We start from the raw sequence: 57,671 nt of genomic DNA, 5'->3' as shown, positions 1-57,671 counted from the left end.
GCTCCCTTCCTAGAACGTCCCTGACCGATGCAGGGGGCCACATGCGGGTGCCCTGCATATGAGCCTAGGAGACACACGATCCGGACGCTATGCGATGTGCGTGGTCTCTGTGACGGCGAACACATGAGCCACTGCGTGATCGTCTCGTAACATTGCCGCATGTCTTCGACCGAGTTGCCGTCCGTACCGGCCGCCAATGTGCTCCCGAAGGTGACGCCCGTCAGGGTGGCGGAAGGCGAGCGGCTCAGGTCGGTGGGGCTGCCGGGGATCACGCTGTCGGTGCGTTCGAGACCGCCCGCGCGCGAGGGTCTGCCGCCCGCGCTTTACGTCCACGGCCTCGGCGGTTCCTCGCAGAACTGGTCGGCGCTGATGCTGGAGCTCGAGGGCGTTCTCGACGGTGAGGCGGTCGACCTGCCCGGTTTCGGGGACTCGCCGCCGCCGGACGACGGCGACTACTCGATCACCGCACACGCGCGTGCGGTGATTCGTTTTCTGGACGCTTCCGGCCGCGGCCCGGTGCATCTCTTCGGCAACTCCCTCGGCGGCGCGGTCTCCACGCGCGTGGCCGCGGTCCGCCCCGACCTCGTGCGGACGCTGACGCTCGTGTCGCCGGCGCTCCCCGAGATCCGCGTGCAGCGCAGCGCGGTGCCCACCGCGCTCCTCGCGGTGCCGGGCGTGGCCGCGCTGTTCACCCGGCTCAGCCGCGACTGGACGGCCGAGCAGCGCGTCCGCGGCGTCACGGCGCTCTGCTACGGCGATCCCGCGCGGGTCTCGCCGGAGGGGTTCCGGCATGCCGTCGAGGAGATGGAGCGCCGGCAGCAACTCCCGTATTTCTGGGACGCGATGACACGGTCCGCGCGCGGACTGGTCAACGCGTACACGCTCGGCGGGCAGCACGCGCTGTGGCGCCAGGCCGAGCGGGTCCTCGCACCGACCCTGCTCGTCTACGGCGGCCGCGACCAACTCGTCGGCTATCGCATGGCCCAGAAGGCGACCCGGGCCTTCCGTGACTCCCGGCTGCTGACCCTGCCGGAGGCGGGGCATGTGGCCATGATGGAGTATCCGGACACGGTGTCCCGGGCGTTCCGGGAGTTCCTGGCGGACGCGGAGGGCTCCGACGGCGGGGGTGGGTCCGTGGGCGCGTCCGGTGGCGGGGCGTCCGTGGGTGCCGGTGCGTCCGACAGTGCGGCCGAGGCCGCGAACGCGGGGAGCTGAGGGGCGGGGTGGGACGACACAGTCGCCGCCGCGGATCCGCTCCCAAGAGCGACTCCGCGGACATAACCGCAAGACAAGAGGGCCGGGAGGCCGAGGGCGCTCCGGGAATCCAGGGCGCCTCACCTCGCCAGGGTGCCGTTCGTCCGCCGCAGGGTGCTCCGCCGCGGCAGGGGGTGCGGGCGCCGGGCGGGCCCTCGGTGTACGGGGATCCGGTCTACCGGGAGGCCCCACAGGGGCCTCGACGGTTCCCGGACGGGGCGCCCGCGCAGGGGGCGCCCAGGGCCGCCGACGGGACTCCGGCGCGGGGGGTGCCGCGGTTCGGGGACGGGACGCCTGCACGGGGGGTTCCGCGCCCGGCTGACGGGACTCCGGCGCGGGGGGTGCCGAGGCTCGCCGACGGTACGCCCGCGCAGGGTGTGCCGCGTCTTCCCGACGGCACTCCCGCGCGTGGCATGCCCCGCTTCCCCGACGGCACCCCTGCCCACGGCACGCCCAGGTTCTTCGACGGCACTCCCGCGCACGGCACCCCCCGGGCCCGTGGCGGTCACCCCGAACAGCGTGAAGCAGGCGGTGCATGGGGCGAGTTGGGGGCGCACGGCATGGCCGGTGCGCCCGGTGTCGCGATACCGCGGCAGCGGCAGGCGCCTCCCGACGGACCCCGGCAGACAGGGGCGGCGAGCCCGCGGCAGGAGTATCTCGACGCCTTCGGGGACCAGGACGTCTTCGCGTCGCGTTCTCGTCAGGGACCGGCCGACCCGTACGCCTCCGTCACCGACTGGCGGACCGTGCCGCAGCCCCGTACCGACGTGGACGACGACGAGCCGCCCACCGGTGAGCCCACGCAGCAGAAGGGCGGCAAGGGGCGGGCCTTCACCGGCATCGCGGCGGCCGCCGTCACCACCGTGCTGGCCATCGTCGTCGCGGGTCAGGTCGCCGATGGACGGGACGACGACGCCGTACGGTCGCAGTCGGCCACCGACCAGGCGCGGGACGGCCGGGATTCGGCCTCGCGCTCGGACGGGCGGCCGGCGCCGTCCTCGTCGGCGGGCGTGGCGACGCTGACGTACGAGCAGAAGATGGACAAGAGGTACGCGCTCGGCGCGAAGCTCGACGGGTCGGGGAAGTTCGACGCGGTCAAGGGCATCGACAAGGCGCCCGGCAAGGGGCAGAAGTTCACCTACCGGGTGGATGTCGAGCAGGGGCTCGGGCTGGACGGTGAACTGTTCGCCCAGGCCGTGCAGAAGACGCTCAACGACGACCGGAGCTGGGCGCACAACGGGGCCCGTACCTTCGAGCGCGTCTACTCCGGGAAGCCCGACTTCGTGATCACGCTCGCCAGTCCGGGGACGACCGCGCAGTGGTGTGCGAAGTCCGGTCTGGACACCACCGTGGACAACGTGTCCTGTGATTCGGCTTCCACCGAGCGCGTGATGATCAATGCCTATCGGTGGGCTCAGGGGTCCCCGACCTACGGTGATCAAATTCACGCCTACCGGCAGATGCTGATCAATCACGAGGTCGGCCACCGGCTCGGCTACCACCACGTGACCTGCGACAAGAACGGCGAACTCGCCCCGGTCATGCAGCAGCAGACCAAGTTCCTGAACCACGACGGAATCACCTGCAAAGCCAACCCCTGGGCCTACCCCGGGAGTTGACGGGCGCCTCTTGTGTCGCGTTGACACGCGCAGAAAAGTCGTACATATTGCTGCGCATGTCGCCCCGTCACGCCTCCGTTCGCGCCGCCATCGAGCTGGCGCTCATCGGCGTGACCGCACTGTGCGTGGCCGATATTCACTGTCGCTGACGTCCGCCCTGAGGCGTTCGCGTCGCGATCTTCTTCCTTTCCCGTGACCTGGTCACGGTTTTTCGACGACCTGACGCCCGGGCAGACCCCTGTTCACGCTTGTCTCACCCCTTGTCTATCTGTCTCACCATTCGAGAGGTCGTCTCCGATGCGTCAACCGTCCGTCATAGCGCGCCGTGTGGCCGCGGTGTCCGTAAGCCTGGTTCTGGCAGCGGGCGCCGCCGCCTGCGGGCCGGACGACAACGATGCCAAGGGCTCCGGTGGTGACTCCACGCCCCACAAGGGCGGCACCCTGACGGTCCTGAACTCCAACCCGCAGCAGGACTTCGACCCGGCCCGTCTCTACACCTCCGGCGGCGGCAACGTCCCGTCCCTGGTCTTCCGTACGCTCACCACCCGCAACCGCGAGAACGGCGAGGCCGGTGCCGAGGTCGTCCCGGACCTCGCGACCGACACCGGGCGCCCCAGCAAGGACGCGACCGTGTGGACGTACACCCTGAAGAAGGGCCTGAAGTTCGAGGACGGCACCGCGATCACGTCCGCCGACATCAAGTACGGCATCGAGCGGTCCTTCGCCCCCGAACTCTCCGGTGGCGCTCCCTATCTGCGGGACTGGCTGGTCGGTGCCGCCGACTACCAGGGGCCGTACAAGGACAAGGGCGGGCTCGACGCGATCGAGACGCCGGACGAGCGGACCATCGTCTTCCATCTGAACAAGCCCGAGGGCGAGTTCCCGTACCTGGCCACGCAGACGCAGTTCACGCCGGTGCCCAAGGCCAAGGACACCGGGACGAAGTACGAGGAGCACCCGGTCTCGTCCGGCCCGTACAAGGTCGTCAAGAACGAGAACGACGGTGAACACCTCGTCCTGGAGCGCAACACGCACTGGTCCGCCTCGACGGACGCCGAGCGCAAGGCCTACCCGGACAAGGTCGACGTACGGTCCGGGCTCGACTCCTCCGTGATCAACCAGCGGCTGTCCGCGTCCCAGGGGGCGGACTCGACCGCGGTCACCACGGACACCAACCTCGGGCCGGCCGAACTCGCCAAGGTGACGGGCGACAAGGAGCTGGCCGCGCGCGTCGGCACCGGTCACTTCGGCTACACGAACTACATAGCGTTCAACCCGACGGTCAAGCCGTTCGACGACGTCAAGGTGCGACAGGCGATCTCGTACGCCATTGACCGGTCGTCCGTCGTGAACGCGGCGGGCGGTTCGTCCCTCGCCGAGGCCGCGACCACCTTCCTGCCGAACCAGAAGTCCTTCGGCTACGAGCCCTACGACCTGTTCCCGGCGGGTGACGCCGGCGACGCGGCGAAGGCCAAGGAGCTGCTGAAGGAGGCCGGTCACGCGAACGGGCTCACCATCACGCTGACCCACTCCAACGCCAAGGACTTCGAGACCAGCCCGGAGATCGCGACCGCGGTCCAGGACGCGCTCAAGAAGGCCGGCATCACGGTCAAGCTCCAGGGTCTGGAGGACAACGACTACTCCGACAAGATCCACAACGTGAAGACGGAGCCCGGCTTCTTCCTCGCCCACTGGGGTGCGGACTGGCCGTCCGGCGGTCCCTTCCTCGCCCCGATCTTCGACGGCCGACAGATCGTGAAGGACGGCGCGAACTTCAACACGGGCCTGTTGAACGACAAGTCGGTCAATGCCGAGATTGACTCGATCAACAAGTTGACCGACCTTGACGCTGCCGCCAAGCGATGGGGTGCACTGGACAAGAAGATCGGCGAGCAGGCGCTGACCGTGCCGCTGTTCCACCCCGTCTACAAGCGTCTGGTGGGCAAGGACATCAAGAACGTCGTGATCAGCGACTGGACCGGGGTGCTGGACATCTCGCAGGTCGCGGTGAAGTAGCACCGTGAGCGAGGCACTTGTCGCCACCCAGGCCCCCGAGGCGTCCGTCTCGGGGGCCTCGGGGGCCCGTCAGTTCTGGCGGCGGCTGCGGACACAGCGCGCCGCCCTCGTCGCGGCGGCCGTCGTCGCGCTGCTCGTCCTGGTCGCGCTCGCGGCACCGCTGTTGACCGCCATCGAGGGCCAGGACCCGACCACCTACCACCCGGCCCTGGTGGACTCCGCGCGCGGTGGCGTGCCCATCGGCTCCTTCGGGGGCATCAGCGGCGACCACTGGCTCGGCGTCGAACCGCAGACCGGGCGCGACATGTTCGCGCGGCTCGTCTACGGCGCGCGGGTCTCCCTGGGTGTCGCGCTGGCCGCCACCGTGGTGCAGGTGGTGATCGGCGTCCTGGTGGGCGTGACGGCCGCACTCGGCAGTCAATGGGTCGATCAACTGTTGAGCCGGCTCACCGACATCATCGTCGCCCTGCCCCTCATGATCATGGCGCTGGCCCTGCTCGCGATCGTTCCGTCGGACTTCCCGCGGCCCGTCCTGGTCGCCCTCGTCATCGGCCTCATCGCCTGGGGCAACATCGCGAAGATCACGCGCGCCCAGACCCTCACCCTCAAGGGGCTCGACTACGTCTCCGCGGCCCGGCTCAGCGGCTGGAGCACCTGGCGGATCGCCCGCCGGGAGCTGCTGCCCGGCCTCGCCGCGCCGGTCATCACGTACGCGGCGCTCCTCGTCCCGATCAACATCACCGTCGAGGCCGCGCTGTCCTTCCTCGGTGTCGGAGTGAAACCCCCGACGCCGTCGTGGGGACAGATGCTGACCGCCGCCGACGTCTGGTACCAGGCGGCCCCGCAGTATCTGCTGCTGCCCGCGGGCGCGCTCTTCGTGACCGTGCTGGCCCTCACCGTCCTCGGCGACGGCGTCCGCACGGCGCTCGACCCGCGCGCGGCCTCACGTCTGCGGGTCGGAACGGGCCGCAAGAGGGAGGCCAAGGCATGAGCGGCTTCACCGGCTTCGTGCTGCGCCGCCTCCTCGGCGCCCTGGTCACCCTGTTCGCCATCTCGGTGATCGTCTACGTCGTCTTCTACGTGACTCCCGGCAACGTCGCCCAGATCACCTGCGGCCCGCGCTGTTCGCCGGCCCAGGTGCATCAGGTGGCCGAGCAACTGCACCTGAACGACCCGCTGTACACGCAGTACTGGCACTTCCTGCAAAGCCTCGTCGCCGGCCAGGACTACTCGACCGGCACATCTGTGGAGCACTGCTCGGCGCCCTGCCTCGGACTGTCGTACCAGAGCGACCAGCAGGTCACCCAGCTGATCCTGGCCAAACTGCCGGTCAGCCTGTCGCTGGTGTTCGGCGCGATGGTGCTCTGGCTGATCCTCGGCGTCGGCACCGGCGTGCTGTCCGCGTGGCGGCGCGGCCGGCTCACCGAGCGCGTCCTGACCGGCATCACGCTCGCGGGTGTGGCCACGCCGGTCTTCGTCATCGGCCTGGTCCTGATGATCGTCGTCTGCGGGCAGCTGCAACTGCTGCCGTTCCCCCAGTACGTGAAACTCACCGACGACCCCGAACAGTGGGCGTGGAACCTGCTGCTGCCCTGGCTGTCGCTGGCCCTCATCGAAGCGGCCGCGTTCGCCCGCCTCACGCGCGCGTCGATGCTGGAGACGCTCGCAGAGGACCACATCCGCACCTTCCGCGCGTACGGCGTGGGGGAGCGGTCGATCATCGGGCGGCACGCGTTGCGCGGGGCGCTCGCACCGGTCATCGCGCTCAACGCCAACAACTTCGGCGGCGCGGTCGGCGGCGCGGTGCTCACCGAGACGCTCTTCGGCCTGCCGGGCATCGGCCAGGAGCTCGTCCACGCCGTCAAGGTGGTCGACCTTCCGGTCGTCGTCGGCATGGTCCTGGTCATCGGCTTCTTCGTGGTCCTCGCCAACGCCGTCGCGGACGTGCTGTACGCGGTGGCCGACCGACGGGTGGTGCTCGCATGAGTCTGGTGGACGTCAGGGACCTGACGGTCGAGTTCGGCGAGCTGCGGGCCGTCGACGGACTCTCCTTCCGCCTGGAGAAGGGAGCCGCCCTCGCCCTGGTCGGTGAGTCCGGCTCCGGCAAGTCCACGGTCGCGTCCGCCCTGCTGGGGCTGCATCGCGGCACGGGCGCGAAGGTCGGCGGTGCGATCGAGATCGCCGGCATCGACGTACCGACGGCGTCGGACGAGGCGCTGCGGCGGCTGCGGGGCGGGAAGGCCGCGATGGTCTTCCAGGACCCGCTGTCGTCCCTCGACCCGTACTACGCGATCGGCGACCAGATCGCCGAGGTGTACCGCGTGCACGCGCGCGTGTCGCGTCGAGCCGCACGCGCGCGTGGGGTGGAGGTGCTGGACAGGGTGGGAATTCCGGACGCGCCGCGCCGGTCCCGGTCCCGTCCGCACGAGTTCAGCGGCGGTATGCGCCAGCGCGCGCTCATCGCCATGGCGCTGGCCTGCGAGCCGGACCTCCTGATCGCCGACGAGCCGACCACCGCCCTCGACGTCACCGTCCAGGCCCAGATCCTCGACCTGCTGCACACGCTGCGCGAGGAGACCGGCATGGGGCTGCTGCTCGTCACGCACGACGTGGGCGTGGCGGCCGAGAGCGTCGACGAGGTGCTGGTGATGCGGCACGGGCGCGTGGTCGAGCACGGGGCGGTGGGGGACGTGCTGGGGGAGCCTTCGCAGGCGTACACGCGGGAGCTGCTGGGGGCGGTGCCGCGGGTGGATGTGCGGCGGCGCGCGGCGGCAGGAGTACCGGCTGCGAGGGCGGAGGCCGCCCCGGGTGCGTCGGACGCCGGGTCGGAGGCGCCGCAGGGCGCCTCGCGGGCGGTCTCGACGGCAGCCGCCGTGCCGTCTCCCGGCGGTCCCGCGGAGCCGTCGAGTGCGGCCGGCACCGCCTCGGACGGGTCCTCGCCGAAGGCTGCCGGGCCGCACTCCGACGCCGCCCTCGAACCGCCGGGCCCGCCCTCCGGGGCGCTGTCGAAGCCCGCCTCCGAGACGACTGCGCGGCCCGCCGACATCGTCCTCGAAGCGCACGGCCTCCGCCGTGAGTTCGGCCGCGGCAAGCGGGCCTTCGTCGCCGTGGACGACGTGTCGCTGACGATCCGCCGCGGGGAGACCCTCGGCATCGTCGGCGAGAGCGGCAGCGGCAAGACGACACTCGGGCGCATGCTGGTCGGGCTGCTGGAGCCGACGGCGGGGAAGATCGAGCCGGGCGGCGGGGTGCGCCCCGACGTGCAGATGGTCTTCCAGGACCCCGTCTCCTCCCTCAACCCCCGTCGCAGCGTGGGCGAGTCGATCGCCGACCCGCTGCGCGCGCGTGGCGAGAAGGACGAGACACGCATCAAGGGGCGCGTGAGGGAACTGCTGGAGCGCGTGGGGCTCGAAGGGGCGCACTACGACCGCTATCCGCACGAGTTCAGCGGCGGACAGCGCCAGCGCGTGGGCATCGCGCGGGCGCTCGCGGCCGACCCGCGCGTCATCGTGTGTGACGAACCGGTCTCCGCGCTCGATGTGACGACCCAGGCCCAGGTGGTCGCCCTGCTCGGCGAGTTGCAGCGCGAACTCGGGCTCGCGCTCGTCTTCGTCGCCCACGACCTCGCCGTGGTACGGCAGGTCAGCGACCGGGTCGCGGTGATGCGCCGCGGCCGGATCGTCGAGTCGGGACCCGCCGACGAGGTGTACGACAACCCCCGGGACCCCTACACCAAGCAGCTCCTGGCCGCCGTACCGGCGCTCGATCCCGAGGTGGCCGCGCGGCGCAGAGCGGCACGGAGGGAACTGGCCGCGGCCTGACGTAACGTAACTGCTTGATCTCTTAGCGCGATCGAACGCGGCCCGCACGGGAAAGTTACGACCGTTCACCCCTTCTGGTGGCGCGATGGACAACCGTCCGTCGCGCCACCGTCATGTCCGCATACGTTCGTCCCGCTGTGAGCCGCCGGACCAACGGCGGCTCCCCATACGGGAGATCGGGGGTGCGCTCGTGCGCATCGGACTGCTTACGGAGGGTGGCTATCCGTATGTGAGCGGTGACGCCAGGCTCTGGTGCGACCGGCTCGTGCGCGGGCTCGGGCAGCACGAGTTCGACATCTACGCGCTCAGCCGCAGCGAGCGCCAGGAGGACGAGGGCTGGGTCCCGCTTCCCCCGCAGGTCAGCCGGGTGCGTACGGCGCCCCTGTGGACGGCCGACGACGACGGCGTCGGGTACGGCCGCCGTGCGCGCCGGCGTTTCGCCGAGTGCTACGGCGAGTTGGCGGCCGTACTCTGCGCCGGCCCCTCCGAGGAGCCGTCGGCCCTTGAGGCGGACCGTTTCGGCAGCGCGCTGTACGGTCTCGCCGAACTGGCCCGCGACGAGGGCGGGCTGGTGGGCGCGCTGCGCTCCGAAGCCGCCGTGCGCGCCCTCGAGCACGCCTGTCGTGCGCCGGGCGCCTCACGCACGGCCCGCGAGGCGCGCGTACCCGATCTGCTCGCCGTGGCCGCCCACCTGGAACGCGCACTGCGCCCCCTGTCCCTCGACTGGTACGAGGACGACGGGCTCGGCTCGGTCGACCTGTGCCACGCGGCCTCGGGCGGCCCGGCCGCTCTGCCCGGACTGCTCGCCCGCCATTTCTCCGACGTCCCCCTGCTGGTGACCGAGTACGGGGTGCGGTTGCGGACGCACTACCTGTCCGCCACGGAGGCCTCGCCGTCGGTCCGGTCGCTGCTGGCCGCCTTCCACGGCCGGCTCGCCGCCGAGATCTACGGCCGCGCCGCGCTCGTCACCCCCGGCAACACACACGCCCGTCGTTGGCAGGAGCGCTGCGGCGCCGACCGTGACAAGATCCGCACGGTCTATCCGGGCATGGACGCCGCCCGCTTCGCGGAGGTCGGTGAGTCCTCGGAGTGCGCCGATCCCGACACACTGGTCTGGGTCGGCCGTATCGAACCGACCAAGGACCTCATCTCCCTCCTGCACGCCTTCGCGGAGATCCGCAAGGAGGAGCCCAAGACCCGGCTGCGGATCATCGGAGCGCCCGCCGGTCCCGAGGGCGCGGCCTACCTCGGTCACTGCAAGGCACTGGCCGCGCAGCTCTTCCCGGACGAGGCGGACGGCCTGCATGCCGTCGGCGACAACCCGGTCTCCTTCGGGGAGATCGGCGGCCCGGAGGTCCCGGCCCTCGCCGACGCGTACGCGTCCGGCGCCGTGACCGTCCTGTCCAGCGTCGTCGAGGGCTTCCCGATCAGCCTGGTGGAGGCCATGTTCTGCGGCCGCGCGACCGTGTCCACGGACGTGGGCGCGGTGGTGGAGGCCATCGGCGGCACCGGACTCGTCGTACCCCCGCGCAATCCGCGGGCGCTCGCCGAGGCGTGTGTGACCCTGTTGCGCGACCCCGAGCGCCGTGAGCGCCTGGGCGCCGCGGCACGCGCGCGGGCGCTCGAGCTGTTCACCGTCGAACAGAACATCACGGCATTTCACGGCATTTACCTGGAGATCGTCTCGCGACACCCGGTCCACCGGGTCGTCCTCGACACCACCGGGGAACCGCTTCCGTTCGCCGTCCCCGCCGAGGCCCACATGCCCGGCCGCTGGACGGACTCCGGGGCACGGGTCGTGGCCCGCGGCGGCCCCGGCTGGGCGGCAGGCCCTCCGGTACGCGCCAACACCCCGCTGCCCGCCACGGAGGGAGCGCGATGAGCGACCTCGGCGAACTGGACCGTCCCGGCACTCCGGCCAGCCCCGGCCCGTGGGACGCACGCTCGGAGGAGTGGCTGGTGGGGGACGGCGACGAAGGCGAGGACGCCGAGGCCGACGGCACCGAAACCGTCCTGGCCACCGCGGACGAGGACAGGACGACCCCCCGCGCCCCCGAGGCGCCCCCCGCCCGCAGCCGGCCCCCCGCACCCCGCCGCACCGCCGCGGACCCCGTGAAGGCCCTGATCCACCGCCATCGCGAGCTGTGCGAACGCGCCGTGGATCCCTTGGAGATCGCGGCAGGCCTGGAAGCACACGGCGTCACCGACCGCACCGCGACCCGCTTCCGCCACCGGGACGTCTTCTCCCTCGCCGAGGAGATGTACGCGCGCGTGTCGAGAGACGGCGAGGCCCCCTCAACCGCCACCCCCTCCGACACCCCCCGGGCAAGCGCCGACTGGATCCTGCTCACCCTCCTGCCGGGCGCACTGTGCGCCGCGACAGTGGCCGGCCTCCGCCTCACCGACGGTCAGCCCCGTCTCGCCGTGGCCCTCGTGGGCACGCTCGCCGTGGCTCTGGCGCTGCGCGCCGCACTCACCCGCGGTCCCCTGAGCACCACCCACCACTCACCACCCCGCGTCCTCACCCTGACCTGCTGGCTGATCGCCTACGCCCTCCTGGGCGACGGCCTCCTCCAAGCAGCCGTCACCGGCGGCCCCGACGCCCTCCCCACCGGCACCCCCGACGGCCCCTGGCCACTGACGACCGCCCCCGTCCTGGCCCTCACGCTGTCCTGCGCCCCCGCGGCCTGGACCGCCCACCTCTTCACGACCCGAGCCCGCCGCAAACTCACCCTCAGCCGGGGCCTGGAGGACTTCACCGCCTCCGTACTGCCGCTGCTGTTCGGCGTGTTCGCCCTGTACCTGTGCGCCCTGACGGCCCTGCTGATCCCGACCTCGGCAGTCCTGGGCGAACCCGCCCGCTACGCCCACACCCTCACCCTGGGCGCCCTCCTCTTCCTTTCCCGTCTCCTCACCACCCATGGCTTCACCCACGCCCCGGCACTCGTCCTGACCGCCACAGCCCTGACGGAACTGACCGCCATCGCCTCGGTCTTCAGTGCCCGCCTCCCGGGCTGCGACTTCCTGGGCGCCCCGATCGAGACCCTCGCCGAGGCATGGGGCCCGGACGGCGTCCCGTCCCTCGCCTGCGCGGCGGGAGCGCTCGCCCTCCTGCTGCACGCGGCCCGCAGGCTGACGAGGGCCTCGGCCCACGCCTCCACGGACCAGCAGTGGTGAGGCGACGGGGCACGAACCCCACGACGCACGACGAAGCAGTACGGCGCCCCGCGCGCCCCCACTCACCCCAGCAGGCCGGCGCAGGCATCTCGCCCCTTCGCCGGCGGCACACCGTTCTGACAGGAGAGCACCACATGAACACCTCCCGACCCGAAGACCCGGCGACGGGAGCCGCACGATGAGGGTCCTGATGATCGGAGCCAACGGCTACCTCGGCCGCTTCGTCGCCGACCGCCTGCTCGCCGACCCGGCCGTCCAGCTCACCGCCCTCGGCCGCGGCGACGACGCCGACGTCCGCTTCGACCTCGCGTCCGGCAGTCCCGGAGCACTCACCCGCTTCCTCGACGCGGTCCACCCCGGCGTGGTCATCAACTGCGCGGGCGCCACCCGCGGGGGCGCCCGTGAACTCGCCCGCCACAACACCGTCGCCGTGGCCACCGTCTGCGAGGCCCTGCGCCGCAGCGGCTGCGGGGCACGGCTGGTCCAGATCGGCTGCGGCGCCGAGTACGGCCCGAGCCAGCCCGGCTCCTCCACCGCCGAGGACGCCGTCCCCCGCCCCGGCGGCCCGTACGGCGTCAGCAAACTCGCCGCCACCGAACTGGTCCTGGGCTCCGGCCTGGACGCGGTCGTGCTCCGCGTCTTCTCGCCGGCGGGCCCCGGCACCCCCGCGGGATCCCCGCTCGGCCGCCTCGCCGAGGCCATGCGCCGCGCCATGCAGTCCGGCGACGGCGAACTCAAGCTCGGCGGTCTGGGCGCCCAGCGGGACTTCATCGACGTCCGCGACGTCGCCCGCGCCGTCCACGCCGCCAGCCTCTCCGCCGCGCAGGGCGTCATCAACATCGGCTCCGGCCGTGCCGTCCGCCTCCGTGACGCCGCCGCCGTCCTGGCCCGCGTGGCCGGATACGGGGGCGCCCTCCACGAACTCGACGGACCTCCCGGTCCGCTCAGGGCATCCATCGGCCACCCCCGCTCCGAACCGGACCATGCCGCTCCGGCCGCGTACCCGTACCCGGACGGCTGCGGCAGCTGGCAGCAGGCCGACGTGCGCACCGCACGCGACCGGCTCGGCTGGCGCCCCCGGATCAACCTCGAAGAGTCCCTCGCCGACATCTGGATGGAGGCGGCATGCCGCATCTGACCAGCACGAAGAAGCCCGCGTCCGGCACCGAACTCCATACCGGCGTCGGTGTCCCCGGCTTTGCCCATCCCCTCGTCGCCCCCGCCGAATGGGCCGAACTCACCCGCCCCGGCACCCCCGTGCACTGGGTCGTCCTCAACGTCGCCGACGGCCCCGGCAGCCGCCCCGACCCGCACTGTCTGGAGGCGGCCGGCCGGCTGCGCAACGCGGGCGTCCGGGTCCTCGGCCACATCGACGCGACCTACGGAGCGCGGAGCTTCGGCGAGATGATCTCCGACGCGCACCGCTACATCGACTGGTACAAGGCCGACGGCTTCCTTCTGGACCGCTGCCCGACCGAACGTGCCGCGCTCCCCGAGATCCGCCGCACGGTCACCACGCTCCGCGCGATCCGCGACGACGCCCATGTCGTCCTCGGCCATGGCACCCATCCGTACCCCGGTTACGCGGAGAGCGCCGACCAGTTGGTCACCTTCTCCGGCCCGTGGAGCGACTACCGCTGGTCGCAGGTGGCCGAGTGGACCGCCGACCATCCGCCCGAGCGCTTCTGCCATCTCGTCCACGGGGTGCCGGGCGGTCATCTCGAGGAGGCGCTGCGCATCGCCCGTTGGCAGGGCGCCTCGACCATCTACTTCACGGACCGCACGGACCGGGGCGGCCGCAGCGATCCCTGGGAGGCCATGCCCGGCTACTGGGACGAAATCGTCTCGCGGATCGGAACAGGTGTCTCGGAATGAAGAAGGCCATGGCAGTGTTACGGGGAGAACAACCGTAGTGATTGACCGACCAACGGAGTCCCCGTGTCGCTGCCACCCCTGGTCGAGCCCGCTTCCGAGCTCACCGTAGACGAGGTCCGCAGGTACTCCCGCCACCTGATCATCCCCGACGTCGGGATGGACGGGCAGAAGCGGCTGAAGAACGCCAAGGTGCTGTGTGTGGGCGCCGGCGGCCTGGGCTCGCCGGCGCTGATGTACCTGGCCGCGGCGGGCGTGGGCACGCTCGGCATCGTGGAGTTCGACGAGGTCGACGAGTCGAACCTGCAGCGCCAGATCATCCACAGCCAGGCCGACATCGGCCGTTCCAAGGCCGAGTCCGCGCGCGACTCCGTCCTCGGCATCAACCCGTACGTGAACGTGATCCTCCACGAAGAGCGGCTCGAGGCCGAGAACGTGATGGAGATCTTCAGCCAGTACGACCTGATCGTCGACGGCACCGACAACTTCGCGACCCGCTACCTCGTCAACGACGCGGCCGTGCTGCTGAACAAGCCGTACGTATGGGGCTCGATCTACCGCTTCGACGGCCAGGCCTCGGTCTTCTGGGCCGAGCACGGCCCGTGCTACCGCTGCCTCTACCCGGAGCCCCCGCCGCCGGGCATGGTCCCCTCCTGCGCCGAGGGCGGCGTCCTGGGTGTGCTGTGCGCGTCCATCGGCTCCATCCAGGTCAACGAGGCCATCAAGCTCCTCGCGGGCATCGGCGAGCCGCTCCTCGGCCGCCTGATGATCTACGACGCCCTGGAGATGCAGTACCGCCAGGTCAAGGTCCGCAAGGACCCGAACTGCGCGGTCTGCGGCGAGAACCCGACCGTCACCGAGCTCATCGACTACGAGGCCTTCTGCGGCGTCGTCTCCGAAGAGGCCCAGGAGGCGGCCGCCGGCTCGACGATCACTCCCAAGCAGCTCAAGGAGTGGATCGACGACGGCGAGAACATCGAGATCATCGATGTCCGCGAGATCAACGAGTACGAGATCGTCTCCATCCCGGGCGCCAAGCTGATCCCGAAGAACGAGTTCCTCATGGGCACCGCCCTGGAGAGCCTTCCGCAGGACAAGAAGATCGTCCTGCACTGCAAGACGGGTGTCCGCAGTGCGGAAGTCCTCGCCGTGCTGAAGTCCGCGGGCTTCGCGGACGCCGTGCACGTCGGCGGCGGCGTGATCGGCTGGGTCAACCAGATCGAGCCGGACAAGCCGGTGTACTGACCGGACCTGCCGCGATCGGCGGGGGTTCCACGCACCACGGGTGCGGGGGACCCCCGCCGTCGTCATGAGCAGACCTTGCCGTCCTTCGGCACCGTGCCCTTGAGCAGATAGGCGTTCACCGTGGAGTCGACGCAGTCGCTCCCGCTGCCGTACGCCCCGTGCCCCTCGCCCTTCCAGGTGAGCACCACACCGACGTCCTTGCCCAGTTCGTCCGCCATCTTCCGGGCGCCCTCGTAGGGCGTCGCCGGGTCGCCGGTGTTGCCGACCACGAGGACCGGCGGTGCGCCGGGAGCGCTCACCTCCGGGGTGTCCCACTGCCCGGTCACCGGCCAGTCGTGGCACCAGCCGGCCGTGTCCCAGCCCAGGAAGGCACCGAAGACGGGCGAGAGCTTCTCGAACGTCGGCAGCAGCTTCTTCGTCTCCGCGGCGGTCGGCCGCTGCTTGTCGTCCAAGCACGATATGACCCGCTGCGAGTGGGTCGTCGTGCCGTAGTGCCCCGCGGTGTCCCGCTCGTTGTAGCCGTCGGCGAGCGTCAGCAGCTCCGAGCCGTCGCCCTGGTCCGCGGCCTCCAGCGCACTGGTCAGGGTGGGCCAGCTGGCCTTGCTGTACAGGGGAAGCACGATGCCGGTGACCGCGAGCGTCTGCGTCAGCTTCCGGTCGGAGCCGGTCGGCAGCGGGTTCGCGTCGAGCTCCTTCAGCAGGTCGGCGATCTTCCGCGTGCCCTGCTCGGGGTCCTGGCCGGTCGACTTCAGATAGTCGTCGAGCGCCCGCTGGAAGCCCCGGGTCTGGTTCTCCGCGTGGCCCACCGTGTCCGCGCTCGGGTCGACGACCGCGTCGAGGATCAGCCGCCCGACCTTCTTCGGGAACAGGTGGGCGTAGACGCCGCCGAGTTCGGTGCCGTAGGAGATGCCGAAGTAGTGCATCTTCGTGTCGCCCAGCACCTGGCGCATGAGGTCCATGTCGCGGGCGGTGTCGGTGGTCGAGGCGTGTGCCAGGAGCGCTCCGGCGGCCTTCTCGCAGCCCTTGCCGAAGGTGGCGGCGTCCTTGAAGTACGCCGCTTCCTCAGCCGCGGTGTCCGGCGTCGCGTCCACGCTCTCGGCGGACTGGATCTCCTTGTCGCTGCGACAGCGGACGCCCTCGCTGGCGGCGACCCCTCGCGGGTCCCAGCTCACCAGGTCGTACCGCTCGCGGAGCGTGGAGACCGTCGCGCCGTACAGCGGCATCATGGACACGCCCGAGCCGCCTGGGCCGCCGAAGTTGAACAGCAGCGAGCCGATGCGCTCGCTGCCGTCGCCGCGGGCCTTGGCGCGGATCAGTGCCAGACCGATCGTCCTGCCCTCCGGCTTCGCCCAGTCCAACGGCACCTTGAGCGTCGCGCACTGCCATTCGCTGCTCGGCGCGGGGGAGTCCGCCGTGCCCTTGCAGCCCTCCCAGTCGAGCTTCTGAGAGGTCAGCGAGGACGGCAGCGCGGCGGCCGCCTCGGTGTCGGAGGCACCCGACGACGGAGTGGACGTGTTCGTGCCCTCGTCGTTCTTGCCGTCGTCGGACGAGCCGCCGCTGCAGCCCCCCACCAGCAGTGCCGCGGCGGCGGCCAGGGCCGTCCACCGTACGAAACGCGTCATCGCAGTCCCCCCCATGCAGGCCGTCCGCACTGTGCCGCGGATGGCGGTCATGCCATGGTAGGCGGCCCGCATCACAGCTGCGCATGCCTGTGGATAACGCTCTGACCTGCTGATTTTCCGGAATCCTCGGGTCAGGAGCAGATCGTCCCCGCCGTCGGTACCTTCCCGTCCAGCAGATAGCCGTTCACCGCGCCCTGCACACACCTGTTCTTGCTGTCGTACGCGCCGTGCCCCTGCCCCTTGTACGTCAGCTCCACGCCCACGCCCTCGCCCAGCGCGTCCACCATCTTCCGCGCCCCCTCGTACGGTGTGGCCGGGTCGCCGGTGTTGCCGATGACGAGGATCGGCGCCGAGCCGGCCGCACTCACGTCGGGGTGCTCGGCGGCGCCCGCGACGGCCCAGTCGGTGCAGCTGACCATGCCCCATGCCAGGTAGTCGCCGAAGACCGGGGAGGCGGACCGGAACTCCGGCAGCTTCCGCTCCACGTAGTCCTCGGTGTAACGGGGCTTGTCGTCGGCGCAGTTGATGGCGATGTTGGCCGCGCTGAGGTTGCTGTACTCGCCGTCCTCGTTGCGCCCGTTCATGGAGTCGGCGAGCAGCATCAGCACCCTGCCGTCCCCGTCGTACGCCTGCTCCAGGCCCTCGGTGAGGTACTCCCAGAAGTCCTGCGAGTACAGCGACTGGGCGATTCCGCTGGTCGCCGCGGTCTGGGTCAGCTCGCGCAGGCCGACACCGGGGATCGGCGCGCTGTCGAGGTCCTTCAGCAGTTTGGCGATACGGGCCTTGACGTCCTGTGCGCTGTCGCCGATCGGGCAGTCCTCGGTCTGCGACACACAGTGCTCGGCGAAGTTGTCGAGCGCGCGCTGGAAGCCCTTGGTCTGTCCGAGGGAGCCCTGCTCCGAGTCCTCGGTCGGGTCGACGACCGCGTCGAAGACGGCGCGGCCCACCTTCTCGGGGAACAGATGGGCGTAGACGCCGCCGAGTTCGGTGCCGTAGGAGATGCCGAAGTAGTGCAGCTTTTCGTCGCCGAGGATCTGGCGCATCAGGTCCATGTCGCGGGCCGCGTCGGTGGTGCGCACATGGGAGAGGACCTTCTCGGAGTTGTCCTCGCAGGCCGCGTTGAACTCCTTGGTGTTGTCCAGGAGCCTGGTGCGCTCGGCCGCGTCGTCAGGGGTCGCGTCCTGCTGGAAGTACGCGTCGAGCTGAAGGTCGTTGAGGCACTCCACGGGTTCGCTGCGGCCCACCCCGCGCGGGTCGAAGCTCACCAGGTCGTAGCGGGTGCGCAATTTCGCGTAGTCCTCGCCGAAGGCGGGCAGCGTGGTGACGCCAGAGCCGCCGGGGCCGCCGAAGTTGAAGATCAGGGAGCCGATCCGCCTGCTCTCGTCGCCGCTGGCCTTCGCCCGGATCAGCGCGAGCCCGATCTTGTCGCCCTTGGGCTTGTTCCAGTCGAGCGGCGCTTTCAGGGTGGCGCACTGCCACTCGTCGCCGTTCGGCAGAGGTGACGGGGCGTCACCCCCGCCCTCCGCCGCGTTCGGTGCCGGGCAGTCCTTCCAGCTCAGCTTCTGGGCTGTGACGTCCTGGTCCTCGGAGTCGTCGCCGCAGCCCGCCAGCAGGGTGGACAGCAGGACGGCGGAGACGGTCAGGGCAGCGACGCGCAGGCGGGGAGGGTTCGGCATGATCCCATCCTGCGGTCGGCCACCTCCGGCCGCTCGGGGCACGGGCCGTACGAGGTACGCGTGCGTGCCGGTCGTCCGAGGCACGCGTACGTGGCTGACGTACGGCGTGCGCGCGTGCCTACAGGGCGCCCTTGCGGGACAGGTGGTTGAAGGCCAGCCAGCCCGGCAGCACCGGAATCCACAGGGTCAGCAGCCGGAACAGCAGCACGGCCGGGGCGGCGACCTCGCTCTCGAGGCCCACGGCGATGAGGCCGACGGTCAGGGTCGCCTCGACCGCGCCCACACCGCCCGGCGTCGGGGCCGCCGAGCCGAGCGCGTTGCCGGCGAGGAAGACGACGGCGACGCTGGCGAGGCTGATCGAGGAGCCCTCGGTGCCGAAGGCCCGGATCGAGGCGTCCAGGCACATCACGAAGCAGGCGGTCAGCAGGAGCATGCCACCGATGCCGGTGAGCAGCTTCTGCGGCCGCTGGAGCACGTCGAGCATGCGCGGGACGACGCCCGCGAAGAGCGACCGCACGCGCGTGACGACGAACTTGCGCAGGAACGGCACGGAGGTGACGACGAGCACGAGCACCGCCACCGTCAGCAGACCCGCGATGACCGTCCGGGACGGCGACAGCGACGGTGTCTTCTCGGTGCCGGTCAGATAGCCGAAGGACAGCAGCATCAGGATGTGGCAGCCGAGCCCGAACAGCTGCGAGGCGCCGACACTGGCCACCGCGAGCCCGGGCCGCACCCCCTGGCGTTGCAGGAAGCGCGTGTTGAGGGCGACACCGCCCACCGCGGCCGGCGCGACGATCTTCACGAACGACCCGGCGACCTGCGCCCCCACGGTCCGCGTGAACGGCACCCGCTCGGGCACGAACCCCAGCAGCGACATCGCCGCCGCGAAGTAGCTCGCCGCCGAGAACAGCACGGCCGCGGCGACCCAGCCCCACTCGGCGTTCTGGATGAGCGGGCCGAACTCGATGTGGGTGAGCTGCGTCAGCAGGAAGTACGCGCCGATGGCACCGGCGATGACGCTGATCAGGGTGCGCGGACGCACCCGCTCCAGGCGGGCCGGCTCGACCGGCGCCTGCGGCCTGATCAGCAGCACCGCGTGGCGGATCTGAGTGAGCAGGTCCTCCTCGCGGGCCTCCTCCAGCGCCTCGTCGATGGCCCGCTTCTCGGCCCGCGCCTCCGCGCGCACGGCCTTCTTGTCGGGCTTCTCGAGCACGGGCCTGGCGTCGTCGTGCGCCTCCTCGAGCCTGGCCTGCTTGGCCTGCCGGGACGCCTCCAGGATCGCGTCGCGCTCGCGCTGGGCGCGTTCCCGGGCCAGTGTGCGCAGCGTCGCGCGCGTGGAGCGACTGAGGGCGATGGGCTGGAGCATCGGCAGACAGTCGGCCACGGCGTCGGGGCCGAGCACACTCACCGCCGCGGCCACCGCGCGCTCGGCGCCCACCCGCAGGCCGAGCGTCACCAGCAGCTGGGAGATGTCCATGCGCAGCAGCAGGTCGCCGGCCGCGATCTCGCCGACGCGCAGATCGGTGAGGATCACCGTGCCGGAACGATCCACCAGAATCGCGTCGCCGACGAGGCGCCGGTGGGCGATGCGCCGGGACTGCAGGGCCCGCACCTGGTGCCAGGTGTCCCGGAGCAGGTCGTCGGTGATGTCCTCGTCCGGCAGCGAGTCGAGGGTGCGGCCGCCGGTGTGCTCGTAGACGAGCATCACGGCGTCGGGGCCGAGTTCGGAGGTGGCGATGAGCTTGGGGGCGTTGGCGCCGGCCGCGATGGCCGCGTAGGCGAGCAGGGCCTCCTGCTCCAGGGCCTGGCGCAGCGAGGGGAGGCTGCTGCGGGTGGCGAAGCCGCGCAGGGTCAGATTGCGCCACGCGCGGTAGAAGAAGCCCTGCGCCTGCTGCTCCCGGTCGACCACCGTCACGTCCAGCGGCGGACCGTCCTCCAGCGTGACGAAGTAGCGCCGGCCCCGGTCGCCGGTCTCCGGAGTCTCCGCGACCTCCTCACGGGCCGCGCTCACCGGATGGAAGCCGACGTGCCGAAGGCCCGCCATCAGCGTCCGCCCCGTGGGCTGGACGTTGGGCGAGCCGACCGCGTACAGCGTGCCGTAGGCCACGGTCCAGCCGATCAGCACCGTCAGGATGATCGAGAACGGCGTGGTGTAGCCCGTGACGAGCATCGAGAAGGCGTCGAGCATCAGCACGATCCACAGCACCGCGCGCCAGCGCGGTCGGCGCGACATGCCGACCGCCGTCATGTAGGCGATGACCGGCGCGAGATAGCCGTGCACCGGGTCGGTGAGGGCGTGGATGTCACCGGGGGAGGGCTGGGTGAGCGCCTCCTGGATCGAGTCGGGGGCCGCCTTGGCGACCCACAGGTCGGTGGCGAGGGTCACTCCGTGCGCCAGGACCGCCGCGAGCACGCCGTCCGCGATGCGCAGCCCGTCGCGCTTGATCAGCCGCTCGATCGCGAAGGCGACCGGCACCAGCAGGATCGCGATGCTGGAGGCCAGACCGGCGATCTTGATGAGCAGGTCGGGCGCCTGTCCCGTGCCCTTGTTGATGTCCTGTTCGAGACCGGAGGTGGTGCCGTGCGCGAACGCGGCGATGGCCAGCAGGACCACCACCGCCAGCACACCGACGAGGAGCCGCATGAGGTCCGAGGGACGGTGCACGCGCGCGGGGAGGAGGGGTTCGTCGCCCTCGACCTCGTCGCTGTGCGTCTCGTCCGCGAACTCGACCGCCGCCTCTTCTGCCTCTTCGTCACCGGTGCCCGGGCGCGACGAAGCGTCAGAGGTGCTCTCCGCGCCCTCCGGGTGCACGCCCTGTTGCTTCATCGTCTCTTCTTGATCTCGTATCACCGGTCACCGCCCGCACGATGGTGGCATGCCCCACCGACACACGGGGGCATCAGGGTGCAAACGCGGGGGCGCACAGTCTGCCCGAAGCGCCGCCCCGGGGCGAGGGATACGCACGGTGGTCAGCGCGTCACATTGTCGGTGGGGTGGGGCAGGATGGGGCGGATGAGTGACGAGAGTCTTCCGCGCGACGCCCTGCCGGAGTACGCCGAGCGCGTCCTGGAAGTGGCGGAACTCATCCCGCCCGGGCGCGTCATGACGTACGGCGACGTGGCCGAGTGGCTGGAGGAGGGCGGCCCGCGTCAGGTCGGCCGGGTGATGGCCCTCTACGGGGGAGCCGTCCCGTGGTGGCGGGTCGTCCGCTCGGACGGCGTGCTGCTCCCGGGCCACGAGCTGCGGGCGCTCGACCAGTACCGCGCGGAGGGCACACCGCTGAGGACGGCGAGCAGGGCCGCCGAGGGCCACCTGCCGCGCCTCGACATGAAACGGGCGCGATGGGACGGCGGCGAACGCGCGGAAGGTCACACCTGACAGCTTCCGCCATCGGACGGGTCCGGGGGCGACCTGTGATCCGTACGGGGGAAACGGGCGAAAGCGGGCACGTCCGTGGCATGCCGTACGTTCGAGGGGCGAGGGACACAGGTGTCGCGAGCGCCGTGAGTGTCGTACGGGAAGAAGCGGAAGACCTGCTTCCGATCTCTCCGTCGGCGTAGCGTCGACTGCACGCGTCCCCCTCATCCCGCGATCACCGCCCCGCACGTACGGCGGACGCCCGACCAGCACACCCACCAGGACCGGCGAACCACGTGAGCTCCTCTTCCTTCACCAGGCGCCTGTCGCACCCCCAGGTGCGGCAGGGGAGCCGTGGCGCTTACCGGCTGGTGCGTACCCCGCCGACCCGCGTGGATCCCCCTCGTCTGGACGCCGCACAGCGCTCCGTGGTTGAGCACAGGGCCGGTCCGCTGCTCGTCCTCGCTGGTCCGGGCACCGGCAAGACCACCACGCTCGTGGAGTCCGTGGCGGCCAGGATCGCCCGGGGCGGTGACCCCGCGCGCGTGCTGGTGCTGACGTTCAGCCGCAAGGCGGCCGTCGAACTGCGCGACCGCATGGCCTTGCGCATAGGGGCCGCCCGCGCGCCCCGGGCGACCACCTTCCACTCGTTCTGCTACGCCCTGGTCCGCGCCCACCAGGACAGCGAACTGTTCGTGGAGCCGCTCAGGCTGCTGTCCGGCCCCGAGCAGGACGTCGCCGTACGCGGACTGCTCGCCGGCCAGCCCGACCTGGAGCGGCTCGGTCTCGCCCATGTGCGCTGGCCGGACGAGCTGCGGGCGTGCCTGACCACCCGCGGCTTCGCCGACGAGGTCCGCGCGGTGCTCGCCCGCAGCCGCGAACTGGGCCTGAGCCCGGGCGCCCTGGACGCCTTCGCCCGCGGCATCGGCCGCCCCGACTGGCGGGCCGCGGCCGCCTTCCTCGCCGAGTACCTCGACGTCCTCGACCTCCAGGGCGTGCTCGACTACGCGGAGCTGGTCCACCGCGCGGTGCTCCTCGCCCACCGCCCCGAGGTCGCCGGGCGGCTCGCCACGCAGTACGACGCCGTGTTCGTGGACGAGTACCAGGACACGGACCCGGCCCAGGTACGGCTGCTGCACGCCCTCGCCGGCGGCGGCCGCGACCTCGTCGCCTTCGGCGACCCCGACCAGTCGATCTACGCGTTCCGGGGCGCCGACGTGAACGGCATCCTGGACTTCCCGCAGGCCTTCCCGCGCGTGGACGGCCGCCCGGCGCCCGTCGAGGTCCTGCGCACCTCCCGCCGCTCCGGGGACGCCCTGCTGAGCGCCACCCGGCTGCTGACCCAGCGGATGCCGCTGACCAGGCTCCCGGCGGAGAAGGCGCGTGCCCACCGCGCGCTCGCCCCGGTCCGGGAGGGCGGCCGCGTCGAGGTCTTCACGTACCCGACGCCCGGCACGGAACTGGACAACATCGCCGACATCCTGCGCCGGGCGCACCTGGAGGACGGCGTCCCGTGGGGCGAGATGGCCGTACTGGTCCGCGCGGGATCACGCACCATCCCGACGGTCCGTCGAGCCCTGACGTCGGCCGGGGTGCCCCTCGACATCGACGGCGACGATCTGCCACTGCGGCACGAACCGGCGGTGGCGCCGCTGCTGACGGCGCTGCGGGCGGTTGCCACGGCGGAGGCCTCGACGCGCCCCGACACGGCTGCTCCGGTGGAGAGCTCTGCCGTGGAGGCGCCCGCTGAAGAGGCTGCCGCCGATGAGGCCCCTGTTGAAGGGCCACCTGTTGAAGAGGCGCCCATTGATGAGCCCATGGAAGAGGCGTCCGTTGAAGAGCAGGCCCCCTGCTGGCTCGACACCGAGACCGCCCTCACCCTCCTCGCCTCGCCCCTCGCGGGTATGGACGCCGCCGACCTGCGCCGCCTCGGACGGGCCCTGCGCGACGAGGAGCGGGCCGCCGGGAACCCGCTGCCGCCGCCCTCGGACGAGCTGCTCGCGCGGGCGCTCGCCGAGCCGGAGCGGCTGGCCGTGCACGACCCCGCGTACGCGCGTGGCGCCCAGCGGCTGGGCGCACTGCTGCGCAAGGCCCGTGAGCGACTCGCGGGCGGCGGCAGCGCCGAGGAGGCGCTCTGGGACCTGTGGGAGGGAACACCGTGGCCCGCGCGCCTGGAGCGGGCCGCCCGGCGCGGCGGCGCGGCCGGCCGCAACGCCGACCGTGATCTGGACGCCGTGTGCGCGCTGTTCGCGACCGCGACCCGCGCGGAGGAGCGCACCGGCGGCCGGGGCGCCCTCAACTTCCTGGAGGAGATCGACGCCGAGGACATCGCCGCCGACACCCTCACACGGCGGGCCGTACGTCCTGACGCCGTCCGTCTGATGACCGCGCACCGCTCCAAGGGCCTGGAGTGGCGCCTGGTCGTCGTCGCGGGCGTCCAGGAGGGCCTGTGGCCCGACCTGCGCCGCCGCGGCTCCCTGCTGGAGGCCGACCGCATCGGCCGCGACGGCCTCGCCGAACCGCTCACCCCGGGCGCGCTGCTGGCGGAGGAGCGCCGCCTGTTCTACGTCGCCGCCACACGCGCGCGTGAACGCCTGGTCGTCACGGCGGTCAAGGCACCCGCGGACGACGGCGACCAGCCCTCCCGCTTCCTCACCGAACTCGGCGTCGAACCCAAGGACGTCACCGGCCGCCCGCGCCGCCCCCTGTCCGTCGCCGCGCTCGTCGCCGAACTCCGTGCCACCACCGTCGACCCGCGTGTCTCGGACACCCTCAGGGAGGCCGCCGCCCGCAGGCTGGCCCGGCTCGCCGCGCTCGCCGACGAGGACGGCCGACCGCTCGTCCCGTCCGCCCACCCCTACCGCTGGTGGGGCATGTTCGAGCCGACCGAGTCCAAGGTGCCGCTGCGCGACCGCGACCAGCCCGTCGTGCTCTCCGGCAGCGCCCTCGACCAGCTCGCCAACACCTGCGCCCTGCAGTGGTTCCTGGGCCGCGAGGTGAAGGCCGACGCGCCCGCCACGGTCGCCCAGGGCTTCGGCAACGTCGTCCACGTCCTCGCCGACGAGGTCGCCTCCGGACACACCCCGGCCGACCTCGCCGTCCTCATGGAGCGCCTGGACTCCGTGTGGAACGCGCTCGCCTTCGACGCGCCCTGGAAGTCGGCGCAGGAGAAGGAGAACGCGCGCGTGGCGCTCGAACGCTTCCTCCAGTGGCACGTCATGGACCGCACCGGACGCACACCGGTGGCCAGCGAGCACGACTTCGACGTCACCCTCGGAGCGGGCGACTACGAGGTGCGCATCCGGGGCCAGATGGACCGCGTCGAGGCGGACGGCGAGGGGCGCGCCTACGTCGTCGACTTCAAGACCGGCAAGCAGGCGGTGAGCAAGGCGGAGGTGGAGCACCACCCACAGCTCGCCGTCTACCAGCTGGCCGTGCGGGAGGGCGCCGTCGACGAGGCGTTCGACGGTGTACGTCCGGAGCCGGGCGGCGCGGAACTCGTCCAGCTGCGTCAGGGCGCCGCCAAGCGGGACGGTGGCGAGACGCTGCCCAAGGTGCAGGCACAGGAGCCTCTCGAAGGGGAGTGGGTCGGCGATCTGCTCGCCACGGCCGCCGGCAAGGTCCTCGACGAGCGGTTCACGCCGAGCACAGGGCAGCACTGCACGCACTGCGCGTTCCGGGCCTCGTGCAGCGCTCGCCCCGAAGGACGTCAGGTGGTCGAGTGACCCTCCTGGTGTGATCGGTTGCACCACCTGTGCTGACCTGCGCTTCTTCCGGCCCGGATGTGCTCGGGAGGGCGATTCGTCCTCGACTGTCAGTGCGCGCCGCTAGCCTCTCCGACATGGCCGCCCGCATCACCGATCCCGATCAGCTCAAGGAGCTCCTCGGCATCCCGTTCACCCCGGAGCAGACGGCCTGCATCATCGCGCCGCCCGCACCGCAGGTGATCGTGGCCGGTGCCGGGTCGGGCAAGACGACGGTGATGGCGGCCCGCGTGGTCTGGCTGGTCGGCACCGGCCAGGTCGCCCCCGAGCAGGTCCTCGGCCTCACCTTCACCAACAAGGCCGCCGGCGAACTCGCCGAGCGCGTCCGCAAGGCGCTCATCAAGGCGGGCGTCACCGACCCCGACGTCATCGACCCGGACAACCCGCCCGGCGAGCCCGTGATCTCGACGTACCACGCCTTCGCGGGCCGCCTGCTGACCGACCACGGTCTGCGCATCGGCCTGGAGCCCACCTCCCGCCTCCTCGCCGACGCCACCCGCTACCAGCTCGCCGCGCGCGTGCTGCGCGAGGCCCCGGGCCCCTACCCGGCCCTGACCCGCTCCTTCCCGGACCTGGTCGGCGACCTCCTCACCCTCGACGCCGAGCTCGCCGAGCACCTCGTACGGCCGGAAGCGCTGCGCGCGTACGACGCCGAGCTGCTGCTCTCCCTCGGGAGCGCCAAACTCACCAACGCCGACCTGCGCAAGGTCCCCGAGGCGGCCGCCGCGCGCCGCGAACTGGCCGAGCTGGTGGTCCGCTACCGCGCGGCCAAGCGCGAGCGTGACCTGCTCGACTTCGGCGACCAGATCGCCCTGTCCGCCGAGCTCGCCCAGATCGCCGAGGTCGGGCGCATCCTGCGCGACGAGTTCCGGGTGGTGCTGCTCGACGAGTACCAGGACACCTCCGTCGCCCAGCGCGTCCTCCTGGCGGGTCTCTTCGGCGCCGGCACCGGTCACCCGGTGACCGCGGTCGGCGACCCCTGCCAGGCGATCTACGGCTGGCGCGGCGCCTCCGTCGCCAACCTCGACGACTTCCCCGAGCACTTCGCCCACGCCGACGGCCACCTGGCCACCCGTCAGTCGCTCAGCGAGAACCGCCGCAGCGGCGGCCGTCTCCTCGACCTCGCCAACGGCCTCGCAGAGCCCCTGCGCGCCATGCACGCGGGCGTGGAGGCCCTCCGCCCGGCCCCCGGCGCCGAACGCGACGGCTTGGTGCGCTGTGCCCTGCTGCGCACCCACGCCGAGGAGATCGACTGGATCGCCGACTCGATCGCGCATCTGGTGAACACGGGCAAGGCGCCCGGCGAGATCGCCGTCCTGTGCCGCACGGCGACCGACTTCGCCGAGATCCAGGGCGCGTTGGTCGCCCGGGACATCCCGGTCGAGGTGGTCGGCCTCTCCGGCCTGCTGCACCTGCCCGAGGTCGCCGACCTGGTCGCCGTCTGCGAGGTCCTCCAGGACCCCGGGGCCAACGCCTCCCTGGTCCGCCTGCTGACCGGCCCCCGCTGGCGCATCGGGCCGCGCGACCTCGCCCTCCTGGGGCGCCGTGCCCGGCGCCTCGTGTCCCACGCACGCGTGGACGGCGACGACGACCCGGACCGCCGGCTCGCCGAGGCCGTCGAGGGGGTCGACCCGTCCGAGGTGATATCGCTCGCGGACGCCCTGGACACGTTCCTGGAGACACCGTTCGACGGCGACGGGGACGACGACGGGCTGCCCTTCTCGCCGGACGCGCGCGTGCGGTTCGCGCGCCTGGCCACCGAACTGCGCGACCTGCGCCGCTCCCTGGCCGACCCGCTCATGGACGTCCTGCACCGTGTCCTCGCCGTCACCGGCCTGGAGGTGGAACTGTCGGCGTCCCCGCACGCCCTGGCCGCCCGCCGCCGCGAGACCCTGTCCAACTTCCTCGACATCGCCGCCTCGTTCGCCTCGGGAGACGGCGAGGCGACCCTGCTGGCCTTCCTCGGCTTCCTGCGCACCGCCGCCCAGTACGAGAAGGGCCTCGACAACGCCCTGCCCGGCGGTGAGAACACGGTCAAGGTGCTCACCGCGCACAAGTCCAAGGGCCTGGAGTGGGACGTCGTCGCCGTGCCCGGCCTGGTCACCGGCACCTTCCCCAGCACCCAGGGCCGGGAGAAGTGGACCGCCCAGGGCAAGGTGCTGCCGCACGACCTGCGGGGCGACGCCGACACCCTGCCCGACGTGGAGGCGTGGGACTCCCGCGGCCTGAAGGCCTTCCAGGAGGCCATGAAGGAGCACCAGCACACCGAGGAACTCCGCCTCGGCTACGTCACCTTCACCCGCCCCCGCTCCCTCCTCCTGGGCTCCGGCCACTGGTGGGGCCCCGCCCAGAAGAAGCCCCGCGGCCCGTCCGACTTCCTCCAGGCCCTGTACGCGCACTGCGAGGCCGGCCACGGCGAGATCGAGGCGTGGGCGGACGAGCCCACCGAGGACGAGGAGAACCCCGCCCTCCACGCGGCCACCGTCGACCAGGTCTGGCCCCTGCCCCTGGACGACATGGCCCTGACCCGCCGCCGCGCCGCAGCCGAGACGGTCCTGGCCCACCTGGAGCACCTCGCCACCCACGGGGACGGCCACCCCGCCGCCGAGCACGACCCGGAGACGTACAGCGACCCGGACTGGCCGCCACCGGAGGACGACGAGCCTCCCTACGAGGACGAGGTTCTCCCCGACGACTCCGCCGACGCCGACTCAGCCGACTGGGACACATGGACGACGGACCGCCCGACAGTCCCGCACCAGGCGACGGCACCGGACACCGGCGCGACCACGCACGCGCGTGCCCACCCGGCGGGCCCCGACCCGGACACCGAGCCGGCCCGCCCCCGCCTCACCCCGGAGGAGGCCCGCACCCTCGCCTCCTGGGACCGCGACCTCGACGCCCTCACCGGCGAGCTCCTCCGCGCGCGGGAGGCCGTCACCGACGTACCCCTGCCCGCCTCGCTCACCGCTTCCCAGCTGCTGCGCCTGGCAGCCGACCCGGACGGTTTCGCACAGGAACTCGCGCGCCCCATGCCGCGCCCCCCACAACCCGCCGCACGCCGAGGCACCCGTTTCCACGCATGGGTGGAAGCTCGCTTCGAGGCGCTGACGCTGCCCATGCTGGAGCCGGAGGAGCTGCCGGGCGGCGAGGCCGAGATCGCCGACGAACGCGACCTGGAAGGCCTCAAGGACGCCTTCGAGCGCACCGAGTACGCCCACCGCACGCCCCACCGGGTGGAGGCCCCCTTCCAGCTGGCCATCGCCGGCCGCGTGGTGCGAGGCCGTATCGACGCGGTCTACAAGGAGGGCGACGGCGAGACGGCGACGTACGAGATCGTCGACTGGAAGACCAACCGCGACCGCACCGCCGACCCGCTTCAGCTCGCCCTGTACCGGCTCGCGTGGGCCGAGCAGCAGGGGGTGCCGCTGGAGTCGGTCACGGCCGCGTTCCTGTACGTCCGCAGCGGTGAGATCGACCGGCCGGACGACCTCGCGGACCGAAGTGCGCTGGAGCGGCTGCTGCTGGAGGACCCTTCCGCGCCGGCCGAGTGTGAGGAACCGCCCACCGAGGATGTCGGTGCGGGCCGATAGGCTCGTGACCATGAGCCACCCCGTTGACAGTGCCGTCAGCGCCGTCCGTACGTACATCGAGCAGCACCGCACCGCCTTCCTCGGCGACCTCGCCGAGTGGCTGCGCATCCCCTCCGTGTCGGCCCAGCCCGACCACGCGCCCGACGTACGCCGCAGCGCCGACTGGCTCGCCGCCCGACTCCAGGAGACCGGCTTCCCGACCACCGAGGTCTGGGAGACACCGGGCGCCCCCGCCGTCTTCGCGGAGTGGCCCTCCGACGTCCCCGGCGCGCCCACGGTCCTCGTCTACGGCCACCACGACGTGCAGCCCGCCGCCCTCGAGGACGGCTGGGACAGCGACCCCTTCGAACCCGTCATCCGCGGGAACCGGCTCTACGCGCGCGGGGCGGCCGACGACAAGGGTCAAGTGTTCTTCCACACACTCGGCGTCCGCGCCCACCTCGCCGCGACCGGCCGCAGCACGCCCGCCGTGAACCTCAAGCTGCTGATCGAGGGCGAGGAGGAGTCCGGCTCGCCGCACTTCCGTGCCCTCGTCGAGGAGCGCGCGGAGCGGCTCGCCGCCGACGCGGTGATCGTCTCCGACACCGGCATGTGGGCCGAGGACACCCCGACCGTCTGCACCGGCATGCGCGGTCTCGCCGAGTGCGAGATCCGGCTCCACGGCCCCGACCAGGACATCCACTCCGGCTCCTTCGGCGGCGCCGTGCCCAACCCCGCGACCGCCGCCGCCCGCCTGGTCGCAGCCCTGCACGACGAGGACGCACGCGTGGCCGTCCCCGGCTTCTACGACGGCATCGTCGAACTGACCGACCGCGAGCGCGAACTCTTCGCCGAGCTGCCCTTCGACGAGCGGCAATGGCTGCGCACGGCCAAGTCGTACGCCACTCGGGGCGAGGCCGGCCACACCACCCTGGAGCGCATCTGGGCCCGCCCCACCGCCGAGGTCAACGGCATCGGCGGCGGCTACCAGGGCCCCGGCAGCAAGACGATCATCCCGTCCTCCGCGATGGTGAAGCTGTCCTTCCGCCTCGTCGCCGGACAGGACCCCGATCACATCGAGAAGGCCGTCCGCGCGTGGGCGGCCGAGCAGGTGCCCGCCGGGATCCGCTGCGAGATCACGTTCGGGGCGGCCACGCGCCCGTGCCTGACCCCGCTGGACCACCCGGCCCTGCAGTCCGTCGTCCGTGCCATGGGCCGCGCCTTCGACAAGCCCGTCCGCTTCACCCGCGAGGGCGGCTCCGGGCCGGCCGCCGACCTCCAGGAAGTCCTCGGCGCCCCCGTGCTCTTCCTCGGCATCTCCGTCCCCTCCGACGGCTGGCACGCGCCGAACGAGAAGGTCGAGCTCGACCTGCTCCTCAAAGGCGTCGAGACCACCGCGTACCTGTGGGGAGACCTCGCCGAGCACTGGCGGCACGCGCCCTGATCATCCCGAGGCGTCCGGACCGGCATGAAGCACGGGGCAGACTGGAAGAGCTGTCCCGTACCGCCGAACACCGGACGCGGTCGCCTCCCGCCGTACGTCCCGCCGCACCGCCCGCCGAAACAATCCGTTCCACCGGGGGAGTTGGAAGTACCCGTGACCACCTGGACCGACCACACCGCCGATCGACCCATCTCGCTCACCGCCCCCAGCGGCATCGACCGGGCCGCCCACCACCGGCTCGACGAGGCCTGGCTCGCCGCGGCGTGGAGTCACCCCACGACCCGCTGCTTCGTGGTGTCCGGCGGCCAGGTCCTCGTCGACGAGACGGCCGACGGCCGTACCGAACTCCTCATGACGCCCGCCTTCGAGGCTCCGCTCACCGAGGCACACCGCTACTTCCTCGGCATCGACGAGGAGGGCGTCAGCTACTTCGCCCTCCAGAAGGACGCCCTGCCCGGCCGCATCGACCAGTCCGCGCGCCCGGCGGGTCTGCGTGAGGCGGGCCTGCTGCTGTCGCCGCGCGAGGCGGGCCTGATGGTGCACGCGGTCGGTCTGGAGAACTGGCAGCGCACCCACCGCTTCTGCTCCCGCTGCGGCGAGCGCACGGTCATCGCCGCGGCCGGCCACATCCGCCGCTGCCAGGCCTGCGGCGCCGAGCACTACCCGCGCACCGACCCCGCCGTGATCATGGCCGTCACCGACGAGGACGACCGCATCCTGCTGGGCCGCCAGGTCCACTGGCCCGAGGGCCGCTTCTCGACGCTGGCCGGCTTCGTCGAGCCGGGCGAGTCCATCGAGCAGGCCGTGCGCCGCGAGGTCTTCGAGGAGGCCGGCATCACCGTCGGCCAGGTCGAGTACGTCGCCAGCCAGCCCTGGCCGTTCCCGTCCAGCCTCATGCTCGGCTTCCTGGCCCGCGCCACCTCCACCGAGATCAACGTCGACGGCGACGAGATCGGCGAGGCCCGCTGGTTCTCCCGCGACGAACTGGGCGCCGCCTTCGACTCCGGCGAGGTCCTGCCGCCCTACGGCATCTCGATCGCGGCCCGCCTGATCGAGCTCTGGTACGGAAAGCCGCTGCCGACGCGCGGCGTGTGACAACGCGCTGGGGCGGCTCCCGATCGGGAGCCGCCCCAGCGCGTGTACGTGCGTCGCCTACGCGGCGATCTTCTGCTTCACCTGGGCCAGCGACGGGTTCGTCATCGTCGAACCGTCGGCGAACAGCACGGTCGGGACCGTCTGGTTTCCGCCATTCGCCTTCTCGACGAACGCCGCGGACGCCGGGTCCTGCTCGATGTTGATCTCGGTGTACGCGATGCCCTCGCGGTCCATCTGCTTCTTCAGCCGCTGGCAGTAGCCGCACCACGTGGTGCTGTACATCGTCACAGTGCCCTGCATGTCTCGCGCGCTCCTCTGGTGGCTCGGGGACGAGATGGTCCACACGGGGGAACGTATGCGACCGGAGCGTCATTCCCGACCGCGCTGCCCGGCCGGGTGACGCCTGCCGCATTAGTACGACTGCGAGCCCCTGCCTGTGGACAACCGGCACAGCCGTCCCCGCCGACCTGGCAGCATGGCGGTGTGACAGCAGCAACGCACTCCACCCTTTTCCCGCAGGTCCCGGATTCGGCCGACGCGGTGCTCGAAGGGCTCGACCCCGAGCAGCGCGAAGTGGCCCTGGCGCTGCACGGGCCGGTGTGCGTGCTGGCGGGAGCCGGTACGGGCAAGACACGGGCGATCACCCACCGCATCGCCTACGGAGTGCGCGCCGGCATCCTGCAGCCCTCCAGCGTGCTGGCCGTCACCTTCACGAACCGCGCCGCCGGTGAGATGCGCGGCCGGCTCCGCCAGCTCGGTGCCGCGGGGGTCCAGGCCCGCACCTTCCACTCGGCCGCCCTGCGCCAGCTCCAGTACTTCTGGCCGAAAGCGGTCGGCGGTTCCATGCCCCGGCTCGTCGACCGCAAGATCCAGCTCGTCGTGGACGCGGCCGCCGCCTGCCGTATCCGCCTCGACCGGGGCGAGCTGCGGGACGTCACCGCCGAGATCGAGTGGTCCAAGGTCACCCAGACCGTCCCCGGCGACTACGCCCTCGCGGCTGCGAAGGCGGGCCGGGACGTCCCCCGCAACCCCGCCGAGATCGCCCAGCTCTACACCGCCTACGAGGACCTCAAGCGCGAGCGCGGCGTCATCGACTTCGAGGACGTCCTGCTGCTGACGGTGGCCGTCCTCCAGGACCGGCACGACATCGCCGACCAGGTCCGCGCCCAGTACCAGCACTTCGTCGTCGACGAGTACCAGGACGTCAGCCCCCTCCAGCAGCGCCTGCTGGAGCTGTGGCTCGGCGACCGGGACAACCTCTGCGTGGTCGGCGACGCCAGCCAGACGATCTACTCGTTCACGGGAGCAACTCCCGACCACCTGCTCGACTTCCGCACCCGCCACCCCGGCGCCACCGTCGTCAAGCTGGTCCGCGACTACCGCTCCACCCCCCAGGTCGTCCATCTCGCCAACGGCCTGCTCGCCCAGGCCAGCGGCCGTGCCGCCGATCACCGCCTGGAGCTGGTCTCGCAGCGCGCCCCCGGCCCCGAGCCGGTCTACACCGAGTACACCGACGAGCCCGCCGAGGCCGAGGGCGCCGCCCGCCGCATCCGCGAACTGATGGCCGCCGGTGTCCCGGCCGCCGAGATCGCCGTCCTGTTCCGTACGAACGCCCAGTCCGAGACGTACGAACAGGCCCTCGCCGACGCGGGCGTCCCCTACCAGCTGCGCGGTGCCGAACGGTTCTTCGACCGCCCTGAGGTGCGCAAGGCCGGCATCGCGCTGCGCGCCGCCTCCCGCTTCGGCGGCAACGACGCCCTCCTGGACGACGCCCCCGACCTGCCCTCCCAGGTGCGGGCCGTGCTCTCCGGAGAAGGCTGGACCACTGAGCCCCCGGCAGGATCCGGCGCGGTCAGAGAGCGCTGGGAGTCGCTGGCCGCCCTGGTGAATCTGGCGCAGGACTTCACCGCGGCCAGATCCGACGCCACCCTCGCCGACCTCGTCGCCGAACTGGACGAGCGGGCGGGCGCCCAGCACGCCCCGACCGTCCAGGGCGTCACCCTCGCCTCCCTGCACTCGGCCAAGGGCCTGGAGTGGGACGTCGTCTTCCTGGTCGGGGTCGCCGAGGGCATGATGCCGATCACCTACGCAAAGACCGACGAGCAGATCGAGGAGGAGCGCCGTCTCCTCTATGTCGGCGTCACCCGCGCCCGGGAGCACCTCCATGTCTCCTGGGCACTGTCCCGCTCACCCGGCGGACGCCCCAGTCGCCGTCCCAGCCGCTTCCTCGACGGGCTGCGCCCCGGTTCGACCGGTGCCGCCGCGCGCGCCGCCACCGGCGGCCCGGGCGGCGTGGAGCGCGGCTTCACGAGCGGTACGGCCGGTGCCGTGCCCCGGCGGAGTCAGCGCACCCCGGCCCGCTGCCGGGTCTGCGGCCGTACTCTCACCGACGCCGGCGAGATGAAGCTGATGCGGTGCGAGGACTGTCCCTCCGACATGGACGAGGGCCTCTACGAGCGGTTGCGCGAGTGGCGGGCGGAGCAGGCGAGCCGCAGCGGACAGCCCGCGTTCTGCGTCTTCACCGACAAGACACTGATGGCGATCGCCGAGGCCGTCCCCGACGACGAGGGCGAGCTCGCGCGGATCCCCGGCGTCGGCGTCCGCAAGTTCAATCGTTTCGGAGCCGATGTGCTGGCGATCTGCGCAGGCCAGGAGCCCGGGGTGGAAGAAGCGGGGAACTGATCCGAACTCGTCGAAAAAATAGTTTGCGCATGCCCCAGCAATCCCCATAGGTTCTTTCCACGGGAACGGAGGCCTTCTCGGAGGCCCTGATTCCGTGCTCTACTTACATACCCGCAGGACTGGTTCATCCCGGTCCCCCGAGACGCCGAGAGGAGGCGAGCCCAGTGACCAGCATCAACGCCAGCTTCACCGCGAAAATGACCGATCGCTCGGTCGTCGCCTCCCTGTGCATGCTCGCTGTCTCGAACCAGGGCACCGGTCTGTCCGGCATTCGTGTCGCCGGCCCGGCAGCCTCCGTGTCTCACGCCGGTCTTCCCGTTCGTGAGCGCAATGAGCGACCGACGAAGGCACTGGAAGCAGTAGAGGGACAGGCGCATGCCTATGCCTTTACGGCAGCCGGTGCCGGAAGCCGGAAGCAGGCGACGCAGCACCACCTGATGTGGGCCTTCCGTGGGCCAGAACCCTGGAGTGATCCAGCCTGATGTGATCAGGCCGGCGCCTTCAGGGCCGCGGAACCCCATCCGGGATCCGCGGCCCTTCTGTTTGTCCTCGAACGGGGATGACGGAGCGAAGGGGCCTCGGGACAACAAAAGAACCCGGTACCAAGCCGACCACCGGCCCAACAGGGCCGGGCCGACCAGACGAGGAAAACGAACCGTGCAACTCGAAGCGCACGCCCCGTCCGTACCGCCTTCCGAAACGATCCCCCCGCCCGGCCTCACGGAGGACTCCACCTTGATCCCGCTCACCGCGCTCACCGCGCTCGACGACGCCATCGAGAGCCTCGGCGTACCCGTCCCCTGCCGTTCGTACGACCCGGAGGTCTTCTTCGCCGAGTCGCCGGCCGACGTCGAGTACGCCAAGTCCCTCTGCCGCACCTGCCCGCTGATGGAGGCCTGCCTCGCCGGCGCCAAGGAGCGGCGTGAGCCCTGGGGTGTCTGGGGTGGCGAGCTGTTCGTCCAGGGTGTCGTCGTCGCCCGGAAGCGGCCGCGTGGCCGCCCGCGCAAGAACCCGGTCATGGCATGAACACCATCGCAGGAACGATCGACCACCCCCTCACGCTCGACCCCAAGAAGCAGGCCCCGATGAAGCCGTCCACCACCGAGCCCGCGGGCTCCGCGACTCCAGACTTCACCACCGTCGGCGCGAGCGACTTGCGCCAGAACAGGACCCGAGAGATGCAACTTCAACCAGAAGCCCTGGCTCGTGCGCATATGCACGAGCGACTGCACCACGCGGAGCAGGAGCGCCGGGCCGTGAGCCTGGCGGCCGCGCGCCGCATGCAGCGCCGGGCCGAGCGCGCCTCGATGCGCGCCCGCCGTGCGCTGGCCATCGCGGTCATGCAGTAGGCGAAGCCACCTGAAGCAGTGTCCTTCCGGACTCCGGGAGGCGAAAGCTCCCCGCGGGGGCCGGTCCGTGCGAACGGACCGGCCCCCGCGGTGCGTTGCGCCCGCCGATCCGCCGGCCGCGGCGATATCGTCGCCGCGTGACGAGTCTTCCCGGGGGCAGCGAAGACAGCGGCTCCGCCACGGAGCCCCCGCCTCTCGTGTGCGCCCGCTGCGGCACCACCGCCGACGGCCCGCGGCCCACCTGGATCTGCTCGGTGGAGAACGGCGTCCGTCAGTACTTCTGCGACACCTGCTCGAGGGACAACCTCAGGGCGATCGAGGGGCGCTTGGACTCGGCTTGGTGGTAGGGCCTCGCAGAGGGCTTGCCGCCGCCTTGCCGCCGCCCCGGTTCACCAGCGGCTCACGCCTCCGCCGCCGAGTCCTCGGTCTCCTCTTCCCGTACGAACCCCGGCAGCCACTCCTCCAGTTCCTCCCGCAGCCGTACCGTCGCGCCCAGTTGGCACAGGACGCCGATCGTGCTCAGGGTCACGCGGTGGATGAGGAGGTATGCCGGGGGGAGGTTGAGCTGCTTGCCCAGCTGGTAGGCGGGGGAGCGGATGTCGGCGATGCGGGCCGCCTGGCTGCGCATCCAGCCGCGGGTGAAGGTGAACTCGTCGAGCAGGGCCGGTTCGATGATCGGCCGGAGATAGTCGAGGACGGCGTCGGGTTCCAGCTCTATGGACTCCTTGACGAAGCCCTCCAGACACAGCAGTTCGTAGACGGCCTCCGCCTCGCCGTCGAGGGTCATGCGCAGGGAGTCGCCGATGGGGGTGGGCAGGCCGCCCGGGAGGCGGTCGACCGTGCCGAAGTCCAGGACGCCCAGGCGCCAGTCGTCCTTGCCGTCGGGGCCGCCGGGCAGGAGACGGAAGTTGCCGGGATGCGGGTCGGCGTGGAGCAGGCCGGTGCGGGCCGGGCCGGAGAAGAGGAAGCGGGCCAGCAGCTGGCCGGCGCGGTCGCGCTGCTCCTGGGTGCCGTCCGAGATGACCTCCGACAGGGGGACGCCGCCCATCCACTCGGTGATCAGGATCTGGTCGCACTGGTGGACCACCGCCGGCACCACGACGTCCGGGTCGTCCGCGAACTCCTCGGCATGGACCCCCTGGGCCTGGGCCTCCAGGCCGTAGTCCAGTTCCTCGGAGACCCGGTCCCTCAGTTCCGCGATGAGCGGCTTGATGTCCATGCCGGGGATCAGCGGGCCCAAAAGACGGGCGAAACGGCTCAATTGGTTCAGGTCGGACAGAAGGGCGTCGCCGGCTCCCGGGTACTGCACCTTGACCGCCACCTCGCGGCCGTCGTGCCACACGGCATGGTGCACCTGGCCGATCGACGCCGCGGCGGAGGGCTTGTCCTCGAACTCCACGAACAGTTCCTGCCAGTCCTCGCCGAGCCGCTCCTCCAGCACCCGGTGCACCGTGCGCGTCGGCATCGGCGGCGCAGCCTCCTGGAGCTTCGTCAGCGCGGCCCGATAGGGACCGGCGACCTCCTCGGGCAGCGCCGACTCGAAGACGGACAGGGCCTGGCCGAACTTCATCGCACCGCCCTTGAGCTCGCCGAGCACCTTGAACAGCTGCTCCGCCGTGCGCTGTTGCAGCTCACGGCCGACGATCTCCGCGGACTCCCCGACGATTCTCTTGCCGAGCCCCCAGGTGGCCCGGCCTGCGAAGCCGAGCGGGAGCGCGGCGAGCTTGGCGGTACGGGTGACCGCCTTGCGGGGAAGATCAGACATGCGCCCTCCAGGTCCCAGCAGGCCGTGCCGCATCCGCCTTACGGCGCAATTCCTTCGACGGCCCTTGCTCCGCCATTGTCTCGTGCGACTCCCCGTCCTTGACGGTGTGTTCCTCCTTACCTTTCTCCGCGGCTCCGCACCGGCACGCGGGATGCGCCCAGACCGGCCGAGCATGCCAGTTCAGCGCAGGGAGGGATACCTCCCAGCGGGCGCCGGCGCTCGACGGGGTCCGGCCGTCGAGGAAGGAGAGGGCGTGCGCGGCCGCCAGTCCTGCCACCGTAGTGGCCAGCGCCAGATCGCACGGAGGCACCTGGCGAGACCGCCCCGAACCCGACCGCCACTGCGCGACCAGCCGAGGCCACACCGGATCCCGGTCGGCCCGGCCCTCGTGCAGACAGCCCGCACAACTCGTCACCCCCGGCAGGACGAGAGGGCCCACGACACCGGTCGCCTCCACGACACCGGCATACAGATGGGGCGTACCGGAGTCGACGAGCGGGTCGGCGGGCGGCGGGGCGTGCACCGCGACGTCGTCCCTCGGGGCGAGGATCACCAGCGAGAACCCGGGCTCGCCGTCCCCGGAGGGTGCCCGGCGTGGCGAGCGGTCCGGCGCGGACCGGCGTGCCGCGCGCCGGGCTGCCTCGTCCCTGCGCTCGCCGATCGCCTCGGCGGGCAGCCCACCCGGCGCGACGTCCCACGGCTCGACCTCGCCGACGTCGCGCACATCGACCTCGCCGACCCCGGCGCCCGCCAGCAGCGAGGCCAGCACCGCGCCCACCCGGCCCGCGCCCCTGATCTGTACACGCAGCGAGCGACGGGCGGCCAGCAGCTCGATCCCCTCGCCCGGTTCGGACGTCGTCAGGGACAGCGAGGCCAGATCGGGGCGGAGCCGGTCGAGGACCCGCTTCTTCCTTCGCAGGGTGTCACCGGCCCGGCCGCCGCCCCGCGCGTCGTCGAGCAGCCCGGCCCGCGCCAGCCGCTCCAGGAGCCGGTCGACATGGCCGTCCGGCAGATCCATGCGCCGCCCCTCCTCGCGCAGCAGCCCCGGACCGCGGGTGCCGTTGAGCAGGTCGAGGAAACTGCCCGTAGCCGTGTCCATCGGGCCCAGCGTCATCGCGTGCGCCGGGGTCATCCCGAACTGCACGGTGTTCAGGTCGCGCCAGCCGCGCCGCAGCGCGGGCTTCACCAGCGGAACCAGTGGGATCGCCGTAACCGGCGGATCTTGTGAAGACTGCATGACAGGCCCCCGTAGCCCTCGTGGAACATCCCCGTCCGCCGCCCGGAGACCCCTCGGTGGTCGGTTGTGCTCCGTCGGCGAGTGCCAGCATGCCCGGATCGGTGACGCGCCGCCGAAAGTTGTCCACAGGCGGTGGGTATTCGTCGTACAAATCAAACGCTTGGCGGGGGATCCGGACCGAACCGTCCCGGAGTCGGGACTTCCAGCCCTCACAGCGGGTAACGTCGGGGCGTGTCCGCCGACCCACTGCACCGCGCCGGAACACCACAGCGACGCACATCGAGCCAGCCGCCCAGCGGCTCGGGTGCGAGCGCGATCGAGGTGCGCAGGAGCGCCCGACGACGCCGTACGGTCTCCGCGTACCGCGAGGGCGACCGCACCGTCGTGCTGATCCCTGCCCGGATGTCCGAGGCGGAGGAGCAACGCTGGGTGAGCGTCATGCTCGACAAGCTGGCCGCCCAGGAGAGCAAGCGGGTACTCGGCGACACCGAACTGGCCGAGCGCGCCGAGCGACTGTCGGCCCAGTACTTCGAGGGGCGCGCCCGGCCCGCCTCGGTGCGCTGGGTCACCAACCAGAACACCCGCTGGGGCTCGTGCACCCCCTCCGAGGGCAGCATCCGCCTCTCGCACCGGCTGCAGGGCATGCCCGAATACGTGGTCGACTACGTCCTCGTCCATGAGCTCGCGCATCTGCTCGTGCCCGGACACGGGCCCCGCTTCTGGCGGCTCCTGGAGGCGTATCCGCGCACCGAGCGGGCCCGGGGCTATCTCGAAGGCGTGGTCGCGGCCGACCGGTTGCCCCATTTGCCCGGCGCGAGCGGAGAGTGACCGACGTCCCCGGCCGGGGATTGTGTACCGGGTCTGTACCGACTTCGTCCACTGTCCGAGTTTGCCGTTAGCCTGGCGCGACGCACTCGCACTTGGATGGGGGACGGTCGTTACGCATGGCCAGGGAATTCCAACGCGGCCACAAGGCCAAGGTCAGTGACCTCACCGCGGGCACGGATCTGTACGTAGGTGTGCAGATCACCGGCCCCGGACTGAGCTTCGACATCAGCTGCTTCGGTCTCGACGCCGACGAACGGCTCTCGGACGACCGGTACTTCGTCTTCTTCAACCAGCCGAAGTCCCCCGAGGAGTCCATCCAGCTTCTGGGCGCCCAGGCGGGTGACTCGGAGTCCTTCCGGGTCACCCTCGACCGGATCCCGGCGCAGATCCACAAGCTGTCCTTCACGGCGACGATCGACGGCGCCGGCCAGATGTCGCAGATCGCCCCCGGATACCTCCGGATCGTGGCGGGCGGCGAGGAAGTGGCCCGCTACTCCTTCAACGGCTCGGAGTTCTCCACCGAGCGGGCCGTGATGCTGGGCGACTTCTACCTGAAGGACGTCTGGCGGTTCGCCGCGGTCGGACAGGGCTTCGACGGCGGCCTCGACGCACTGCTGAAGAACTTCGGCGGCGAGGTGGCCGAGGAGGAGGCCCCCGCGGCCCCTCCGCAGCCGCAGGCCGGCGCCACCCCGGGCTTCGCCCCGCCGGCCCAGGCCACCGCGCCGCCCGCGTTCGGCGCCCCGGCGCCCGCTCCGGCCCCGGCTCCCGCACCTGCCCCGCAGGGCTTCGCGCCCCCGCCCGGAGCGACTCCGCCCCCGGCCCCGGCGCCCGCGCCGAACATGCACGCCCAGCCCACCATCGTCGCGCCCATGACCCCGCCCGGCGGCGCCCCGGTACCGCCCCCGGCGCCGGCTCCCGCGCCCTACGGCCAGCCGCAGCAGCCCCAGTACGGCCAGCCCGCGCCGCCGCCCGGCTACGGGGCCCAGCCCCAGGCCCCGCAGGCGCCCCAGGCTCCGGGCCCGCCGCCCGGCTACGGCCAGCCGACCCCGCCCCCGGGCTACGGTCAGCAGCCTCCGTACGGCCAGGTCCCGGGCCAGCAGGCCCCCTACGGCGCGCCGCAGGGCGCGTCCCAGGCCGCCGGGGTCGCCGGCGCTCTCCAGCAGTTCAAGGAGACGCCCACCGGTCAGCGCTGGACGCAGCAGAACAAGAAGCTCGTCCGCGTCGACCTCGGCATCGGCGGGCATCCCGTGCTGGCCCGGCAGGGCAGCATGGTGCTCTACCAGGGCAAGGTCGACTTCAGCTACAAGGGCGCGGGCTTCGCCGGCCGGGTCGTCGGCAACGCGACCGGCCAGGAGATGCAGCTGATGCGCTGCACCGGCCAGGGTCAGGTCTTCCTCGCCGAGAACTCCACGATGCTGCACCCCATCGAACTCCAGGGCGACGGCATCTGCGTCTCCGCCGAGAACGTCCTCGCCTTCGACGAGAGCCTCCAGTACGAGGTCCGCCGTATCGAAGGGCACGGCATCCCGGGCGGCGCGCTGTTCACGATGCTGTTCCAGGGCACCGGCACGATCGTCCTCAAGACGCACGGCACGCCCGTGGTGCTGCCGGTGACGCCCACGACGTTCGCCGACGCCAACGCCGTGGTCGCCTGGTCGTCCGCCGCCCAGGTGGTCGTCTCCAGCCAGGTCCGGATGCGGCGCAACGCCTACCCGGGCGACACCGGGGAGAGCGTCAACCTGCAGTTCCGGGCCGCGCCCGGCAACTTCATCGTCGTCCAGCCGTACGAGATCTGAGGGAGTCCGTCATGAACCAGCCATTTGCGGGCTTCGCTCCCGCACCCGTCACGGCCCGCATGGAGAACCACGGCAACCACATGGCGAAGATCGCCATGCAGACCGGGAACGACCTCTTCGCACGCGTGGGCTCGATGGTCGCCTACGAAGGGTTCGTCCAGTACGAGCCCAACCCGCCGGCCGTGCGCCAGATCGCCAAGGACTGGATGACCGGCGAGGGCGCGCCCCTGATGAAGTGCACCGGCGACGGACTGCTCTATCTCGCCGACTACGGCGCCAACGTGGTCGTCATCAACCTCAACGGCGACGGCATCTCCGTCAACGCCACCAACCTGCTCGCCTTCGACGCGCACCTCACCTGGGGTGTCGAGCGTGTGAAGGGCCTGGCGAAGTTCGCCGGGCAGGGACTGTGGAACACCAAGATCTCCGGGCAGGGCTGGGTCGCGCTGACCTCCCGGGGCAAGCCGATCGTCGTCGACTGCGGCGGTGGCGAGGACGAGACGTACGTCGACCCCGACGCGCTCGTCGCCTGGTCCCCGAACCTCAAGGTGAAGGGCAAGCGCAGCTTCAAGGCGCAGTCGCTCATCGGCCGGGGCAGCGGTGAGGCCTATCAGATGGCCTTCTCGGGCCAGGGCATCGTCGTCGTCCAGCCCAGCGAGGACAGCACCGACCGTCTCCGGGTCCGGGGCTGAGGGGGAGCCAGAACGTCATGCAGAGTTCGCTTTTCGCCTACAACGACCAGCAGACCCAGGACCGCTGGAGCCTGCAGAACAAGCAGATGCTCCGCGTCACCCTGGAGGGCCACGACGACATCCTCGCCCGCAAGGGCACGATGGTCGCCTACCAGGGCCTGATGGAGTTCGACGCCGAGTACCAGAGCAACCAGCAGGGACGCGCGCGTGCGCAGACCGGCGAGGGCCTGGACCTGATGCGCTGCCACGGGCAGGGCACGGTCTATCTCGCCAATCTCAAGCAGCACGTCCATCTGGTGGACGTGGAGCAGGACGGACTGACCGTCGACAGCAACTACGTCCTCGCCATGGACTCGTCGCTGCACCACGAGGTCATCGCCGTCGACAGCCTCTACGGCATCTCCGGCTCCGGGAAGTACCAGCTCAACATCACCGGCCGCGGCAAGGTCGCCCTCATGACCTCCGGTGCGCCGCTGATGTTGCAGGTAACGCCCGACAAGTACGTCAACTGCGACGCCGACGCGATCGTCGCCTGGTCGACGTCGCTGCGCGTCCAGATGCAGGCCCAGACGCACTCCTCCGGGGTGTTCCGGCGCCGGGGCAACACCGGTGAGGGCTGGGAGCTCAGCTTCATGGGCAGCGGTTACGCGATCGTCCAGCCCAGCGAGCTGCTGCCGCCGCAGAACGCCCAGATCGGCTCCGGCATCGCCGCGCAGTACGGGATGGGGCAGCAGGGGGCCCGCGGCCAGAACCAGGGCAACGCCTGGAGCTAGCCAACAGCTGACAGGTAAGGGGCGACCATCCAGGTGGTCGCCCCTTACGCGTTCACAGCCTGGCCCGGGTCGCCTCGAGCAGCCGCACGACGGACTCGTCCGCCACGTCCGCCACCTCGTCGTACGCGTACCAGCGCAGGTCCAGGGACTCGTCGCTGATCGCCTCCACCGCCCCGGCCGGGGCCAGCGCCGCGTACTGGACGTCGAGGTGCCAGGCGCACGGCGTGTGATGGCGGTCCAGGCGGACCGGACCGCCGGGCAGCAGGGTCAGCCCCTCGATGCCGGACTCCTCGGTGCCCTCGCGCAGGGCGGCCGCCGCCAGGGTCGCGTCGCCCGGTTCGCAGTGGCCGCCCATCTGGAGCCACATCCGCAGCTTCTTGTGGAGGGTCAGCAGGACCCGCCCGCGCGACGGGTCGATCACCAGCGCGCTCGCCGTGATGTGCCCGTCGCCGCAGGCCTTCCACATGCCGTCCGGGTGCGTCGCCAGATGGTCGAGATAGGTCTGGCGCAGCTCTTCCTGGTCCTCGTAGCCCTTCAGTACGAGGACCGCGTCGTCGAACAGGCTCACTCGGTGTCGTCGCCCTTGTCGTCCTTGTCGGCGTCCTTCTTCTTCAGGTCGGGCTTCTGCGCCGCCTCGCCGAGCATCTTGTCCAGCTCGGAGAAGTCCAGCTGCTCGCGGTGGACGAAGCCGTCCGGGTCGTCCAGGTCGGAGGCGGTCGGGAGCATGTCCGGGTGGGCCCACAGACCGTCCCGGCCGTCGACACCGCGCGCGTCCGTGAGCGAGGCCCACAGACGGGAGGCGTCCCGCAGCCGACGGGGGCGCAGCTCCAGGCCGATCAGCGTGGCGAAGGTCTGCTCGGCCGGGCCGCCCGAGGCGCGACGGCGGCGCAGGGTCTCGCGCAGCGCGTCCGCGGACGACAGACGCGGCTTCGCGGCCGCGTGGACCACCGCGTCCACCCAGCCCTCGACGAGCGCCAGCGCCGTCTCCAGACGGGCCAGGGCCGCCTTCTGCTCGGGCGTGTCCTCCGGCTGGAACATGCCCTGCTGGAGAGCGTCCTGCAACTGCTCGGGGTTCTGCGGGTCGAACTGGCCGACCACGTCCTCGAGCTTGGCGGTGTCGACCTTGATGCCGCGCGCATAGCCGTCGACCGCGCCGAACAGGTGCGAGCGCAGCCACGGCACGTGCGCGAAGAGACGCTGGTGGGCGGCCTCGCGCAGAGCGAGATACAGCCGCACCTCGTCCTGCGGCACGCCCAGGTCCTTGCCGAACGCCTCGACGTTGAGCGGCAGCAGCGCGGCCTTGCCGGCCGGGCCGAGCGGCAGGCCGATGTCGGTGGAGCCGACGACCTCGCCCGCGAGCACGCCGACGGCCTGCCCGATCTGCGTGCCGAACATGGCGCCGCCCATCGAGCGCATCATGCCGATCAGCGGGCCGGCCATGGCCTGCATCTCCTCCGGCAGCACGTCGCCCATGGCGGTGCCGACGCGCTCGGCGACCGGGTCGACGAGTTCCTTCCACGCGGGCAGGGTCGCCTCGACCCACTCCGCGCGGGACCACGCCACGGCGGAGCCCGCGCCGGACGGCAGGGACGTCGCGTCGTCGAGCCACAGATCGGCCAGGCGGACGGCCTCCTGGACCGCGGTGCGCTCGGCGGGGCCGACACTGGCGTCCTTGGTGCCGTCGGCGGTGCCCTGGGAGACCGTCTGGCGGGCGATCTGCTTGGCCATGTCCCAGTTCACCGGGCCGCCCTCGTACGAGAGCATCTGGCCCAGCTGCTGGAACGCGGCGCCCAGGTCGTTGGGGTTCAGGGAACCGAACATGGCAGCGAACGGGTTGTCGGCACCAGGGGCACCGAAGCCGCCGGCTCCAGGCAGCCCGCCGAAACCGAACGGGTTGGCCGGGCCCTGACCACCACCGCTCTGCTGGTCCTTCTTCTTGCCCTCGTCGCCGTCGTCCGGCTCCTCCGGCGGAAGGCCGAATCCGAATGGGGTGTCACTCACGGGATTCCTCGGCTGGTAAGGCCGCCGGTGTCTCTCCGACGGCGCGACTGCCCGATAACACCACCCAGCCTAGACACCGTGGGCGGATCGGGCCTCGGTGCTCCGCCGAGTCTCGGCCTGCGGCAGGATGGATGCCACCTGGTACGTACGCGTCACTCGCGCCCGTACTGAAGACAACCACTGGAGACGCCCGGTGAGTTCCCCTGATCCACAGGTTCGCGCAGCGCGAAACCAGACAACCCATCCCGGCCTGCGCGGACCCGTCGTCGCCGTGACCGGTGCCGCCGCCGGTGTCGGCGCGCTGCTCACCGAGCGGCTCGCCGCCTCGGAGGAGATCAAGCAGGTCATCGCCATCGACGAGCGGCGAGGCGAGTGCGCGGCGGCGCAGTGGCACATCCTGGATGTGCGGGATCCGGCGATCGCGGAGAAGCTGCGGGGCGCGGACGTCGTGGTGCATCTGGCGCTCGACCTCGATCTGGAGACCGACGGGGCCGCCCGTACGGCCTACAACGTGCGCGGTACGCAGACCGTGCTGACCGCCGCGGCCGCGGCCGGCGTGCATCGGGTCGTGCTGTGCACCTCCGCCATGGTCTACGGCGCCCTTCCGGACAACGAGCTTCCGCTGTCCGAGGACGCGGAGCTGCGGGCCACGGCCGAGGCGACCGGGGTCGGGGATCTGCTGGAGGTCGAGCGGCTCGCGCGGCGCGCTCCGCGGGCGCACCCCGGGCTCAATGTCACCGTGGTGCGGCCCGCTGTCCTCGTCGGAGGCACCGACACCGCGCTGACCAGGTATTTCGAGTCACCGCGGCTGCTGGTCGTGGCCGGCTCCCGGCCCGCCTGGCAGTTCTGCCATGTCGAGGATCTGTGCAGTGCTCTGGAGTACGCCGTCCTGGAGAAGGTCGAGGGCGAGCTCGCCGTCGGCTGTGACGGGTGGCTGGAGCAGGAGGAGGTCGAGGAGCTCAGCGGGATCCGGCGCATGGAGCTGCCCTCGGCCGTCGCGCTGGGCGCGGCGGCCCGGCTGCACCGGATCGGGCTCACGCCGTCTCCGGCCGGGGATCTCGCCTACACGATGTACCCCTGGGTGGTGAGCGGCAGCCGGCTCCACGACGCCGGATGGCGGCCGCAGTGGACCAACGAGGAGGTCCTCGCGGAGCTGCTGGAGGAGGTCTCCGGACGGCGCACCGTCGCGGGACGCCGACTGGGTCGCAAGGACGCGACGGCCGCGGGTGCCGCGGGTGCGACGGTGGCGCTGCTGGGCGCGGCGGCCGTGGTGCGGCGGGCGCGGAAGGCCCGGCGGCGGATCTGAGATCAGGGGGTCCAGGCCTGTAGGAGGCTCCAAACCCGTGCGCGTGTGTGCCGGTGGATAGCGCTATTCCGCGTGGTCGCGGGCATGAGGCACGATGGGGGCATGGCAGCCATCGACGATCACCCCGGTGAGCGGGGCGCGCAGGACGCGATCAAGCTCATCGCCATTCGTGAGACCGCGCTCTCCCTGGACGAGGTCTTCAAGGCCGTCGGGGACGACGCGGCCGGGGGGACCGCGCTGTTCGTCGGGACCGTGCGCAATCACGACGGCGGAGCCGACGTCGACGAGCTCGGCTATTCGTGTCATCCGAGTGCCGAGGCGGAGATGCGGCGGATCGCGGAGAAGGTCGTCGCCGAGTACCCCGTGCGGGCGCTGGCCGCGGTGCATCGTGTGGGGGACCTGAGCGTCGGAGATCTCGCCGTCGTCGTCGCCGTGTCGTGTCCGCATCGCGGGGAGGCCTTCGAGGCCTGCCGGAAGCTGATCGACGACCTCAAGCACGAAGTGCCGATCTGGAAGCACCAGAAGTTCTCCGATGGCACCGACGAATGGGTCGGCGCGTAGCGCCGTCGTTGAGGGGTGGTGGTCGGGCGACGGGAGGGCGGGTCGGCGCCTGCTGAGCCCAGGGCCTCTGCCGAATCCTTCCTTCTCTCCTCTCCGGTTGCGTAACCGCACCCCTGGCGTGAGCGTTGTCCGTGCGGATGGTTAATCTGCTGATCAGTCAGTTGCGGTCGCGCACCGGGGTTGGGAGGACGACATGGCGGCGCTCGCCTGGTTGCTGATTCCGCTTTTGGCCGGGATCGGCGCAGGTCTGTGGGGCAGTTGGGCCAACCGGACCCGCAGGACTCGCAACGACGGGCCCGAGCTGGACGGGTACGCCCGGTTCCGCGAGGCCATGGAGAAGCACCCCTGAGACAGTCCTTCAGGCGGCCCTGACGGGTCGCTGACAGGGGCGTCCCGTACTGTCGTGCCATGCCACGCCGCACCGCGACGATGCTCGCCTCCACCCTGATGCTGATCGCACTCCTGTGCGCGGGTGTGTTGATCCCCGTGCCGTACGCGGAGATGTCACCCGGGCCGACGGTGAACACCCTGGGCGATCACGACGGCGAGCCGGTGCTCCAGATCTCCGGCCGGAAGACGTACGCGACGAGCGGCCATCTGAACATGACCACCGTCCGCGTCACCAGCGCCGACTACAAGATGAACATCGTCGAGGCCGTGTACGGCTGGCTCGCGCACGACAACAAGGTCGTGCCGCACGACACGCTGTACCCGGACGGCAAGACCGAGGAACAGTCCACCCAGGAGAACGCCGAGGAGTTCAGCCAGTCCCAGGAGAGCGCCAAGGTCGCCGCCCTGAAGGAGCTGGACGTCCCCGTGAAGTCCTTCGTGATCGTCTCCACGGTCGTCAAGGACTCCCCGGCCGAGGACAGGCTGCACGCCGGTGACGTCATCAAGGCCGTCGACGGGACCGCCGTCAAGGAGCCCGCCGACGTCGCCGAGCTGGTCACCAAGCACAAGACCGGCGAGAAGGTCGTCTTCACCATCGTGCCCGCCAAGGAGCAGGCCGCCGCGGAGAAGGAGCAGCGGACGGCGACCAGGACCGAGGACGTGACCGTCACGACCAAGGCGTCCGACGACGACGGCGAGAAGCGCGCCATCGTCGGGATCTCCGCCGGGACCGACCACACCTTCCCGTTCACCATCGACATCAAGCTCGCCGACGTCGGAGGGCCGAGTGCCGGGCTCATGTTCGCGCTCGGCATCTACGACAAGCTCACTCCGGGCAGCCTGACCGGCGGCACGTTCGTGGCCGGCACCGGCACCATCGACGACGACGGCAAGGTCGGCCCGATCGGTGGCATCGAGATGAAGACCGTCGGCGCCCGCGACAAGGGCGCCCAGTACTTCCTCACGCCCGCCGACAACTGCGCGGCCGCCGCCAAGGACACGCCGGGCGGGCTCACGCTGATCAAGGTGAACACCATCGAGGACGCCCTCGGCGCCCTCGAGGACATCCGCTCCGGCGACACCGACGGCCTGCCCAAGTGCACGACCAAGGGCTGACGGAACAGACACGCGCGCGTACGTGAACGGGGGCGCCCCAGGATCTGGGGCGCCCCCGTCGTCGTACGGGAAGAGGCCGTCGTACCGGAAGGACTCAGTCCTCGAACGTCGCCGACAGCGCCTCCGCGAGCCCCGGCACCAGGGCGCCGCCCGTGAGGACCTCCGTCGGGGAGTCCTTCTCGCGCAGCCGCAGGGCCGAGTCGCGGGTGCCGTCGCGCAGGACCGCGACCGTCATGCGGACCTCCTGGCGGTCGGGGTGCCTGGCGACCCACTGGGAGAGCTTCTTGTCGCTCAGCCCCTCCGGGACCGACGCCTCGGCGGACGGCGGGAGCATCAGGCGCTCCACCGTCAGGGCGCAGCCGACGACGGGGTCGGGCCAGGCGATCGTGCCGAGGAACTCGTCCAGCGGCTTGCCCGCCGGGATCTCCTCCTGCTCGATCGGGGTGAGACCGGTGGTCGCCTGCTCGTCCTCCAGGCCGAGCTGGGCCGCGAGGCCCGGTTCCTGAGCGCGCAGCCGGGCGGTGTCTACGAGGGCGAAGAGGCGAGCGGGCTGGTCCCAGCCGAGGCCGGACACGTACTCGTCGATCTCGAGTACGGCCCGGGTCAGGGGGCTCGCTGCCATGGGTGTGTTGGACATGGTCACAATCCTGCCTCGTTCATGGCCCGAATCGGGAACCGAGTAAAGCGTGAGTAAGTTGCATAGGTGAGGGCCTACGATCACGTGGCCCACGGACGGCCCGCGGGGACGCGGGTCTGACGGACCAACAGCGACTTTCGAGGTGCGCACCTTGGCTTTCCAGATGCCGGACCGCGGCGGAGGCCCGACGGGGCCACGGATCAGAGTGGGCCGCCCGTCCCGGCGTGTCCGGACCCTGCTCATGACACTGGGCGTCCTTGCCGTGCTCGGCATGGCGTTCACCATGTTCGCCGGGTTCTGGACGGACTGGCTCTGGTACCGGTCGGTGAACTACTCGTCCGTGTTCACGACGACCCTGTGGACGAAGATCGGCCTGTTCTTCGTCTTCGGCCTGCTGATGGCCCTGGCGGTCGGCTTCAACATCTGGCTGGCGCACCGGCTGCGGCCACCGTTGAGCGCCATGTCGATGGAGCAGCAGAACCTCGACCGCTACCGCATGGGCATCGCGCCCTACAAGAAGTGGCTGCTGCTGGGGATCACCGCGCTCGTCGGCCTCATCGCCGGCGCCTCGGCGTCGAGCCAGTGGCGGACCTGGCTGATGTGGGTCAACGGTGTGTCCTTCGGTGAGAAGGACCCGCAGTTCAAGCTCGACATCTCCTTCTTCACCTTCGACCTGCCCTGGTACCGGTTCCTGCTCGGCTTCGGCTTCGCAGCTGCGATCCTGTCCGTGATCGCCGCCGCGCTGACGCACTACCTGTACGGCGGGCTCCGGATCACCAGCCCGGGAGCGCGCGCCACGGCCGCCGCCACGGGCCATCTGTCGGTGCTGATGGGCGTCTTCGTCGCTCTGAAGGCGGTGGCCTACTGGCTCGACCGGTACGGCCTCGCGGTCAAGTCCAGCGACTTCAAGGCGACCGACAACTGGACCGGCCTGAGGTACGTCGACGCGAACGCCTATCTGCCGGCCAAGACGATCCTGTTCTGCATCGCCGTCATCTGCGCCCTGCTGTTCTTCGCCACCCTGTGGCGGCGCACCTGGCAGCTGCCCGTCATCGGCTTCGGTCTGATGGTGCTGTCGGCGATCCTCATCGGCGGTCTGTACCCGGCGATCGTCCAGAAGTTCCAGGTCCAGCCGAACGAGCAGGCCAAGGAAGCGCCGTACGTCACCAAGAACCTCAAGGCGACGCGCGAGGCGTACGGCATCGACGACGCCGACGTCAACGAGTACTCGGGCACGTCCACGACCACGGACAAGACCAAGCTGCGCGACGACGTCGACAGCACGGCCAGCATCCGCGTGGTGGACCCGAACATCGTCTCGCCGACGTTCCAGCAGCTTCAGCAGATGCGTAACTACTACGCGTTCCCGATCAACCTGGACGTCGACCGCTACACCAAGGACGGCAAGGACCAGGACACGGTCATCGGTCTGCGCGAGCTGAACCTCGCCGGCATTCCGAAGAACAACTGGATCAACGACCACTTCCGCTACACCCACGGCTACGGCGTGGTCGCCGCCAAGGGCACCGCCGCCGACTCCGAGGGCCGCCCGGTCTTCACCGAGTCCGACCTGCCCTCGCAGGGCGACCTCGGGACGTATCAGCAGCGGGTCTACTACGGCGAGAAGACCACCGAGTACTCGATCGTCGGCGGTCCCCAGAAGGAGATCGACTACTCCGACGACAGCGGCGAGAAGACCTTCAGCTACACCGGCAAGAGCGGGGTCAACCTCTCCAACCCGGTCAACCGGGCCGCGTACGCGGTGGCGTTCAACGAGCCGCAGATCCTCTACTCCGGCGCGATCGGCGAGGGTTCGCGGATCCTGTACAACCGCACGCCCAAGGAGCGCGTCGAGGCGGTCGCCCCGTGGCTGACCATCGACGGCGACGCCTACCCGGCGGTCGTGGACGGCAAGATCCAGTGGATCGTCGACGCCTATACGACGACGAACGGCTACCCGTACTCGTCGCGTACGACCCTCGGTGACACCACGGCCGACTCGCTGACCGCGACGAACAACTCGCGCGCGGTGGTGGCCCAGCAGAACCAGGTCAACTACATCCGCAACTCGGTGAAGGCGACCGTCGACGCCTACACCGGCCAGGTGAGCCTGTACCAGTGGGACACCAAGGACCCGGTCCTGAAGACCTGGATGAAGGCGTTCCCGGGCACGGTGAAGTCCAAGACCGCGATCTCGGACTCGCTGATGGCCCATCTGCGCTACCCGCAGGACCTGTTCAAGGTCCAGCGCGAGCTGCTCAGCCGGTACCACGTGAAGGACGCGACGACGTTCCTCAGCGGCTCCGAGGTGTGGCAGGTGCCGGACGACCCGACCAACACGTCGGGCGAGCCGGTGCCGCCGTACTACCTGAGCATGAAGATGCCCGACCAGAAGGCGCAGGCGTTCTCGCTCACGACGACGTTCACGCCCAACGGCCGTGACCAGCTCAGCGCGTTCATGTCGGTCGACGCCGAGGCGGGCACCAGCGACTACGGCAAGATCAGAATCCTGAAACTGCCGACGAACACCAGCGTCCAAGGGCCTAAACAGGTACAGAGCCAGTTCAACTCCGAACAGGACATCGCCGAGACCATCAGCCTCCTCAACAGAGGTGATTCCAAGGTGGAGTACGGCAACCTGCTGACGGTGCCGCTCGACGGAGGACTGCTGTACGTGGAGCCGGTCTACGTACGCGGTGGTGGACTGAAGTACCCGCTGCTGCGGAAGGTGTTGGTGACCTACGGAGGCAACACCGCCTTCGAGGACACCCTCGACGAGGCCCTCAACAAGGTGTTCGGGGCGGACGGCGAGACCACCCCGCCACCGGAGGACGACGGCGGGGACACCACGAAGCCGCCACCGACCTCCGACAACCCGACGGTCCAAGAGGCGTTGAACGACGCCCAGAAGGCCTTCGAGGACGGCCAGGCGGCCCTGAAGAAGGGCGACTGGGAGGCGTACGGCCTGGCGCAGAAGGACCTGGAGGAAGCGCTGCAACGGGCCGAGGACGCACAGTCCAAGGAGGACAAGACCGGCGGCAGCAGTCCGAGCCCGAGCGGCAGTCCGAGCCCGAGCAGCAGTCCCAGCGGCTGACCGGTTCCTGAGCTGGTCAAATGCCCCTCCCGCGCCGTGGTACGGTTTGAACACAACGGCGCGGGGTGGAGCAGCTCGGTAGCTCGCTGGGCTCATAACCCAGAGGTCGCAGGTTCAAATCCTGTCCCCGCTACTGAAAACGAAGGCCCGGATCCTGATCAAGGATCCGGGCCTTCGTGGTGTGCGAACGCATGTGCCGGAGAGGGGGATGGCCGTGCCGCCGTGGGGAGTTGGGTGAACTGTGTTTGACTTGTCTCTCTGTGGGCATGTCGACAAAACGCTGAAGTGACCTCACTGGCTGCGGTATACCAGGTGTACCCAGGTTGCAGGTGGTGCGACGATGGACGTTATGGGGGACAAGGCAACTCTGTTGGAGACAGGGCGGTTTGAGCAGTCTGCTGACTTTGTGCAGTCTGCCGATCTTGTGCAGCCTTCCGACCGGGACGAGACCGGTGAGGCCGCCGAGGAAGCAAGGCAGCGGCTCGCCGCGGAAGCCGGCGATGTCGAGGCGATGAGCGTCCTCGGGGCCATGCTGCTGCGCCGCGGTGATCTCGACGGAGCCGAGCCCCAGCTGCGTGCCGCCACCGCCGCGGGTGACCGGGCCGCCGCCAACAACCTGGGTGTCCTGCTGCACCAGCGCGGCTACGCCGACGACGCCGCCGGATGGTGGCGGATCGCCGCCGTCGCCGGGTCCGCCGCGGCCGCGCACGCGCTGGGACGCCACCACCGGGAGAAGGGCGACGAGCCCGCCGCCGAGTACTGGCTGCGCCAGTCCGCCGAGCAGGGACACGCCCTCGGCGCGTACGCGCTCGCCGATCTGCTGGAGCACCGCGGGGACGCCGCGGCCGGCCACTGGATGCGGGCCGCGGCCGAGCGGGGGCACCGTGAGGCGGCCTACCGGCTGGCGCGCGCTCTTGATCGCGAGGTGTCGGCCGAGGGGGACGACGGGCCCGACAACGGTGTCTCCCCGGCGGCCGAGCAGTGGTACCGGCAGGCCGCCGCGCGCGGACACCGGCGGGCCGCGCTGCACCTCGGCGCGATCCTGGAGCGGCGCGGTGAGCTCAAGGAGGCCGGGCGCTGGTATCTGACCTCCGCCAAGGACGGCGAGGCGCGGGCCGCCTGTGCCCTCGGGTTCCTGCTGCGTGACGCGGGAGACGTCGAGAGCGCCGCGGTCTGGTGGCTGCGGGCCGCGCAGGACGGGGACGGCAACGCGGCGAACGCGCTGGGGGCGCTGCACGCCGAGCGGGGCGAGACGCAGACCGCCGAGCGGTGGTACCGGGCCGCGATGGACGCCGGCGATGTCAACGGCGCGTACAACCTCGGGCTGCTCTGCGCCGAGCAGGCGCGGACCGCGCAGGCCGAGCAGTGGTACCGGCGGGCGGCGTACGCCGGGCACCGTGAGGCGGCGAACGCGCTGGCGATCCTGCTGTTGCAGGGCGGGGACACCGCCGGGGCCGAGCCCTGGTTCTCCAAGGCGGCCGAGGCGGGGAGCGTGGACGCGGCGTTCAACCTCGGGATTCTCTTCGCCGGGCGAGGCACTGAAGAGGGCGACGTCGTCGCGCTGCGGTGGTACGAGCGGGCCGCGGCAGCCGGGCACACCGAGGCGGCGCTCCAGGTCGGGATCGCGCGGCTGCGGGACGGGGACGAGGCGGCGGCGGAGCGGCATCTGCGGTGTGCGGCGGGGGGTGGCAGCTCGGAGGCGGCGTACCGGCTGGCGACCGTGCTGGACGCCCGGCGTCCGCCCGTGCCCGCGCATGAGCTGGGGGAGCCGGTGCACTCCGCCAAGAGCGAGTGCGAGGAGTGGTACGAGCGGGCGGCGTCCCAGGGGCACCGTCGGGCGCAGGTGCGGGTCGGGATGCTGGCCGCTGCCCGGGGGGATGTCGTGGGGGCGGCTCGCTGGTACCGGGAGGCGGCCGAGGCGGGCTCGCGCAACGGTGCCTTCAATCTCGGGCTGCTGCTGGCCCGGGAGGGGAGTGAGCCCGAGGCGGCGGTGTGGTGGACCCGTGCGGCGGACGCGGGGCACGGGCGGGCGGCTTTGCGGCTCGCCCTGGTCTACGCGCGTCGTGGGGAGCTCGCGGAGGGCCAGCGGTGGGCCGACCGGGCGGTGACGCTGGGGCCGCAGGAGGTGTCGGAGCGGGCGGCTCGCCTGCGGGACGCGCTGCGGCAGGAGCTGTCGGCCTGAGGGTGCGATGAGGCTGCGGACAAGCGATTTGCTTCCGTCCTCCGCGTTGACGTAGTGTTCATTTCACCGACGCGGGGTGGAGCAGCTCGGTAGCTCGCTGGGCTCATAACCCAGAGGTCGCAGGTTCAAATCCTGTCCCCGCTACTGAAGGCCGAGGGCCGGAATCCATAAGGATTCCGGCCCTCGGTGTTTCTTCATGGCCGGTGGCCCACCGCTTCCTCGTAGAGGGTGCGGTCGACTGTCCTGGACTCCGGCAATGGGTCGCCCTCAGAGACTCCTTGCGCGGTGTACGCCGCTTGCAGACGGTCGGTCGTGCCTTTGCGGATCTCCCAGTCCACCCGCAGGGACGGGGTCGAGCGGAGGATCTGTTCGTCTGCCTTCAGGAGTTTCGCCAGGTAGGTGACGTAGGCCTCGTCCTTCTTGTAGTCCGCCGCGAAGTACGAGTTCACCGTGCGGATGTACGCCCGGAGCAGGGCCACTCCCGCGTCCACGTCCCGCTGGAGCAGTGAAGGGCCGTACAGCATGCCGCCCAGGGGCTCGCCCTGCGGCTGGCCGCCGAGGAAGGCGTAGGCGGACTGTCCGTCGACCTTGCGCCACACCGGGTCCAGGAGCCAGGCGGAGTCGACGCCGCCGTTCTCCAGGGCGGTGAGGACGTCCGCGGAGCCCAGCTGCTGGTACTGGATCCTGTCGAGGCCGCCGCCGTGTTTCTCCAGGGCCTTCTCCATGGGGTAGGCGATGACGGAGCCCTTGCCGATCATCGTGCCGAGCCTGCGGCCGGCCATGGACACGTGGGACGCGCTCTCGCCGTCCTTCAGCCGCACCCACAGGCCGCTCTTCGAGCCGGGGTCCGGTGAGAAGTTCCCCGCGACCCACTTGATGTCGAAGCCGCCCCGGAGACCGTTCATCACGGCCGCCTCGGGGGCCGCCCAGATCGCGTCGAGGTCGCCCTTGGCGAGCAGGGGCAGCGCGTCCGGTGTGGGGAGGACCTTGAGGGTGACGTCCAGGCCCTCACGTGCGAACTCGCCCTTGTCCAGGGCCACTTGCAGCGGTGCCACGTACTCGGCGCTCAGTGTTCCCGTCGCGATCGTCAGCTTCCGCGTCTTCGCCAGCGGCTTCGGGGCCGGTGCGCCGGGCTGGCAGCGGGCCGGCAGACGGCTCGGGGAGAGGTCGGCCGGGTCCGTCCAGGACGTGGTGCCACAGCCCTCCACCGGGCTGATCGTGCGCTTGCCGGCATCCGCCCGCGGTGCGTTGTCCTCGTACGGCGACGAGCAGGCCGCCGAGCTCAGCAGCAGGGCGGTCAGTGCCGCCACCCCGCACATACGTCCCCTCATGACTGCCCCCGTCCACGGTCCCGCGGCGCCCATGGGGTGAGCAACCGGCCCACCACCCGCACCAGTTCGGAGAAGACGACCCCCAGGGCCGCCACACAGACGATCCCCACGAACATCACGTCGTTCTGGAACAGCGCGCGGGAGTCGAAGATCAGATGGCCCAGGCCGTTCGTCGCCGCGATCTGCTCCGAGGCGACGATCACCAGCACGGCCACGCCCGCCGCTATGCGGGCGCCCACCAGGACCGACGGCAGTGACGCCGGCAGCAGGACGTGGCGGAACATCTGCCAGGGTGAGGCGCCGAAGACCTGGCCCGCGTCGCGGTGGCCGGCGGGGATCGACATGACCGCGGACATGGTCGAGATCCATACGAAGAAGAAGACCGTGGCTGCCACCAGGGCCACCTGCGGACCCTCGCCCAGGCCGAACATGTTCAGGAAGATCGGCAGCAGGGCCAGCTTCGGGACCACGTACAGGGCGTCCAGCAGGGGCTCCAGCGCCGCCCTGACCAGGGAGAGCGAGCCCATCAGCAGGCCCAGCGCGTACCCCGCGGCCGTGCCCACCGCGTAGCCCGCCACGACGCGCTTCGACGTCGCCCACACGTCCGGCCACAGGTCGCCTTCCGCGGCCCGGTCCCAGCCGTCCGCGAAGATCGTGGACGGTGCCGGGTAGACCCGGGAGTCGATCCAGGCCCGGTCGGCGGCCAGTTGCCACAGGAGGACCAGGAACAGCGGGACGGCCGCCGCCAGCGACAGTTCCAGGGCGCGTCGGCGCCTGTGGGTGCGTACGGGATGGAGCTCGTGCGGGCCCGGGGCGCGGACCAGGACGGACTCCCGTGCGGGAGCGGTCGTCGTCATGCCGGCACCGCCTCCTTGCGCAGCAGGTCCCACAGCTCGCTCTTGAGGTCCGTGAACTCCGGCGCGGAGCGGATGTCGCCGGTGCGCGGGCGGGGGAAGGGCGGGTGGCGCTCGGCGATGACGCGGCCGGGGCGGGCGGACATCACCAGGACGCGGTCGCCGAGGACGATCGCCTCCTCCAGGCTGTGGGTGATGAAGAGGGTGGTGGTGCGGGTCGTCTGGGTGAGTTCCAGGAGTTCGTCCTGGAGGATCATGCGGAGTTGGGCGTCCAGGGCCGCGAACGGCTCGTCCATCAGGAGGAGTTCGGGCTCCACCGCCAGCGCCCGGGCGATCGCCACGCGCTGGCGCATGCCGCCGGAGAGGGTCGAGGGGTAGGAGGTGGCGAAGTCCGACAGGCCCATACGGGCCAGCCAGGCGTCGGCGCGGGCGTCGGCCTCGCGGCGTGGGACGCGCTGGATGTCGAGGCCGAAGCGGACGTTGGCGCGGACCGTCTTCCAGTCGTAGATGCCGTAGTCCTGGAAGATCATGGCGGCCGGGCGAGGGCTGGTCGTACGGATCTCCAGGCGGCCCGTACTGGGGCGCAGCAGGCCCGCGGCGATGCGCAGCAGGGTGGACTTGCCGCAGCCCGAGGGGCCGACGACACAGACGAACTCACCGGCGGTCACGGACAGGTCCAGCGGGCCGAGGGCGGGCACCGCGCCGGGGCCACGGCCGAAGGTGCGGGTCAGATCACGTGCGCTGAGTTTCGGATACGGCTCTCCCACGGGGTCTCCTCGCGGAGTGCGGAACGGACTGGTGGGTGCCGTTGACCATATGACGGTCCGTCAGATCCGGGAAGCCTGTAGACAGCACAAAGCCCCGGCACCTCGCAGGGGCCGGGGCTTCGGAAGCGGGCTCTATGCCGCCGCGCAGTTGGGGCAGACGCCGCGGTACGTCACCTCGACGCCCGAGACCGTGAAGCCGAAGCGCTCCGAGTCGGGGAGGTCGGTGAGCGGGTCGCCGCTCGGGTGGACGTCGCGGATCGCGCCGCACTGGGCGCAGACCAGGTGGTGGTGCGGCCGGTGCGCGTTCGGGTCGTACCGCTTGGCGCGCTTGTCGGTGGCGACCTCGAGCACCTCGCCCAGGGAGACCAGCTCGCCCAGCGTGTTGTAGACGGTCGCGCGGGAGATCTCGGGCAGCTTGGCGACGGCCCGTGCGTGGACCTCGTCGGCCGTCAGGTGGACGTGATCGCCGTCGAGGACCTCGGCCACGACACGCCGCTGCGCGGTCATCCGCCATCCGCGGCCGCGCAGTCGTTCCAGAAGGTCACTCATAGGGGTCACCTTAACAGCAAGGGGGACCAGGCTCCGAATAGGTGTGAATTTAGAGTGCACCTCGAGTTGGACAATGTCCAGTGTGGCGGGGGGGGGGGCGGGGGGCCCCGCCCCCCCCCCCCCCCGCCCCCCCCCCCCCCCCGCCCCCCCGGGGGTGGTGGCGGGGGCCCCCCCCCGGGGGTTTGGCGGCCCCCGACCATGCCGCCCCGCGCGCCCCCGGCCC

The 57,671-nt window shown here is 71.3% G+C and carries 45 protein-coding genes and 2 tRNA genes; 34 read left to right on the top strand and 13 right to left on the bottom strand.

Annotated elements, in window-relative coordinates; translation table 11 throughout:
- The first annotated feature begins 159 nt into the window (after positions 1-159).
- The 12 genes from ACIOHP_RS00235 to moeZ all read left to right on the top strand — a co-directional run bounded on the left by ACIOHP_RS00235 (position 160) and on the right by moeZ (position 15,004).
- Positions 160-1,215, top strand: coding sequence for an alpha/beta hydrolase (locus ACIOHP_RS00235; protein WP_361542569.1), 1,056 nt, complete (start codon positions 160-162; stop codon positions 1,213-1,215).
- Between the two features lie 8 nt (positions 1,216-1,223).
- A complete protein-coding gene (locus ACIOHP_RS00230) occupies positions 1,224-2,873 on the top strand; it encodes a DUF3152 domain-containing protein (RefSeq protein ID WP_401881871.1) in 1,650 nt (549 codons plus the stop codon).
- A 56-nt stretch (positions 2,874-2,929) separates the two neighbouring features.
- On the top strand, positions 2,930-3,022 hold the full coding sequence (locus ACIOHP_RS00225; RefSeq protein ID WP_323185132.1) for an Ms4533A family Cys-rich leader peptide: 93 nt from the start codon (positions 2,930-2,932) through the stop codon (positions 3,020-3,022).
- A gap of 148 nt (positions 3,023-3,170) precedes the next feature.
- Positions 3,171-4,889, top strand: coding sequence for an ABC transporter substrate-binding protein (locus ACIOHP_RS00220; protein ID WP_401881868.1), 1,719 nt, complete (start codon positions 3,171-3,173; stop codon positions 4,887-4,889).
- A 4-nt stretch (positions 4,890-4,893) separates the two neighbouring features.
- Entirely contained in the window at positions 4,894-5,880 is a 987-nt protein-coding gene (locus tag ACIOHP_RS00215) for an ABC transporter permease (protein WP_401881866.1), read from the top strand.
- Positions 5,877-6,875 carry an ABC transporter permease gene (locus ACIOHP_RS00210; protein WP_401881864.1) on the top strand — a complete coding sequence of 333 codons (999 nt, stop codon included), beginning with the start codon at positions 5,877-5,879 and terminating at the stop codon, positions 6,873-6,875. Before ACIOHP_RS00215 ends, ACIOHP_RS00210 begins: the two co-directional genes overlap by 4 nt.
- Positions 6,872-8,710 carry a dipeptide ABC transporter ATP-binding protein gene (locus tag ACIOHP_RS00205; protein WP_401881861.1) on the top strand — a complete coding sequence of 613 codons (1,839 nt, stop codon included), beginning with the start codon at positions 6,872-6,874 and terminating at the stop codon, positions 8,708-8,710. The genes ACIOHP_RS00210 and ACIOHP_RS00205 overlap by 4 nt, the downstream gene beginning before the upstream one ends.
- Before the next feature lie 190 nt (positions 8,711-8,900).
- Entirely contained in the window at positions 8,901-10,592 is a 1,692-nt protein-coding gene (locus tag ACIOHP_RS00200; protein WP_401881859.1) for a DUF3492 domain-containing protein, read from the top strand.
- Positions 10,589-11,887: a hypothetical protein gene (locus ACIOHP_RS00195; protein ID WP_401881857.1), complete on the top strand. Its 1,299-nt coding sequence runs from the start codon at positions 10,589-10,591 to the stop codon at positions 11,885-11,887. The genes ACIOHP_RS00200 and ACIOHP_RS00195 overlap by 4 nt, the downstream gene beginning before the upstream one ends.
- 178 nt (positions 11,888-12,065) lie before the next feature.
- Positions 12,066-13,025, top strand: a complete 960-nt coding sequence (locus ACIOHP_RS00190; RefSeq protein WP_307026154.1) for an NAD(P)-dependent oxidoreductase — start codon at positions 12,066-12,068, stop codon at positions 13,023-13,025.
- Positions 13,013-13,762 carry a spherulation-specific family 4 protein gene (locus ACIOHP_RS00185; RefSeq protein ID WP_361542547.1) on the top strand — a complete coding sequence of 250 codons (750 nt, stop codon included), beginning with the start codon at positions 13,013-13,015 and terminating at the stop codon, positions 13,760-13,762. Before ACIOHP_RS00190 ends, ACIOHP_RS00185 begins: the two co-directional genes overlap by 13 nt.
- A 63-nt stretch (positions 13,763-13,825) precedes the next feature.
- Entirely contained in the window at positions 13,826-15,004 is a 1,179-nt protein-coding gene (gene moeZ / locus ACIOHP_RS00180) for an adenylyltransferase/sulfurtransferase MoeZ (RefSeq protein ID WP_361542544.1), read from the top strand.
- Between the two features lie 62 nt (positions 15,005-15,066).
- Here moeZ and ACIOHP_RS00175 read toward each other — a convergent pair whose 3' ends face one another.
- From ACIOHP_RS00175 to ACIOHP_RS00165, 3 genes are all read right to left on the bottom strand, one after another.
- A complete protein-coding gene (locus ACIOHP_RS00175; RefSeq protein ID WP_401881853.1) occupies positions 15,067-16,626 on the bottom strand; it encodes an alpha/beta hydrolase in 1,560 nt (519 codons plus the stop codon).
- A 131-nt stretch (positions 16,627-16,757) separates the two neighbouring features.
- A complete protein-coding gene (locus tag ACIOHP_RS00170; protein WP_361542538.1) occupies positions 16,758-18,302 on the bottom strand; it encodes an alpha/beta hydrolase in 1,545 nt (514 codons plus the stop codon).
- A 118-nt stretch (positions 18,303-18,420) separates the two neighbouring features.
- Entirely contained in the window at positions 18,421-21,132 is a 2,712-nt protein-coding gene (locus ACIOHP_RS00165) for a lysylphosphatidylglycerol synthase domain-containing protein (protein WP_361542536.1), read from the bottom strand.
- A 186-nt stretch (positions 21,133-21,318) separates the two neighbouring features.
- Here ACIOHP_RS00165 and ACIOHP_RS00160 point away from each other — a divergent pair, with 186 nt between their 5' ends.
- The 5 genes from ACIOHP_RS00160 (at position 21,319) to nudC (ending at position 31,538) form a co-directional block, all read left to right on the top strand.
- Positions 21,319-21,684, top strand: coding sequence for an MGMT family protein (locus tag ACIOHP_RS00160; protein ID WP_401881849.1), 366 nt, complete (start codon positions 21,319-21,321; stop codon positions 21,682-21,684).
- Positions 21,685-21,959: 275 nt separating this feature from the next.
- Positions 21,960-25,388, top strand: a complete 3,429-nt coding sequence (locus ACIOHP_RS00155) for an ATP-dependent helicase (RefSeq protein WP_401881846.1) — start codon at positions 21,960-21,962, stop codon at positions 25,386-25,388.
- A 116-nt stretch (positions 25,389-25,504) separates the two neighbouring features.
- Positions 25,505-29,020 carry a UvrD-helicase domain-containing protein gene (locus tag ACIOHP_RS00150; RefSeq protein WP_401881843.1) on the top strand — a complete coding sequence of 1,172 codons (3,516 nt, stop codon included), beginning with the start codon at positions 25,505-25,507 and terminating at the stop codon, positions 29,018-29,020.
- A gap of 10 nt (positions 29,021-29,030) precedes the next feature.
- Positions 29,031-30,443: a dipeptidase gene (locus ACIOHP_RS00145; protein ID WP_401881840.1), complete on the top strand. Its 1,413-nt coding sequence runs from the start codon at positions 29,031-29,033 to the stop codon at positions 30,441-30,443.
- 153 nt (positions 30,444-30,596) lie between these two features.
- Positions 30,597-31,538, top strand: a complete 942-nt coding sequence (gene nudC / locus ACIOHP_RS00140; protein ID WP_361542521.1) for an NAD(+) diphosphatase — start codon at positions 30,597-30,599, stop codon at positions 31,536-31,538.
- Positions 31,539-31,595: 57 nt separating this feature from the next.
- On the opposite strand, the gene ACIOHP_RS00135 is transcribed toward nudC, so the two are convergent.
- The gene (locus ACIOHP_RS00135; RefSeq protein ID WP_361479811.1) at positions 31,596-31,838 is read right to left on the bottom strand and encodes a mycoredoxin; all 243 of its coding nucleotides are present in this window, start codon (positions 31,836-31,838) and stop codon (positions 31,596-31,598) included.
- A gap of 183 nt (positions 31,839-32,021) precedes the next feature.
- Here ACIOHP_RS00135 and ACIOHP_RS00130 point away from each other — a divergent pair, with 183 nt between their 5' ends.
- The 5 genes from ACIOHP_RS00130 (at position 32,022) to ACIOHP_RS00110 (ending at position 35,916) form a co-directional block, all read left to right on the top strand.
- Positions 32,022-34,220 (top strand): ATP-dependent DNA helicase UvrD2, encoded by a 2,199-nt coding sequence (locus ACIOHP_RS00130; RefSeq protein ID WP_401881836.1) that lies wholly within the window; start codon positions 32,022-32,024, stop codon positions 34,218-34,220.
- A 197-nt stretch (positions 34,221-34,417) separates the two neighbouring features.
- Entirely contained in the window at positions 34,418-34,702 is a 285-nt protein-coding gene (locus ACIOHP_RS00125; protein ID WP_384171497.1) for a hypothetical protein, read from the top strand.
- A 175-nt stretch (positions 34,703-34,877) separates the two neighbouring features.
- Complete coding sequence (locus ACIOHP_RS00120) at positions 34,878-35,246, top strand: WhiB family transcriptional regulator (protein ID WP_046262221.1); 369 nt, start codon at positions 34,878-34,880, stop codon at positions 35,244-35,246.
- On the top strand, positions 35,243-35,569 hold the full coding sequence (locus ACIOHP_RS00115; protein WP_401881833.1) for a hypothetical protein: 327 nt from the start codon (positions 35,243-35,245) through the stop codon (positions 35,567-35,569). The genes ACIOHP_RS00120 and ACIOHP_RS00115 overlap by 4 nt, the downstream gene beginning before the upstream one ends.
- 137 nt (positions 35,570-35,706) lie before the next feature.
- On the top strand, positions 35,707-35,916 hold the full coding sequence (locus tag ACIOHP_RS00110; protein WP_361542512.1) for a hypothetical protein: 210 nt from the start codon (positions 35,707-35,709) through the stop codon (positions 35,914-35,916).
- Between the two features lie 53 nt (positions 35,917-35,969).
- Here ACIOHP_RS00110 and ACIOHP_RS00105 read toward each other — a convergent pair whose 3' ends face one another.
- Positions 35,970-37,334, bottom strand: a complete 1,365-nt coding sequence (locus tag ACIOHP_RS00105; protein WP_361542509.1) for an AarF/ABC1/UbiB kinase family protein — start codon at positions 37,332-37,334, stop codon at positions 35,970-35,972.
- A complete protein-coding gene (locus tag ACIOHP_RS00100; RefSeq protein ID WP_401883073.1) occupies positions 37,327-38,532 on the bottom strand; it encodes a TOMM precursor leader peptide-binding protein in 1,206 nt (401 codons plus the stop codon). Before ACIOHP_RS00100 ends, ACIOHP_RS00105 begins: the two co-directional genes overlap by 8 nt.
- Positions 38,533-38,802: 270 nt before the next feature.
- Between ACIOHP_RS00100 and ACIOHP_RS00095 the strand changes: the two genes are divergently transcribed.
- From ACIOHP_RS00095 to ACIOHP_RS00080, 4 genes are all read left to right on the top strand, one after another.
- A complete protein-coding gene (locus tag ACIOHP_RS00095; RefSeq protein ID WP_361542506.1) occupies positions 38,803-39,399 on the top strand; it encodes a M48 family metallopeptidase in 597 nt (198 codons plus the stop codon).
- Between the two features lie 116 nt (positions 39,400-39,515).
- Positions 39,516-41,195 (top strand): TerD family protein, encoded by a 1,680-nt coding sequence (locus ACIOHP_RS00090; protein ID WP_401881829.1) that lies wholly within the window; start codon positions 39,516-39,518, stop codon positions 41,193-41,195.
- An 11-nt stretch (positions 41,196-41,206) separates the two neighbouring features.
- Positions 41,207-41,887, top strand: coding sequence for an AIM24 family protein (locus ACIOHP_RS00085; protein ID WP_361542500.1), 681 nt, complete (start codon positions 41,207-41,209; stop codon positions 41,885-41,887).
- Positions 41,888-41,904: 17 nt separating this feature from the next.
- A complete protein-coding gene (locus ACIOHP_RS00080) occupies positions 41,905-42,660 on the top strand; it encodes an AIM24 family protein (RefSeq protein WP_401881826.1) in 756 nt (251 codons plus the stop codon).
- A 52-nt stretch (positions 42,661-42,712) separates the two neighbouring features.
- On the opposite strand, the gene ACIOHP_RS00075 is transcribed toward ACIOHP_RS00080, so the two are convergent.
- Together ACIOHP_RS00075 and ACIOHP_RS00070 are read right to left on the bottom strand one after the other, a co-directional pair.
- Positions 42,713-43,228 (bottom strand): NUDIX hydrolase, encoded by a 516-nt coding sequence (locus tag ACIOHP_RS00075; RefSeq protein WP_401881823.1) that lies wholly within the window; start codon positions 43,226-43,228, stop codon positions 42,713-42,715.
- Entirely contained in the window at positions 43,225-44,661 is a 1,437-nt protein-coding gene (locus ACIOHP_RS00070; RefSeq protein WP_361542491.1) for a zinc-dependent metalloprotease, read from the bottom strand. Before ACIOHP_RS00070 ends, ACIOHP_RS00075 begins: the two co-directional genes overlap by 4 nt.
- Positions 44,662-44,854: 193 nt before the next feature.
- Between ACIOHP_RS00070 and ACIOHP_RS00065 the strand changes: the two genes are divergently transcribed.
- From ACIOHP_RS00065 to ACIOHP_RS00050, 4 genes are all read left to right on the top strand, one after another.
- The gene (locus ACIOHP_RS00065; RefSeq protein ID WP_361542488.1) at positions 44,855-45,967 is read left to right on the top strand and encodes an SDR family oxidoreductase; all 1,113 of its coding nucleotides are present in this window, start codon (positions 44,855-44,857) and stop codon (positions 45,965-45,967) included.
- Between the two features lie 102 nt (positions 45,968-46,069).
- Positions 46,070-46,528, top strand: coding sequence for a molybdenum cofactor biosynthesis protein MoaE (locus ACIOHP_RS00060; RefSeq protein WP_307026103.1), 459 nt, complete (start codon positions 46,070-46,072; stop codon positions 46,526-46,528).
- A gap of 193 nt (positions 46,529-46,721) precedes the next feature.
- The gene (locus ACIOHP_RS00055) at positions 46,722-46,877 is read left to right on the top strand and encodes a hypothetical protein (RefSeq protein ID WP_401881818.1); all 156 of its coding nucleotides are present in this window, start codon (positions 46,722-46,724) and stop codon (positions 46,875-46,877) included.
- Positions 46,878-46,936: 59 nt separating this feature from the next.
- Complete coding sequence (locus ACIOHP_RS00050) at positions 46,937-48,034, top strand: PDZ domain-containing protein (RefSeq protein WP_361542479.1); 1,098 nt, start codon at positions 46,937-46,939, stop codon at positions 48,032-48,034.
- A gap of 94 nt (positions 48,035-48,128) precedes the next feature.
- Here ACIOHP_RS00050 and ACIOHP_RS00045 read toward each other — a convergent pair whose 3' ends face one another.
- A complete protein-coding gene (locus ACIOHP_RS00045) occupies positions 48,129-48,671 on the bottom strand; it encodes a PPA1309 family protein (RefSeq protein WP_401881815.1) in 543 nt (180 codons plus the stop codon).
- Positions 48,672-48,834: 163 nt separating this feature from the next.
- Between ACIOHP_RS00045 and ACIOHP_RS00040 the strand changes: the two genes are divergently transcribed.
- The 4 genes from ACIOHP_RS00040 to ACIOHP_RS00025 all read left to right on the top strand — a co-directional run bounded on the left by ACIOHP_RS00040 (position 48,835) and on the right by ACIOHP_RS00025 (position 54,091).
- Positions 48,835-51,765 carry a UPF0182 family protein gene (locus tag ACIOHP_RS00040; protein ID WP_401883071.1) on the top strand — a complete coding sequence of 977 codons (2,931 nt, stop codon included), beginning with the start codon at positions 48,835-48,837 and terminating at the stop codon, positions 51,763-51,765.
- Positions 51,766-51,824: 59 nt separating this feature from the next.
- Positions 51,825-51,898 (top strand) — tRNA-Met (locus ACIOHP_RS00035).
- A 207-nt stretch (positions 51,899-52,105) separates the two neighbouring features.
- Positions 52,106-53,947, top strand: a complete 1,842-nt coding sequence (locus tag ACIOHP_RS00030; protein WP_401881812.1) for a tetratricopeptide repeat protein — start codon at positions 52,106-52,108, stop codon at positions 53,945-53,947.
- 70 nt (positions 53,948-54,017) lie between these two features.
- Positions 54,018-54,091 (top strand) — tRNA-Met (locus ACIOHP_RS00025).
- A 50-nt stretch (positions 54,092-54,141) separates the two neighbouring features.
- Here the strand turns inward: ACIOHP_RS00025 and ACIOHP_RS00020 are convergent.
- The 4 genes from ACIOHP_RS00020 to ACIOHP_RS00005 all read right to left on the bottom strand — a co-directional run bounded on the left by ACIOHP_RS00020 (position 54,142) and on the right by ACIOHP_RS00005 (position 57,448).
- Complete coding sequence (locus tag ACIOHP_RS00020; protein ID WP_401881809.1) at positions 54,142-55,278, bottom strand: ABC transporter substrate-binding protein; 1,137 nt, start codon at positions 55,276-55,278, stop codon at positions 54,142-54,144.
- The gene (locus ACIOHP_RS00015) at positions 55,275-56,135 is read right to left on the bottom strand and encodes an ABC transporter permease (RefSeq protein WP_327719282.1); all 861 of its coding nucleotides are present in this window, start codon (positions 56,133-56,135) and stop codon (positions 55,275-55,277) included. The genes ACIOHP_RS00020 and ACIOHP_RS00015 overlap by 4 nt, the downstream gene beginning before the upstream one ends.
- Positions 56,132-56,899 (bottom strand): ABC transporter ATP-binding protein, encoded by a 768-nt coding sequence (locus tag ACIOHP_RS00010; protein ID WP_401881805.1) that lies wholly within the window; start codon positions 56,897-56,899, stop codon positions 56,132-56,134. Before ACIOHP_RS00010 ends, ACIOHP_RS00015 begins: the two co-directional genes overlap by 4 nt.
- Before the next feature lie 132 nt (positions 56,900-57,031).
- Positions 57,032-57,448, bottom strand: a complete 417-nt coding sequence (locus tag ACIOHP_RS00005) for a Fur family transcriptional regulator (RefSeq protein ID WP_266822234.1) — start codon at positions 57,446-57,448, stop codon at positions 57,032-57,034.
- Positions 57,449-57,671 lie beyond the last annotated feature (223 nt).

The organism is Streptomyces sp. NPDC087859, assembly GCF_044742595.1.
GTDB classification, from domain to species: Bacteria; Actinomycetota; Actinomycetes; order Streptomycetales; family Streptomycetaceae; genus Streptomyces; species Streptomyces canus_F.
Note: the sequence above shows the minus strand (reverse complement) of the source record. Positions and strands in the feature narration are given on the sequence as shown.

What these genes read in the sequence shown, in the direction of transcription:
- ACIOHP_RS00080 (WP_401881826.1), top strand. Translation starts at nt 41,905, where the DNA reads ATGCAGAGTTCGCTTTTCGCCTACAACGACCAGCAGACCCAGGACCGC.
- ACIOHP_RS00190 (WP_307026154.1), top strand. Translation starts at nt 12,066, where the DNA reads ATGAGGGTCCTGATGATCGGAGCCAACGGCTACCTCGGCCGCTTCGTC.
- ACIOHP_RS00105 (WP_361542509.1), bottom strand. Translation starts at nt 37,334, where the DNA reads ATGTCTGATCTTCCCCGCAAGGCGGTCACCCGTACCGCCAAGCTCGCC.
- ACIOHP_RS00135 (WP_361479811.1), bottom strand. Translation starts at nt 31,838, where the DNA reads ATGCAGGGCACTGTGACGATGTACAGCACCACGTGGTGCGGCTACTGC.
- ACIOHP_RS00060 (WP_307026103.1), top strand. Translation starts at nt 46,070, where the DNA reads ATGGCAGCCATCGACGATCACCCCGGTGAGCGGGGCGCGCAGGACGCG.
- ACIOHP_RS00165 (WP_361542536.1), bottom strand. Translation starts at nt 21,132, where the DNA reads ATGAAGCAACAGGGCGTGCACCCGGAGGGCGCGGAGAGCACCTCTGAC.
- ACIOHP_RS00115 (WP_401881833.1), top strand. Translation starts at nt 35,243, where the DNA reads ATGAACACCATCGCAGGAACGATCGACCACCCCCTCACGCTCGACCCC.
- ACIOHP_RS00175 (WP_401881853.1), bottom strand. Translation starts at nt 16,626, where the DNA reads ATGACGCGTTTCGTACGGTGGACGGCCCTGGCCGCCGCCGCGGCACTG.
- ACIOHP_RS00085 (WP_361542500.1), top strand. Translation starts at nt 41,207, where the DNA reads ATGAACCAGCCATTTGCGGGCTTCGCTCCCGCACCCGTCACGGCCCGC.
- ACIOHP_RS00020 (WP_401881809.1), bottom strand. Translation starts at nt 55,278, where the DNA reads ATGAGGGGACGTATGTGCGGGGTGGCGGCACTGACCGCCCTGCTGCTG.
- ACIOHP_RS00050 (WP_361542479.1), top strand. Translation starts at nt 46,937, where the DNA reads ATGCCACGCCGCACCGCGACGATGCTCGCCTCCACCCTGATGCTGATC.
- ACIOHP_RS00185 (WP_361542547.1), top strand. Translation starts at nt 13,013, where the DNA reads ATGCCGCATCTGACCAGCACGAAGAAGCCCGCGTCCGGCACCGAACTC.
- ACIOHP_RS00225 (WP_323185132.1), top strand. Translation starts at nt 2,930, where the DNA reads ATGTCGCCCCGTCACGCCTCCGTTCGCGCCGCCATCGAGCTGGCGCTC.
- ACIOHP_RS00170 (WP_361542538.1), bottom strand. Translation starts at nt 18,302, where the DNA reads ATGCCGAACCCTCCCCGCCTGCGCGTCGCTGCCCTGACCGTCTCCGCC.
- ACIOHP_RS00160 (WP_401881849.1), top strand. Translation starts at nt 21,319, where the DNA reads ATGAGTGACGAGAGTCTTCCGCGCGACGCCCTGCCGGAGTACGCCGAG.
- ACIOHP_RS00030 (WP_401881812.1), top strand. Translation starts at nt 52,106, where the DNA reads ATGGACGTTATGGGGGACAAGGCAACTCTGTTGGAGACAGGGCGGTTT.
- ACIOHP_RS00235 (WP_361542569.1), top strand. Translation starts at nt 160, where the DNA reads ATGTCTTCGACCGAGTTGCCGTCCGTACCGGCCGCCAATGTGCTCCCG.
- ACIOHP_RS00015 (WP_327719282.1), bottom strand. Translation starts at nt 56,135, where the DNA reads ATGACGACGACCGCTCCCGCACGGGAGTCCGTCCTGGTCCGCGCCCCG.
- ACIOHP_RS00150 (WP_401881843.1), top strand. Translation starts at nt 25,505, where the DNA reads ATGGCCGCCCGCATCACCGATCCCGATCAGCTCAAGGAGCTCCTCGGC.
- ACIOHP_RS00090 (WP_401881829.1), top strand. Translation starts at nt 39,516, where the DNA reads ATGGCCAGGGAATTCCAACGCGGCCACAAGGCCAAGGTCAGTGACCTC.
- ACIOHP_RS00125 (WP_384171497.1), top strand. Translation starts at nt 34,418, where the DNA reads ATGACCGATCGCTCGGTCGTCGCCTCCCTGTGCATGCTCGCTGTCTCG.
- ACIOHP_RS00040 (WP_401883071.1), top strand. Translation starts at nt 48,835, where the DNA reads ATGCCGGACCGCGGCGGAGGCCCGACGGGGCCACGGATCAGAGTGGGC.
- ACIOHP_RS00055 (WP_401881818.1), top strand. Translation starts at nt 46,722, where the DNA reads ATGGCGGCGCTCGCCTGGTTGCTGATTCCGCTTTTGGCCGGGATCGGC.
- ACIOHP_RS00220 (WP_401881868.1), top strand. Translation starts at nt 3,171, where the DNA reads ATGCGTCAACCGTCCGTCATAGCGCGCCGTGTGGCCGCGGTGTCCGTA.
- ACIOHP_RS00195 (WP_401881857.1), top strand. Translation starts at nt 10,589, where the DNA reads ATGAGCGACCTCGGCGAACTGGACCGTCCCGGCACTCCGGCCAGCCCC.
- ACIOHP_RS00210 (WP_401881864.1), top strand. Translation starts at nt 5,877, where the DNA reads ATGAGCGGCTTCACCGGCTTCGTGCTGCGCCGCCTCCTCGGCGCCCTG.
- ACIOHP_RS00045 (WP_401881815.1), bottom strand. Translation starts at nt 48,671, where the DNA reads ATGTCCAACACACCCATGGCAGCGAGCCCCCTGACCCGGGCCGTACTC.
- ACIOHP_RS00145 (WP_401881840.1), top strand. Translation starts at nt 29,031, where the DNA reads ATGAGCCACCCCGTTGACAGTGCCGTCAGCGCCGTCCGTACGTACATC.
- ACIOHP_RS00205 (WP_401881861.1), top strand. Translation starts at nt 6,872, where the DNA reads ATGAGTCTGGTGGACGTCAGGGACCTGACGGTCGAGTTCGGCGAGCTG.
- ACIOHP_RS00005 (WP_266822234.1), bottom strand. Translation starts at nt 57,448, where the DNA reads ATGAGTGACCTTCTGGAACGACTGCGCGGCCGCGGATGGCGGATGACC.